Raw genomic sequence first — 52,839 nt, 5'->3', positions numbered from 1 at the left:
CCGTGCGCGTGAGGGCCGACGCGGTGCCGGAGATCGGCGGGGCCGAGATCGTCGAGTCCAGCGTGCGGCGGATCATCGACTTCGAGCAGCGGATCGACGGACTGCCCGGCGGCATCCGGCTGGACAAGGTCGAGGCCGCGGAGAACGGGGTGGAGATCACGGTGAAGGGTTCCGACGTCCGGCTGGTCGGGTAGGGAGTGGTGTGACGGGGGGCGTTGTCCGACAGGCGAGACGGGGGCGTCCGTAGGGCAGATGTGAGGACGGAGCCGGGAGGGACGGAGGGGCGGGGAGGGCCGCTCCCGCGGTGCGTCATCCCGCATCGCGGACGATCGCGTCTCATCATGCGACACACCGGTGACATGCCCGCCCGTCCCTCCTTACGATCGGACGCATGAAACGACAGGCGGATCTCACGAAGCGGCGGGCAGTAGACCTGTGCCGTGTCGCCGCCATGCTCTGTCGTTCCTTCTGAGCGGACGTCGACGTCCGCGTTCCCGCCCCGCCCCCGCTGAGGGCACCCGTGCGCCGGTCCCGCCGAGGCCGCGCGCACCCTCTCACCCGCACGCCCCGCCGCAACTGCCCCGGAGGAGAAGAAGCATGAGCCGCAGCGACGTCCTGGTCGACGCCGACTGGGTCCAGGAGCACCTGGACGACCCGACCATCGCCATCGTCGAGGTGGACGAGGACACGTCCGCCTACGAGAAGAACCACATCAAGAACGCCATCCGGATCGACTGGACCAAGGACCTGCAGGACCCGGTCCGCCGTGACTTCGTCGACCAGGAGGGCTTCGAGAAGCTCCTGTCGGACAAGGGCATCGCCAACGACCACACGGTCGTCCTCTACGGCGGCAACAACAACTGGTTCGCCTCGTACGCCTACTGGTACTTCAAGCTGTACGGCCACGAGAACGTCAAGCTCCTCGACGGCGGCCGCAAGAAGTGGGAGCTCGACGCCCGCGAGCTGGTCCCCGGCGACGAGGTGCCGGAGCGGCCGAAGACCGACTACAAGGCGAAGGCCCAGGACACCTCCATTCGTGCCTTCCGCGACGACGTCGTGGCCGCCATCGGCGCGCAGAACCTGGTCGACGTGCGCTCGCCCGACGAGTTCTCCGGCAAGCTGCTCGCCCCGGCCCACCTGCCGCAGGAGCAGTCGCAGCGCCCGGGCCACGTCCCGACCGCCGCCAACATCCCGTGGTCGAAGAACGCCAACGACGACGGCACCTTCAAGTCCGACGACGAGCTCAAGGCGCTCTACGAGGCCGAGCAGGTCGACCTGGCCAAGGACACCATCGCCTACTGCCGCATCGGCGAGCGCTCCGCGCTGACCTGGTTCGTGCTGCACGAGCTGCTCGGCGTGGAGAACGTCAAGAACTACGACGGCTCCTGGACCGAGTACGGCTCCCTCGTCGGCGTGCCGATCGAGCTCGGCCCCGGCAAGTAACCCCTCCCCACCGACCTTTCCAGACCACTTCAGGAGTACGACATGTGCGGTGCGAAGGCCGGCGGCCCGGACGCCTCGACGATCAAGCCCGGTGAGACCACCATCCAGGGCCAGGTGACGCGCGACGGAGAGCCGGTGACGGGCTACGTCCGTCTGCTGGACTCGACCGGCGAGTTCACCGCGGAGGTCCCGACCTCCGCCACCGGACAGTTCCGCTTCTACGCGGCGGAGGGCACCTGGACCGTCCGCGCCCTGGTGCCCGGCGGCACCGCCGACCGCACGGTCGTCGCCCAGCAGGGCGGTCTGGCCGAGGTCGCGATCGCGGTCTGAGGACACGGGAACGGCCGGAGGGCCGCACCCCGCGGGTTGGACGCCCGGGGTGCGGCCCTCCGGCGTGTCCGGACCTACGCTGGACGCATGTACGCGCGCAGGCGGCACGCCTACTTCGCCCTGATGGGCACCTGCGTCGGGCTGTTCGTCCTGGCCTGGGGCGTGGTGCGGCTGTGGTCGGTGCCGGCGGCCGTGGGCATGTGCCTGGTGGCCATGGTCATCCCGCCGGTCGCCGCGATGGTCGCCAACCGGCGGGGCCCGGAGGACCGCTGGTGGGACGATCCGTCCGGCGACCCGACGTCCGACGAGTGGTGGGACGAACTGGACGGCAGGAAACGGCCCCGGTAGGGCGGACCGCTCAGTAGACGAGCGCCTGGGTGCCGTCGGCCAGGGACTCCTGGACGAAGACCTGCGCGCCGGCGATGCGCACGCCCTCGATGACGTCCTTCTCGGTGATGTCGCGGCGGGCCGCGCACTGGGTGCACAGGGTGATCCGGCCGGTGGCCAGGACCGAGTCCAGCAGGTCGGGCAGCGGGGCGGCGTGCGGCAGTTCGAACTCGGCGGCGCGGCCCGGCAGGGCGAACCACGAGGACTCGCCGGTGAGCCACAGGGAGACCTCGACACCGCTGGCCGCGGCCACCGCCGCCACCGTGAACGCCTGCGAGCAGCGCTCGGGTGCGTCGGTTCCCGCGGTCACTTTGATCACAAGCTTCTTGGCCATGGCCGAATCGTAATCATGATCGCCACAACTTCGGCCGGCGTCTGTGGGTCTCCTGTGCGCGCGTAGACGGAATACGCGCTTCACCTTCTGTGGGGGACGTCTTGGAACAACCCGAAGAAGCAGCCGACGCGCCGGACGCACCGAGACCGGCGGACGCGCCGGAGGCCGCCCCTGAGGCCCCTAAGGCCCCGGTGGACGGGCGTTCGGATGCCCCGTCTCCGGACGCGTCCCGGAAACGCCGGCCGGGGCGGACGACCGTGCTGATCGCCGCCGCGGCCGTGCTCGGCGTGGTCGCCGGGACCTGCGCCGGATATCTCGTACAGGCCGACCGCGAGCCCACCGGGCTGCCGCCGCTGTCGCAGCCGGTGCTCACGCAGTCCGGGGGCGAGGCGCCCGAGCCGTTGTCGGCCGACCGGGACCGCCGCGTGAAGACCGACGGCGACCTGCGTGAACTGCTGCTGGAGAAGCCGCGCGGCACCCGGGAGCCCGACTGGCCGACGGGCGAGGACGGCTGGATGGACCTCGCCGAGTACGCCGGTTACTACGAGGAGTCCGGCTCGATGTTCGGGCAGCTGGCCATGGACGGGTTCCGCAGGGCGGCCGTCGTCGGCTGGCTCGACGACGACGACTACAGCGTGGAGATCCGGCTGGTCCAGTTCCGCCAGGAGGAGGGCCTGGCGGCCGCCGACAACGCCGAGAACGGCCGGTACTGGGCGGACGACGCGGAGGAGACGGACAGCTGGGCCGTCCCCGGTACCGGGGACGGCAGGGCGTACGTCCACAACAGCCCCGACGTCGAACCCGGCTACGAACCCCTGTACGCCGCGGAGGCGCACGCCTGGCGCGGCGACGTCTCCATGGAGATCTGGGTGTACGGAACCAAGCCCGTTCCCAAGGAAATGATCATGGACCTGGCCGAGCGGCAGATGGAGCGGCTGTGAACGAGACGCAGAGCCCGGCACCCCTGCCGCCCGTCCCCGACGACGCTCCCGCCGCGGCCCCCGCGAAGCGGCCCGTGCGGTGGGGCCGCGTCGCGTCCGTCGTCGGCTCCGTGCTGCTCGCCGGCGCCGTCGTCGCGGGCGTCGGCCACACCGTCGTGACCGTGCGGGACGCCGACCGCGAGGCCGGCGCGGCCACCTGGAAGTTCCCCGAGGCCGCGGCCGCCGAGGGCGAGCAGACCGAGCAGCAGGGGCTGGCCGCGATGCTCGTGCCGTACGGGTACGACCACTGGTTCCCGGGGCCCGACTTCGGCGAGTTCGGCTCGGACACGCGGCTCAGCGGCGCCCGGGCCACGGCGCTGCAGAAGGAGTCGCTGCGCGATCTGCCGCGCTCCCAGCGCAAGCGGCTGGAGAAGGAGATCGACAGCTGGCGCGTCGAGGGCATGGCGATGCGCAGCTACACCAGCGGATCGAACAGCGTCTACAACGAGGACGAGGTCCACACCGTGGGCATCGTGCTCGCCCGGATGGAGAACAAGGCCGCCGTGCGGGACTTCGCGCGGTTCCAGACCGAGTTCCTCGACGCCCTCGACATCTTCCGCGAGGGGCCGAGGATCAAGGGCCACGAGGACGCCCAGTGCTTCCTGCCGCCGGCGGACGCGGAGACCGACCTCGACATGATGCAGTGCTCGGCCCGCGTCGGGAACGTCCTGGTCACCCTCACCGCGGACGGCGCGAAGCCGCTGGACACCAAGAGTGTCGCCGCACTCTTCCGCGCGCAGCTCGACCGCATCGACGAACCGGGGAAGGCCGTATGACCGAGCAGCCGCAGACCCTCGTACCCACCCCGCCCGCGCAGCCACCCGTCGTACCGGCCGCACCGGAGGCGGTGGCCGGTCCCGGGCGGCCGGCGCGCAAGGACCGCCGGGTGCTGCGCGCCGCCCTGCGCTGGACCGCCGCCGTGGCCGTCTTCGCCGTGGCCGGCGCGGGCACGGCGTACGGCATCACCCGCATGGAACGGACGGACGTGCCCGGCCTGGCGACCGCCTCCGACGGGCGGTGGGAGTACCCGGAGCTGACGAAGCCGCCGCTGCCCGTCGGCAGCCCCGGACCGCAGGCGGAGTCCAATCCGGCCGGCACCCACCACGCCGACCTGCGCGCCCTCCTGCTGCCCGCCCCCGAGGGGGCGGAGGAGGACGAGGCGCTGCGCGGCACGGACGGCTGGCTGGACATGGACGACTTCCTCGAGGAGTACCAGGAGGACGACCGGGACACCTTCCGGCAGGAGCTCGTCGACAACGGTCTGCGGCACGTCGCGGCCCGCGGCTGGACGACCGCGGACGGCACCCGGACGCGGATCTACCTGCTGCGGTTCGACACCGCGGCCGTGGTGGAGTCCTCCTTCTTCAAACCCCACTTCTCGTACACCTCGGCCTACTCGGTGAAGGGCGCCGAGAGCGTCGACAACGACGAGTCGTTCCCGGTGAAGTCGGAGGTCGCGGGGGTCCAGCGCTCGGCCCAGGTCGAGACCGAGCCGTACGGCGCCGAACAGGACCGGCAGGCCTACCTCGCCGCCGGTGACGTCCTCGCCGTCGTGCTGCAGTCCCGGAAGGGGACCGCGCCCGCCGTGCCGTTCCGGCAGACGGTCGTGCTGCAGAGCCAGCTGCTGGGCTGAGGCGCGGGAGGCGCACCTCGCACGACAGGGCCGGGCCCCGGCCGCGTAAGCTGGGGCCCGGCCCCGTGCACACCACCGCACCCCCCGCTCAAGGAGCACCCCGTGGTTATCTTCTTCGAAGCCCTGCTGGTCCTGGTCGCCGTCGGCGTTCTCGCCTTCGCCGGGCTGACCGTGAAGAAGCTGTACCAGGGTCAGCGCTGACCACCGACGCCAGGAAGTTCCGCTCATGATCGAGATCCCGTCCGACCTGCACAAGGACCTCGTCCCGCTCGCCTTCCTGCTCGGCAACTGGGCCGGCGCGGGCGTGCACGACTTCCCCGGCGCCGAGAAGTGCAACTTCGGCCAGGAGGTCACGTTCACCCACGACGGCCGGGACTTCCTGGAGTACGGCTCCCACACCTGGGTGCTGGACGGCGACGGCAACAAGGTCCGCCCGCTGGAATCGGAGCACGGCTTCTGGCGGATCGACGCGAACCGCAAGGTCGAGGTGACGATGACCCGCGACGACGGCGTCATCGAGATCTGGTACGGCGAGCTGGCCCACCAGAAGCCGCAGATCGACCTGGTCACGGACGCGGTGGCGCGCACCGCCGCCTCCCGCCCCTACAGCGCCGGCAAGCGGCTGTACGGCTACGTCAAGAGCGACCTGATGTGGGTCGGCGAGAAGCAGACCCCCGAGGTCGAGCTGCGCCCCTACATGTCGGCGCACCTGAAGAAGGTCGTCACCCCGGAGGAGGTCGAGCGCTGGGCCAAGGCCCTGCCCGACGACATGCCCGACGACGGGATCGCCTTCTTCAAGTAGGCCTTCTTCGATCAGGCCCTCTTCGGGGAGGCACGGGTCGCTCTAGACTCGAGGTGTGGTGAGCACCGACTGGAAGAGCGACCTCAGGCAGCGCGGCTACCGGCTGACCCCGCAGCGGCAGCTGGTGCTCGAAGCCGTGGACACCCTGGAACACGCGACCCCCGACGAGATCCTCGGCGAAGTGAGGAAGACGGCGTCGGGGGTCAACATTTCCACCGTGTACCGCACGCTGGAGCTCCTCGAGGAGCTGGGCCTGGTCAGCCACGCCCACCTCGGGCACGGCGCTCCGACGTACCACCTCGCCGACCGGCACCACCACATCCACCTGGTCTGCCGGGACTGCACGAACGTGATCGAGGCCGACCTCTCGGTGGCCGCCGAGTTCACCGCCAAGCTGCGCGAGCAGTTCGGTTTCGACACCGACATGAAGCACTTCGCGATCTTCGGCCGGTGCGAGGAGTGCTCCCGGAAGGCTCCGGCCACCGAGTCGTAGGCTTGGCGCATGAAGAGCCCTCTGCTGACCCTGCCCGGCGCCGTCCCCGCCGAGGGCGTGGACGAAGGCGTGGCCGCCCACTACGGCGACCTGTTCCGCGAGCAGCGCGCCCTCGCCGACGGCACCGGTTTCGTCGACCTGTCCCACCGCGGGGTCGTCACCGTCTCCGGTCCCGAACGGCTGGCCTGGCTGCACCTGCTGCTCACCCAGCACGTCAGCGACCTGCCGCCGCACCGGGCCACCGAGGCGCTGATACTTTCCGCCAACGGCCACATCGAGCACGCGCTCTACCTGGTCGACGACGGGGAGACGGTCTGGGCGCACGTCGAGCCCGGCACCCAGGAGGCGCTGATCGCGTACCTGGAGTCGATGAAGTTCTTCTACCGGGTCGAGGTCGCCGACCGCACCGCCGACACCGCGGTGGTGCACCTGCCGGCCGGGTCCATCGCGGAGGTGCCCGAGGGGGTCGCCGTCCGCGAGACGCCGTACGGGCGGGACCTGTTCCTGCCGCGCGGCGACCTGGAGTCGTACGCGGAGAAGGCCGGGCCGGCCGCCGGGATCCTCGCGCACGAGGCGCTGCGGGTCGAGCAGCACCGGCCGCGGCTCGGCTTCGAGACCGACCACCGCACCATCCCGCACGAGCTGGGCTGGATCGGCACCGCCGTGCACCTGCAGAAGGGCTGCTACCGGGGGCAGGAGACGGTGGCCCGGGTGCAGAACCTGGGGAAGCCGCCGCGCCGGCTGGTCTTCCTGCACCTGGACGGCAGCGAGGTCCACCTGCCCGTGCCGGGGACGGAGATCCGGCTCGCGGACGACAGCGCCGAGGGGCGGAAGATCGGGTTCGTCACCACGTCCGCTCGCCACCACGAGCTGGGTCCTGTCGCGCTGGCGCTGGTGAAGCGGAACGTGCCGGTGGACGCGCGGCTGCTCGCCGGGGAGACGGCGGCGGCGCAGGAGACCGTCGTCGAGCCCTGAGCCGTGCGGCTCAGATCTCCAGCAGGACGGTGAACGGGCCGTCGTTGGTCAGCGACACCCGCATCCTCGCGCCGAAGCGGCCCGTCGCCACCGTCGCGCCCAGCGCGCGCAACCGGGCCACCACCTCGTCGACCAGCGGCTCGGCGAGGTCACCGGGGGCGGCGGCGTTCCAGGTGGGGCGGCGGCCCTTGCGGGCGTCGCCGTACAGGGTGAACTGGCTGACCACCAGCAGCGGGGCGCCGGTGTCGCTGCACGACTTCTCGTCCTGGAGCATGCGGACCGACCAGAGCTTGCGGGCGAGCTGCGCCGCCTTCTCCTTGGTGTCCTCGTGGGTGACGCCGACGAGGACGCACAGTCCCTCGCCCTCGATCGCCCCCACCGTCTCGCCGTCCACGACCACGCTCGCGCCGTCGACCCTCTGCACCACTGCTCGCATACGACCATCATGCCGGTCGGCGAACAGACGGACGACGGCGGCCCGCGCGGGCCCCCGGTCGGACTATTTTTACTCCTTAGCGCCCATCTGGGGCGGATCGGGGACACTCGCTCACATTGCGGCCGCTTGGGGTGGCACGATGCTGGCACATGCCGGTCGAGGGGACGGTTGAGGCACATGAGCACACCGGGGATCGGACAGCCGCTCGGGGCTGTCTCGTCGACCCAGGCGGGAATCGGGGAACGGGAGTTCTGCCGGCCGCCCACACAGCGCACGGACAGTCCGGTGCTGCCCGAGGACCGGGCGGTGCGCGATCTGATCGTGCTCAGCCTGGCCGAGCTGCGCACGGTGCGGCGGGACGCGCAGCGCGACGAGGCCGACCTCAGTTATGTACGGCGGCTGTTGCAGGGGCGGATCGACATCCTGCGGGCGGAGCTGGCCCGGCGTCTGCTGCCGGAGGGCGCGCCGTCGGCCGTCGCGCCCGGGGAGGCGTCCGTCGTCGAGCGGCTGGGGGAGATCCTGCGGGACGCCCCGGCCCGGCACCGTTCCTCCGCCCGGCACGTGACGCTGGGGACGCCGCGGAGCGAGGAGTACCGGCGGCTGGCGGCCGAGATGCTCGCCGAGGTGGAGCTGTCCGACCTGGGCGCGCGCACGGACGGGGAGCTGAACACCGCGATGGGGCGGCTCGTGCGGTACGAGCAGCAGGTGTCCCGGCGGCGGCAGCGGCTGCAGCGCACGGCCGACGAGTGCAGCGCGGAGATCGCGCGCCGGTACCGGGACGGGGAGGCACAGGTCGACGACCTGCTCGCGTGAGCGTCGCGGGGAAGACCTCGGGGGAACCCGGAGGAAAACCCTAGGGGGAACCTCCGGGGGAAAACCTCTTCGACACCCGGCGCGCGGCCGACCTACCGTGAGCCCATGACCTCCCGCGACGGCATCGACGTACGCCCGATCACCGAGTCCGAGTTCGCCGACTGGCAACGGGCCCTGAACACCGGGTTCCTGCGGGAGCCCACCCTGTCCGAGGAGATCCTCGACGCGCGCCGGGCGCAGTTCACGCCCGGCCGGTCGGTCGGGGCCTTCGACGGCGGACGCTGCGTGGCGACGTTCCGGTCCTTCGCGCAGGAGCTCACGGCGGTCGGCGGGGCGACCGTGCCCGCCGACGCCGTCACCAACGTCACCGTCACCGCCACCCACCGCCGTCGCGGCCTGCTCACCCGGATGATGGCGCGGGACCTCACCGCCGCCAAGGAGCGCGGGGACGTCGTCGCGACGCTGATCGCGGCCGAGTACCCGATCTACGGCCGGTACGGCTTCGGCCCGGCCACCACGGCGGCCGAGTGGACGGTCGACGTGCCGCGCGCCGGTCTCGACCCGCGCCGGCCGGGTCCGCAGGACGGCGGCCGGGTCGACCTGGTGGACGCGGAGGACGTCCGCAAGCTCGGCCCCGAGCTGCACGAGCGGCTGCGCCGGGCGCAGCCGGGTGCCGTCGACCGGGACGAGCTGTGGTGGAAGGTCACCACCGGTGCCGTGCGCTTCCACCCGACCTTCCACGAGCCGTACTACGTGGTGTACCGCTCGGCCGGCGGCGAGGTCGAGGGCATGGCCGCCTACACGGCGGACGACAACTGGGGTGACGCCAAGCAGCCGTTGAACACGGCGCGGGTGAAGTGGCTGACCGCGGTGACCCCGGCGGCCGAGCGCGCGCTGTGGCTCTACCTGTGTTCGATCGACTGGGTGGTGAGGGTCAGGAGCGGCTGGCGGGCGCCCGACGACCTGCTCCCGCACTTCCTGCCGGACCCGCGCGCCGCCGCCCTCACCACGCAGGCGGACTGGATGTGGGTGCGGATGCTGGACGTCGTACGGGCCCTCGAGGCGCGGACGTACGGGGCCGCGGGGTCGCTGGTGCTGGAGGTGGTGGACCGGGCCGGCCTGGCCGGGGGACGCTACCGGCTGGAGGCGTCCGCGGACGGGTCCGGGGTCTGTGCGCCGACCACCGGGAGCGCCGATCTCACGCTGGACGTCGCCGAGCTGTCCGTGCTGTGGCTGGGGGACGAGTCGGCGGTGCGCCTTGCGGCGCTGGGCCGGGTCCGGGAAGAACGAGCGGGCGCCGCCCGTGAGGCCGACGCCCTGCTGCGTACCTCCAGGCGACCGTGGTGCCCGGACGTGTTCTGAGCGCTGTCGCCCTCGCGCCCCTGCTGCCCTCCTCCTTCCGCCGACGACGGGTGACTCGTCCGTAGCGAGCTGTTCAGTTGTGGTTGTGGTGGTGCGGGTGGTGCCCGTCGGCGGGACTCCCGGCTCCCCTCCGGAAGGGAGCCCGGCCGGCGGTCCGTGCTGTGTGCTGTCAGCCGGACTGGGCGAGCAGCATCACGAGGATGACCGCGCCGATGCCGCTGATCATGGTGTTGCGTGCCTTGATGCCCACGGTGAGGGCGACGAAGGCGATGATTCCCATCGGCCCGTACTTCCACTGGACGAGTTGCTCGAACCCGATGGCCAGGGCTGCGAGGACGATGGCGATGAGCGGCATGGCGGTCCCCCTTGTCGGTCGCGGCTCCCCACCCTTTCCCTGATGGCCAACCCTTCGGTCTGCCAACCAGGTTGTAGGAGTTGGTTACCAACTTGCTCCTAGTTATAGCCACTTGGAAGAGGCTTATAACCACCCTTCGCTGAACTGCCTTAAGATGGCGGGAAGTTGTAGTGTTCGGCCGTGGACCCGGAACACGCCTCCGCCCATGGGCGGAAGAAGCCACAGCGGTCACAGAGAACACATCGCGAGGTGGCCGACGAACTGCGCGCGCGGATCAGGTCCGGGGCGTTGCGGGCGGGGCAGCGCATGCCCACACAGGCCCAGCTCGCCGCCGAGTTCGGCGTGGAGCGCCCGGCGGTACGCCAGGCGCTGCGCATCCTGCAGTCCGAGCACCTGCTCACCAACGTCTCCAAGGGTGCCCCGGCGACCGTCGCCGCGGACCCCGGCAGGGCGCTGACCGGCCCCTCGGCACCCCCGTTGCCCACCACCGTGGGCCTCGCGCCCCGGATCGCCGCCGCCTTCGAGGCCGAGCACGTCGAGATCGACGCCGTCTGTCTGACCTCGGTCTCCCTCACCCTGGCCATCGGGGAGCCGTTGCGCCAGATCCACTCCGGGCGGCTGAAACCGGCCAAGGTCGACGTCCGGGTCCTGCTGCCCAGCCGGAACATCGACCTCGCCTTCCCGGTGCCGGTCGAGGGGCGCGACGGCGCCGACGGCCCGGTCCACGAGCAGTGGCTGGCCCAGCGCAACGCCCAGGGCCAGGTGCTCCGCCACAACCTCCTCGCGCTGCGCGCCACCCACGGCGTCGACGTGCACGTCTCCTTCCGCGCGCTGCCGTTCACCCCGCCGGTGAAGCTGTACCTGCTCAACGGGGAGGAGGCGCTGTTCGCCTACTACACGCTGGCGCGCAGCAAGGCGCAGATCGACCAGGAGGACCTGGAGACGTACGACGCGCAGGGCGTCCGGTCCCTGCTGTTCACCTTCGAGCAGGGGACCGTCCTGCGGGACACCGCGTTCGTGGAGCAGTCGTCCCTGTGGTTCAACGCACTGTGGGAGACGATCAGCTCGGAGCTGGTGCTCACGGGCTGACGCCTCCCACGGGCTCGGGGCCGCGGTCGCTTCTCACAGGGCCGGTCTCGACACCAGCAGGGCGAGCAGGACCGCGCCGGCGGAGCTGACCCCCGGCCTGTTGGCCCTGATGCCCATGGTGAGCAGCAGCAGGCCGAGGATGCCGGCCGCGCCGTACCTCCACTGGACGAGCTGTTCGACGGTGACGACCAGGACGGCGGAGACGAGGGCGAGGACGGGCATGGCGTGTTCCTCCTTCGGATGTGGGCCGGGCTGCGGAACCAGAGGATCGCCAACTTGGGGAAGTTGGTAACCAACTCTGTATGAGTTGTCCCCACTTGGCACCTACTCATAAACAACTTCCAAGCAACTCCCGCCATATGGATCAAAGTTGTAGCGTTTGGTCGTGACCCAGGAGAACGTGTCAGTGAACGGCAGCAGCAGAGTCCCGCCGCAGGAGATCGCCGACATCCTGCGGGAACGCATCCGGACCGGCGAGCTCAAGGCGGGCGACCGCCTGCCCACCCAGGCCGAGCTCGCCGAGGAGTTCGGCGTGGAGCGCGGCACCGTTCGCCAGGCCCTGCGCGCCCTCCAGGAGGACGGCCTGCTCAGCAACGTCAGCAAGGGCAGCCCGCCGCGGATCGCCGAACCGGCCCCCGCGCGGGAGGAACCCCAGCCGACGATGGTGGGACTGGCACCGCGCCTGACGGCCGCGTTCTCGGCGGCCCGCGTGCGGATCGACGCGGTGTGCCTGACCGCCGAGAGCCTGATGCTGGCGCTGAGCGAACCGGTCCGGCACATCCACGAGGGCCGTACCCGCCCCGAGTCGGTCGACGTCCGCCTCCTGCTGCCCTCCCGGAGGATCAACCTGGCCTTCCCCGTCCCGGTCGAGGGCCGGGACGGCACCGACGACCCGGTCCACGAGCGGTGGCTGGCCCAGCGCAACGCCCAGGCCCGGGTGCTCCAGCACAACCTCCAGGCCCTGCGCGCCACCCACGGCATCGACGTACACGTGTCGCTTCGCGCGCTGCCGTTCACCCCGCCTGTGAAGCTGTACCTGCTCAACGGGGAGGAGGCGCTGATCGGCTACTACATGCTGACCCGGCGCGAGGAGGAGTGGGAGAGCCACACCCTGGAGATGTACGACGCCCTGGGCTCCCAGTCCCTCCTCTTCCCCTTCGTCGAGCGGGACGGGCAACGGGAGCGGGCGTTCGTGGAGGAATCCCAGAAGTGGTTCGACGCCCTCTGGGAAACCATCACGACGGAGCTGACACTCTCCTAGTGACTTCTGAGACGAAGCGGACCGATGCGGTGCCGGCCGAGAAGCGGACCGAGACCGACGACGAGCTCGATGGACTGCGGCACCTGATCGAAGGCGCCCGTGTCGTGCTGTGGGACTTCGACGGCCCCGTCTGCCGCCTGTTCGCGGGCCACTCGGCGGAGCGGGTGGCGAACGACCTGGCGTCCTGGCTGGAGAGCCGGGGACTGCACGGCCTGCTGACGGAGACGGAACGCGAATCCCTGGATCCGCACGTCGTCCTGCGCGCCGTCGACCGCCGGCACCCCGGCAGCGACCTGGTCGCGGAGCTGGAGGAACGGCTCACCCAGGAGGAACTGCGCGCCACCGCCTCGGCGATGCCCACCCCGTACGCCGATCCGCTGATCCGCACCTGGACCGCGGTGGGTTCCCGGCTGGCCGTCGCCACCAACAACTCCCCGCGCGTGGTGCGCGAGTACCTCGCCTCCCGCGGCCTCGGCGCCTGCTTCGCGCCCCACATATACGGCCGCACCCAGGAGCTGAGCCACCTCAAACCCGAACCCCACTGCATCCGCCGGGCCCTGAACGCCATGGGGGCCGCTCCCGCGACCGCCCTGATGATCGGGGACGCCCCGACGGACCTGCTCGCCGCGCGGGCGGCCGGCGTCCCCTTCCTCGGCTACGCGCGCAACGAACACAAGGGCAAACTGCTGCGGGACGCGGGCGCCGGGGTGGTCGTGGACTCCCTGGAACCGGTTCTCCGGCTGGTCCGCCGTTGACGGCCGGCCCGCGGGACCGTCCCTGAGCGGACGGACACCGGTGGGGCCGCGGCGCGCACGCCCGGGCCGGGGCGCCCCCCGGAGGGGACGGATGCGCCGGACGGACGAGTCCGGCGGGAAGCGCGGTGGTGGCGGAGGTAACGTACTGCCACTTCTGTGACCCGCGGAAGGGTCCAGCACGCGAGAAACGGGCCCATGTCACCCGAAACACCTTCCCTCGCCCTGCGGCACGCGGTCGAGGCGTGCGGGGACCCGAGCGCGGTCGAGGGGCCGCTGCGGGGGTACCACCACGAGACCTACGTGTTCCCCCTGGGCGACGAGGCGGGGGCGCTCTCGACGACCCGCTGGAAGTGCCGGGAGCCGCGCGCCGGTCTCCTGTGGTTCGACCGGCGGTGCTTCGCCTCGGAGGAGCAGCTTCTGCACGCGCTGGGCGGCCGGATCACGAGCATCCCGGGAATCACGGAGTTCGGCGGCCTGCGCCTGCAGCGGTTCATCGAGGGGCAGACGCTGGGCACGCTGAGGAAGTCCGGTCTCCCGGTCCCCGGCACGCTGCTCCGGCAGGTCGTCGGTCTCTTCCGCGAGCTGGCCGGGGTGCGGCCGGAGACACTGGTCGTCAAGCGGCGCTGCGAAGCCGGGGACCGCCCCCGGGACGGTGACACCAACGGGTTCCTCGACCGGCTCGTCTCCTTCATGGAGGAAAGCGTCTACCTGCCGAACCTCGACGAGTTCGCGGCGCTCTTCGAGGAGGTCGGGGTGGACGGGGGCACGTTCGAGAACCTCAGAGAGCACGTGTCGGGCCTGACGGAGCGTCCTTTCTGCCTGCTCCACGCCGATCTCCACCGCGAGAACTTCATCGTCGATCCCGAGCAGCGGCTCTGGACCATCGACTGGGAACTCGCGATGGTCGGCGACCCGCTCTACGACCTGGCCACCCACCTGTACCTCATGCGGTATCCGGAGTGGCAGGCCCGCAGGCTCACCAGGCGTTGGGTGAGCACCGTCGAGGGCGTCCTTCCCGGAGGCGCGAGGGGCTGGCAGCACGATCTGGGGCTGCTCCTGGACTTCAAGAAGGCCCAGTCGGTGTTCACCGACGTGATCCGCGCGGCGCTGTCACCGGACCCAGGACAGGGCGGCGACCGGCGGTGGCCGGAAGGCAGGGGAAGGGAGCTGCACCGCGTCCTGGCCGGGGCCGCTGTCCCGCTGGGCCTCGAGTCCGTGCCGGCCCCGGACCGCATCGCGGACGCTCTCGTGCGCTGGCGCAGGGCCCACGGGGAGGCCGGGGGAGCCCTCTCGGGCTGACCCGGGCGCGCCCCGCCCCGGCGCGGGGAGGCCGCGGCGACCGGGTCGGCCGCCGCTGTCATGGAGGACGTGTGCGTAGGCTCGCCGCATGAGCGAGATCGGCCTGCGCGAGCGCAAGAAGCGGCGGATGTACCGGACCGTGTCGGACACCGCCGTCCGGCTCTTCCTGGAGCGCGGTTTCGACGCCGTGTCCGTCGCCGAGGTGGCGGCCGCGGCCGAGATCTCCAAGCCGACGCTCTTCCGGTACTTCCCGGCGAAGGAGGACCTCGTCCTGTACCGGATCGCCGATCACGAGGACGAGGCCGCCCGGGTGGCCGCGCAGGGACCGGAGCCGGTCGAGGCGCTGCGGCGGCACTTCCTGGACGGGCTCCGGCGGTGCGATCCGGTCACCGGCCTCAACGACGATCCCGAGGTGCTGGCCTTCCACACGCTGCTGTACGGCACACCGGCGCTGGTCGCGCGGCTGCACGGGCACCTGGAGCGGTCCGAGGAGGCACTGGCCGGGGCGCTCGGGGGCGGGCTCGGCGCGCGGCTGGCGGCGGGGCAGATCATCGCCGTACGGCGGATCCTCGCGCAGGAGAACTGGCGGCGGATCGCGGCGGGGGAGCGGATCGAGGACGTACGGGACGACGCGGTGGCGGCGGCCGGGCGGGCGTTCGGGGTGCTGGCGGAGACACTGCCGCGATTGTGGGACTGAGTAAAAAATGTAACTCGGTTACTTTATTCGGTACGCTCGGTGGAATGAAACCACCCGAGCCCGCCCTCGACCGGGAACGCGCGCACCACGACCGCTGCCGTGCCGCCCTCGCCGCCATGGCCGACGACGCCGACGAACGGGTCGTCACCGGCGAGGACGTCTCCGCCTCAGGAGCCGACGCCGAGGTCCTCGGACACCGGCTGCGCAGTCACGCCGAGGAGCTGCGGGAACTTCCCCCGGGGCCGCTGTTCTTCGGGCGGCTGGACTTCGCGCCGGGCGACACCGGCCACCCGGGGCAGAGCTACCACGTCGGACGGCTGCGGATCACCGAGCACCCCGCCGCCCCGCCCCTCGTCGTCGACTGGCGGGCACCCGTCTCCCGCGCCTTCTACCAGGCCACCGCCCGCGATCCGCAGGGCGTCGCCGTACGCCGGCGGTTCGGCTGGGCGCCCGGCAGCCGGGGTGACTCCGCCGACCTGACCGGCCTGGAGGACGAGCACCTGGAGCAGGGCGAGGAACGCGCCAGCGGCATCGTCGCCCGGGAGATCGAGCGGCCCCGCGTCGGGCCCATGCGGGACATCGCGGCCACCATCCAGCCCGAGCAGGACGACCTCGTCCGCGGGGACCTGGACGTCTCCGTGTGCGTGCAGGGCGCTCCCGGCACCGGCAAGACCGCCGTCGGCCTGCACCGGGCGGCCTACCTGCTCTACACCCACCCGCAGCGCATCCGGCGCGGGGGACTGCTCGTCCTCGGACCCAACCGCACCTTCCTCTCCTACATCTCCGAGGTCCTGCCCGCCCTCGGCGAGACCGGCGTACGGCAGTCGACCCTCGCCGAGGAGATCGCCCGGCACCCGGTCACCGGCACCGACCACGGGCGCGCCGCCGTCGTCAAGCACGACGCCCGGATGGCCGAGGTGCTGCGCCGGGCCCTGTACGCGCGGGTGCGCACCGACCGGACCGACTCCCTCACCGTGCCCGACGGTTCGTACCGCTGGCGGGTCGAGGCGGAGGAGCTGGCGCGGATCGTGACCGGGGTGCGGGCCGAGGAGCCGCCGTACGACGTCGGGCGGGAGCGGGTACGGGCCCGGATCGTGCGGGCCGTGCGGGAGCGGGCCGAGCGGCGCGGCGGCCCGCGCGGCACCGCCTGGGTGCGCCGGATCGAGCGGGCGCGGCCGGTGTCGGCGTACGTCGACACCGTGTGGCCGCGGGTGTGCGCGGAGGAGGTGGTGGCCGGGCTGCTGGGCGATCCCGAGGCGCTGGCCGCCGCCGCCGAGGGCGTGCTGGACGCCGAGGAGCAGAAGGCGGTGCTGTGGACGAGGGCGCCGCGGTCGTGGAGGTCGGCGCGCTGGTCGGCCGCGGACCTGGTGCTGCTCGACGAGGCCGCCGGGCTGGTCGAGCACCCCGCGGGATACGGGCACGTCGTGGTCGACGAGGCCCAGGACCTCTCCCCGATGGAGTGCCGGGCCGTCGCCCGCCGGTCCGCCTTCGGCTCGCTCACCGTGCTGGGCGACCTCGCCCAGGGGACGACTCCCTGGGCGGCCCGTTCGTGGCCCGCGGCGCTGCGGCACCTGGGGAAGCCGGACGCGGCCGTGATCCCGCTGACCACCGGCTTCCGGGTGCCGCAAGCGGTGGTCGCGCTCACCGGCCGGCTGCTGGAACGCCTGGACGTCGACGTCCCGGCGGCCCGCTCCCTGCGCGGCGACGGCGAGGTGCGCATGCGGGAGGTGTCCGGCCCCGGCGAGGTGCCGGACGCGGTCGTGGCCGCCGTGCGGGACGCGCTGGAGCGGGAGGGCTCCATCGGCGTCGTGGCGGCGGACGCGGACGTGCCCCGGCTGCGGCGGGCGCTGGCCGGGGCGGATCCGGAGGTGCCGGACGAGCGTGTCGCCGTGGTGCCGGCGAGCCTCGTCAAGGGACTGGAGTACGACCACGTGGTGGCCGTCGAACCCGCGGCGATCGCGGAGGCGGAGGAACGGGGGCTGCACCGGCTGTACGTGGTGCTGACCCGGGCGGTGTCCCGGCTGGAGGTGGTGCGGGCGCGCGAGCTGCCCTTCTAGGTGAGGGAGCCGCCCTTCCCGGTGAGGGAGCCGCCCCTCCAGGCGCGGGGCCGCCCGTCCGGCGTTCCGTCAGCGGCCGGCGAGCAGCTCGGCGACCCGGGTGAAGCCGTCCGTGCCGTGGCCGCGGGCGATGACGCGGCGGGCCTGCCCCTCGATCACCCGCATCACGCTCGCGTCGATGCCGTGGGCCTCCGAGGCGTGGACGACGTGGGACATGGTCGAGACGGCCGAGGTGATCGGGTTCAGCTCGCCCGAGTAGGTGCCGGCGTCGGTGTCCGCCGCGAACTCGGTGAACAGCGGCGGCAGGATCGCCGCGATCCCCTGGGCGAAGGGGGCGAGTTCCGTCGCGGTGACGCCCTCCGCGCGGGCCACGGCGAGGGCGTGCGCGTAGCCGGCCATCGCCGTCCAGAAGATGTCGAGCAGCGCGACGTCGTACGCCGCGGCCCGGCCGATCTCGTCCCCGAGATGGGTGTGGCTGCCGCCGAGCGCCGCCAGCACGGGCCGGTGCTCCCGGTACAGCTCCTCCGGGCCGCTGTGCAGGAACACCGCGTCGTCCGTGCCGATGGTCGGGGTCGGGGTCATGATCGCCCCGTCCAGGTAGCGGACGCCGTGCCGGCCGGCCCACTCGGCCGTGTCCCGGGCGCGTTCGGGGATGTCGGCGCTCAGGTTCACGACCGTGCGGCCCTTGAGGGCGGCGGCGACGGCGTCCTGGCGCAGTACGGCGTCCGAGGCGTCGTAGTTGACCACGCAGACGACGGTCAGCGGGGCGGCGGCGACCGCCTCCTCGGGTGACGGCGCCGGGACCGCGCCGCGGGCGATCAGCTCGGCGTCCCGTCCCGGCGTGCGGTTCCAGACGGTGGTGCGCACCCCCGCGTCCAGGAACGCGCCGGCCAGCGCCCGGCCCATCGGACCGAGACCGAGGACGGTGACGGAGGGCTGGTCGGTGTGCACGGACATGCTTCAACTCCCGTAATGTATGTGGCGATTGATGAGGAAAGGGGCACGGCATGGTGCACCGGCGCCACGATCCGGACGTCTGCGGGGTGACCGCCGCGATCGCCGTGATCGAGGGCAAGTGGAAGACCACGCTGCTGTGGTTGCTGGAGTCCGGCCCGCACCGGCCGGCCGAACTGCGCCGACGGGTGCCGGGCCTCACCGAGAAGGTGCTGACCCAGGCGCTGCGCGAGATGGAGGCGGACGGGCTGGTGCACCGGGAGGTGCACGACGTGCTGCCGCCGAAGACGGTCTACTCCCTGACCGCGTTCGGCCGTGAACTCGCCGATGCGCTGGCCCCCCTGTCCGACTGGGGGTACCGACGCCTGTCGAGGCTGGCCGAGGGTGAGGCCGCGGCCTCCTGACGGGCGGCCGTTCCCGCTCCCTTCCCGTCCGGCGCCCACCACCAGGTTCGCCGCACGCCGCCGCGCTGCCAAGTACCCACAAAAAAGTGCGTGTTCCCGCCGTCGGGACGCCTCGTGGTGATCGTGGCGGCGCGTTAGGATCCGGTGTTCCCCACGGCGGGGAGCCGACGGAGGGGAGCCGGGTGAGCGAGACCGAGGCCACCACCGCGCCCCGCCCCCTGCTGCTGGCCGACGGCCGGCCGGCCGCGCGGGCGTGGACGCTGGACCCCGCGCTGCGCCATCTCAACCACGGTTCGTTCGGCGCCGTACCGCTGGCCGCCCAGGAGCGGCAGCGGGAGTTGCGCGCGCGGATGGAGAGCGCCCCGGTGGTGTGGTTCTCCGGGCTGCCGCGGCGGCTCGCGGCGGCCCGGACCGACCTCGCCGCCTTCCTCGGCGCGGACCCCGGCGACCTCGCCCTGGTGCCGAACGCGAGCGCCGGGGCGAGCGCCGTGTACGCCGGTCTGGAGCGCCGGGGCGGCGGGGAGATCGTCGTCACCGACCACGGCTACGGCGCCGTGACGATGGGCGCCGAGCGGCTGGCCCGCCGCTGGGGCGGCCGGGTGCGCACCGCCAGGGTGTCGCTGGACGCCGGTGAGCAGCAGGCGTACGAGGCGGTGATGGCCGAGGTGGGCGAGGCCACCGGGCTCGTCGTCGTCGACCAGATCACCTCGGCGACCGCCCGTCGGCTGCCGGTGGAGCGGATCGGCGCGCGGACGCGGCGGCTCGGGATCCCGCTGCTCGTGGACGGCGCGCACGCGCCCGGGCTGATCGCCGCCCCGCTCGACGGGGCGGCCTGTGACTTCTGGACGGGCAACCTGCACAAATGGGGCTGCGCGCCACGCGGCACCGCGGCCCTGGTGGCGCGCGGACCGCTGCGGGACGGGCTGCACCCGCTGATCGACTCGTGGGGCGCCGCCGATCCGTACCCCGAACGCTTCGACCAGCAGGGCACCCTCGACGCCACCGGCCCCCTGGCGGCCCCGGCCGCCCTCGACTTCGTCGACCGCGCCTGGGGCTGGCCCGCCGCCCGCCGGTACATGGACGAGCTGGCCGGTTACGGCGCGCGGATCGTGGGTGCCGCGCTCGCCGGGCTGACCGGTGCGGACGCGTCCGTCGACGTCGGCATGCCCGTGCCCGGCATGCGGCTGGTGCGGCTGCCCGACGGTCTCGGAACCAGCCGCCTCGCGGCCGACGCCCTGCGCGACCGGGCCCCCGCGGAGCTGGGTGTCGAGGCGGCGTTCACCAGCTTCGGCGGAGTCGGCTACCTGCGGCTGTCCGCGCACGTCTACAACACGGCCGAGGACTACGAGTACTTCGCCGAGAAGTGCGTCCCCGTCCTCGGCGAGTGGGCCCGCGCGGCACAGTGAGGGGCGCTGGTCACGCCCCTCGGCCGGCCTCCCGGGCCACGCGCTCCAGACGGTCCCGGTAGGCCGCCCACCAGGCCGGGTCGTCCGACGGCAGGCTGGTGCCGGTCGCGCTCTCCCCCACGGAGCCGTCCAGGAGCTCGCGGAGGATGTCGGCGTGGCCGGCGTGCCGGTGGGTGTCGGCGATCACGCGGACCACGGCGTGGTGCAGCGTCGGTCCGTCCCTGCCGTCCGGCCACCACGGCACCCTGCCGGTCGTGTCCAGCGGCAGCGCCTCGATCGTCGCGTCCGCGTGCGCCCACGCCCGGCGGTACAGGCCGGTGACGTCCTCGCGCGACTCCTCGGCGGTGGCCCACATGTCCCCGTTGGTCTCCGCCGCGTCCGCGAGCCAGGGCAGGGGCTCGCCGGACGGGCGGCCGAAGGTGTCGCCGAGGTAGCCCAGTTCCACGCCGGCCGCGTGCTTCACCAGGCCCAGGAGGTTGGTGCCGGTCGGTGTCATCGGGCGGCGGACGTCGTACTCGGAGAGGCCTTCGAGCTTCCACACCAGGGCGTCGCGGGCTTCCTGGAGATAGCGGCGGAGGTCGGACTTGGCGGTATCGGCTGCGGCGGTCATCGGATCAGTCTGCCGGGTCGGCCCGCCGTGTGCGGCCCGCCGGAACGGCGACCTCCGCGCACGAGGGTGTGCTCGGGCGTCTTGTCCTCCCCCCCCCGGGCGCACGGCGTGCGTCAGGAGGTGCGGGCGGCCGGCGACGCGGCCTCCCAGGGGAACCCGTCCGGGTCGGTGAAGGCGCCCTCGCCGCCACCGATCACCAGCCGGTGCGATCCGCCGCCCTCCTCGGGGACGCCGAGGTCCTTGGCGAGGGCACGGCGCCGGTACAGCGCCAGCTTGACGGGGCTCGACTCCCGGCCGGCGAACTCGACGTACGTACGGCCGAAGCTCTTCGCCACGGTGAGGCCCCGCGCGACGTAGAAACGCTTGCTCGCGGCCACGTCCGCGACGCCGAGCAGCAGCACGATCTCGTCGATCCGCCGGGTGACGGGACCGCGGTCCTTCTTCGCCGAGGTCGCGACCTTCCAGATCGTTCCGTCCGGGGCCTGTACGACGCCGCCGTACCCCCAGAGCGACTTCGCGGCCGGCTTCAGCGGTACGGCACCGGCGTCCACGGCGGTACCGATGAGGCTGTCGACGTCGCCCGGCCGGGCCACCGTGAGCCCCAGGGTGAATCCGCGGAACCCGCTGGTGGCCTCCTCCGAGGCCCGCAGGCGGATCTGCTCGTCCAGTCCGAAGGCGGCGGAGTGGAAACGGCGGACGGCCGCGGTGTCGGCCACGTCGAGGGTCACGCTCTCCATGAAGGTCATGCCCTTCACGCTAGGCGCGCCCCGCCCTCCGGGGCTTCTCGAATCCTGACCGGTCCCCTCCGGCCCCGGCCGAGCTCCCGCGGCCCGTGCGCGCCGCGCACCGCGCGGCTCTTGGGCCGCAGCCGTGACCGTCGGCGGGCCGGCTGCAGGCCCAGGCCCATCGCGTAGCCGACGACGCTGTCCTCGTGGCCGTGCCGGAAGCGTTTGACCATGCGCCGGACGGGCCAGACGACGGAGCCGTCGGGGAGGCGGAGCCTGAGGTCCACCTCGCTGTCCGGGTCCTCGGCGTCGGTCTCCCAGGTCCCGCCGGCACTGCGCCGGACCGTCTCCCCGAGGTAGGCGCCCAGGGCGAACAGGCGCGGCCCCAGGTCCGTCGCGAGGAGGCCGCCGGGCACCGCGATCCCGTGGTCGCTGTGCTCGGCCATGAAGCGCTCGACGTCCCGCAGGCTCAGGGGGGAGAAGTCCGCCCGGTACCCGGAGCTCTCGAGCGCGCGGGCGATCCAGGCGGCGCTGGTGCGGACGTCGTCCAGGAGGGTTCGTGCGTCGGCGGCGGTCGCAGTCATGTCCGGGATCCTCGCCGACGGCACTGACAACGGGCGGCTCAGCCCTTGACGGCCTCCGCGATCCGCAGGGCGGTCTCGGCGGGGGTGAGGTGGGTGGTGTCGACGACCTCGGCCTCGTCGTGCAGCCAGGTGCGGGCCGCCTCGGCGTAGGGCTCCAGGTACCTGAGGCGGAACGGGGAGTCGGGGCCGAGGACGGTGTCCCCCGCGATGCGTCCGCGGAGGGTTTCCTGGTCGGCGTGGAGGACGAAGTGGCGTACCGGAACGGCATGGTGGGCGAGGCCGGCGCTGATCTCGCGCCAGTACTCCTCGACCAGGACGGTCATGGGCATCACCAGGGTGCCGCCGGTGTAGTCGAGCACGCGGCGGGCGGTCTCGACCACGAGCGGCCGCCACGGCGGCCAGTGCTGGAAGTTGTCCGTCCCGGGCAGCCCCGGCGTGATGTCCATGAGCGTCTCGCCGACCTTCTCGGCGTCGAACACCCGTGAGTCCGGGAGCAGCCGCTGCACGAGCGAGGCGGTCGTCGTCTTGCCCGCGCCGTGGGTGCCGTTGATCCACACGATCATGGGTCCCACGCTAGCGCCGTGTCCGGTGCGGCTCCGGTGTTTTCCGGTGTGACCGAGCACGGTGGTCGTCACCGGTGCCGGAGACCGCCTTCGTCATGTGCCGGGGAACGCAGTGCAGGGCGGAGGTGCGTACGGGTACCGACGAGGGCGGCCGAGCGCCGGCTCACGCGGAGACGGTGACTCGGACGGCGTCCAGAGCGGCTCGGCCCGACGTGTCCACCAGGTCGGGGAGCAGGGTGATGCAGTGTTCCAGGCCGTCGGTCCAGCCGACGTACGTCGCGTAGTCCGCGACGTGGACGACGCTGCGCAGGCCCGCGGCAAGGGCGAGGGGGGTGATGTCGTCGGGGGGCGAGGGGGCCGTGGCCGGTGAGGAGAGCGGTGGCCAAGGCGGCGAAGGACGGGGCGTGGGCGGGGCCGGAGAGGCGGGCCGTTTCGGCCAGCTCTCCTATGAGCCAGCCGGTGTCGAAGGCCGCTGGGCCGTGGGAGAGGGTCTCGCCGGTGAGGAGGACCGCGTGGGCCGGGGCGGGGGACGGGATGATCAGGCCGACCGAGGGCTCGCCGTGCAGGAGTGTGCGCGGGTGCGCCGGGTCGGGGGCGCCCAGGACGTCGCACCGGGCGGAGGGTTCGCGGCGGCGGGCCGGGCCAAGGACGGCGGTCAGGCGGTGGTGGGCATGGTCGTCGGCCGAGCGCAGCCAGCGTGCCAGACGGGTGACGGGTGGGGGGACGGGGCCGGGTCGACGAGGACGGGTCCCTGGGCGTGGAGGGAGCGCAGGGCCCGGCCCGCGCTCGTCATGGCCGTCGTCCCCGTCACGCTCTGGTTGCTGCCCAGCGGCGCCGTCGTGTCCGAGCCTGCCAGGCCGCCCAGTCCGAGCCGGTCCAGCAGCACGGCCACGGCCGCCGACGAGCCGATCCCGGTGGCCGGAGCCGAAGCCCACGCCACGCTGTTCACCGTCATAACGGCGTTCCCCCATCGAAGTCATTCGGTCGGATGAACTCGCAGAGCGAGGAGGCCAGGGAGCAAGGAGGCCGTGGAGCACCGCGGTCGCAGGGCGACCGGCCCCACGGGCTCACCGGCCGCGCATGGTTCTGCGCGCCGTCACCCCCGCCCACCAGGCCGTCCCCGCACCGACGACCAGCGGCCACAGCAGACCCACGGCATCCGGCTCGCCCCCGCGCACCGGACCGTCCACGACGGCCAGGCAGCCCAGCGCCACCAGCGGTCCCCGTGCCTGCCACAGCAACGCCGCGAGCGGCCCCGTGTCGCCCAGCGGCGTCACCGAACCGATCATCAGATGCACCGGTACGACGCCCCGGTAGGCGCTCACCAGCGCGGCGCCGACCAGCGCGGGCACCAGCGCGGGCAGGACCAGTAGCCGGTCCGACCACAGGCCGGCCCCCGCAGCCGCCGCCGCGCCCAGGGCGAAAAGCACCAGCAACCCCGCCGCGGGCACCGCCCCGTGCCACAGCGCCAGCACCCGGGCGGGCCAGGGCAGATGCGCCGAGCGCCGGACGTCGTCCGTCTCCAGACGGGCCGGTTCCGCCAGCTGCGCCGCGGCCAGATATCCGGCCGGCAGCGCCATCAGCGGCACCGCGGCCGGTGTGCCGTCCAGGCACAGCAGTGCCACGGCCACGGCGGCCCAGATCGCTGCCCACGCCGGCCGCCCCGGTGCGCGCAGCAGCGCGGTCGCGTCCCGCCACGGGACGAGCAGCCACACCCGTCGTGGGAACGGCAGACGCACGGCGGAGCGCACGGTGCGCGAGCGAGTGGCTCGTACGGCCGCCCGTGCCTGCCGCAGATCCAGGGAGTACAGGGACGCCTGCACCCGCAGCGCGGTGCCCGCCTGGGTGCGCAGCACCCGGGCCGGGATCCGTGCTGCCGCGTCGGCTCCTGCCCGGCCCGCGGCGGCCAGCACCAGGGCCGACAGGGCGACCCCGACCCACCCGGCTGCTGCGGGGGCCCCGCCCGCCACCGCCACCAGCGGCAGCGCGGCCCAGCCCCACGGCCCCGACCAGGGCACGACCCGTTCCCCGGCCCATGAGCCGCCCGCCAGGGAGACAGCGGCGAGCAGCCAGAGGACCGCCACCACCGCCCACGCCGTCCGCCGGATCCAGGCCCTGCGTCGCAGCCCGGTGTCGCAGTGGAGCTGGACCAGGGTGGCCAGGGCGGTCCCGGCGAAGCCGGCCGTCGCGCCCGTCGTCGCTCCCCCGGCGGTCGCGGCCCACCAGGCGCCCGCCCCGAGGGCGTGCAGGAGGAACCCGGCCACCGCGCCGGCCGCGGTCGCGATCGCCGTGGTCGTCACCGACGCCACGACGAAGCGGGGCAGCAGCAGGGCGCGGCGCAGCACGGGCTGCGGCAGCAGCCACGACAGCGCTGCCCGCTCCAGCAGGACCGGCCCCTGCCACATGGCCCGTTCGGCCAGCACCAGCACCACGGTGGCCAGCACGGCGGGCAGGGTCGTCGGCAGCGCCGACAGCAGGCGCTCGGCCGCCGGCCCCCGCAGCCGGCCGTCCGCGCCGGCCTGCGCTGCGGCGACCAGCAGGGGGACGCCCCAGATGCCGAGAAGCAGCGCCGTGCAGTACAGCGTGTAGGCGATGCTCTTGCGTCGCTCCTCACGCCGCCCCGCCCGGAGCATCCGGAGCCGGGCCAGGACCGCGCCGGTGTGGTGGACGGCGTCCGCCTCGTCCGCGGTGCGCACCGGACGCGTCATCAGCTCAGCCACCGGACACACCCGCGACCAGCAGGCCTTCGCCGGACACGGTGTACTCGGCGTCGGCCACGGCGTCCGCCAGCTCCCGGTTGTGGGTGGCCAGGAGCACCGCCGTCCCCCGCTCCTTCGCGGACCGCAGCCGTCCGGCCAGCCGGGCCCGGGCGTCCACATCGAGTCGCTGCTCGGGCTCGTCGAGCAGGAGCAGCTCGGCGGGCCGGACGAAGGCCTGCGCCAGCGCCATCAACTGGCTCTGCCCGGAGGACAGCTGGTGTGGCAGCGCGTCGGCGCGCTCGGTCAGGTGGTGCTCGGCCAGCACCTCGTCCACCGCGTCCTCCGACCCGTCGCCCAGGCCGTGTGCCAGGGCGACGAGCATCAGGTGCTCACGGACGCTCAGGTCCGGATAGCCCACCCCGCTGTCCAGAACGGCGGCGACGGTGGCCCGTACGGTCCAGTCGTCCTCGGAGACGGCCGTGCCGCGCAGTGTGACGCTGCCCGACTCCGGGAGCTCCTGCCCGGCGGCGAGCCGCAGCAGAGTGGACTTCCCCGAGCCGTTCTCACCGAGCAGGACGACGCACTCACCCGCGCCGACGGCCAGGCTCACCCCGTTGAGGACGGCCCGGCCGCTGTACCCGTGCCGTACGTCCGCCAGTTCCAGCAGGGCGCTCATTACGCCGCGTCCGCCGCCTCGTAGACCGACACGTGACGCTGGCTGCCGGGGCCGTAGGGCTCCTTCGACCAGCCCGCGTACCGCTCGACGAGCCGCAGACCCGCGCACCGGGCCATGGCGTCGATCTCGGCGGGCCAGGCGTAGCGCAGCGCGGTGTGGGCGGTGCGGGTCGGGCCGTCGGCGAGCAGGGCGAAGACCAGGACGATGAGCTGCTGTGACTGGACCACATGGCTGCTCTCCAGCATCACCGTGCCCGGGCCGAGGAAGCGGGTCGTGGTCTTCTCGCCCTCCTGCCGGTGGTAGGGGGTGGGGTCGAAGGCCTCCAGGACCACCCGCCCGCCGGGGGCGAGATGCTCCCGCATCGCGCGCAGGCAGTCGATCTGCTTCTCCTGCTCGGGCAGTGAGAAGAACGTGTTGAGCGCCATCAGGACGACATCGTGCCGCCGGCCCGTGGTGGCCGTGAGGAAGTCGCCCTCGATGGCCTTCACGGCACTGGCGGAGTCCCGTACGGCGAGGTCGGCGAGCATACGGGCCGAGGAGTCGATGCCGTACACGTCCACCCCGCGACCGGTCAGCGGCACGGCGAGCCGCCCATTCCCCACGCCCAGCTCCAGCACGGACCCCCGGGCGGACAGAGCGTCGAGACGAACTCCACGGTCTCGGCCGTACCGGAGAGCGCGTCCGGGTACATCTGGTCGTAGATGTCCGCGAGAAGATCGTCGTAAGCGTTGGTCCCCATGGTGGGCGACGCTAGGTATGCCCCATCGAGCAGATCAAGAACAAATGATCGGCGTGACCGGAAAACGGTCCTCTTGAGGAGAGCGGAATTCCCCGCGTTCGAGCAGTTGTCCAGCGGTCTCGAAGAGCTGCGCGGGCTTTGCCCGAGGCCGAAAATTCTCCCCTGGCCTGCGGGCCCGTGACCGCACGTGGAGCGACACCGGCGCCGCCCCGGCGGGCGTCGGAAGCGGGCGTCGGAACACGTCGGCCAGGTCGTGGAACGATCGTCTGCCCCCGCACGGTCCGTTCCGCCGCAGCCCGGCCTCCTGCCGGGGCGTCATGAGGCGTGCGTCCACTCCCCCGCAGCCTCGGTCCGTTGCCTGACGAGGCGCCGGCCGGCTGCATTCTCCGCCTCGCGCACCGCCTTGGGAACGTCCCCCGGAACGGCCGCCGTTCGCACCGGACTGACCCGCAGGCGCCGGAGCGCCTTCTCCGTCTCCGGCAGCGGTTCCTGAAGATCCTCGGCCCTGCCGCCCCGGAGACCGCCCCGAGCGTCGGCCGGCTGGTGCCCGCCGTCGACTGCTTCACCGACCCGAGAGCCGTGCTCGGCCTCGTATTCCCGTCCCGGCCCTCGGCTCGGTCCTCCGCCGCGACCCCAGGGCCGGCGGAGAACCTTGACCGGGAAGCCGGGACGCGCCACGCCCGAGCGGCGGTCCTTCGGGACGGGCCCGGTGGGGAGTGCGGCTCCCGCCCTCCACCCCGTCCCCGGCGCGCGGCGTCATCGCCCGTGGGCCGATCCCCGAGAGCGGTGGCGGCGGAGCGCGCTCGGAGGGGTGTCGCCGACGCGAGCCTCGGTGACGGTCGTCCTGCTCGAGCGACAACCACCGTGCTCAGTTGTCCTGTCCCAGATAACTGTGGGCATGGTGGGGCTCTGACCTGCGGTGCTTACGGTCGAGTGGGACGAGCGGCCTCCTCCTGTCCCGCTCAACCGTAGGCATCCGCCTCTGGGGGTGCGTCAGCGCGCCGCGAGGTTTGCGAGCAGCTCGGCGGCGGGCTTCGGGTGGACGAGCCAGTGCAGGTGGCTCCCCTCGAGTGTCCGGACGTCGAAGGGGTTGTCGGGTGTGAGCGCGTCGGCTTCGCGGATCATGCGGTCCTGCACGGCGGGCGGAACGCTGGCGTCGGCGGCCAGGCGCACGTAGGTCTTGGGGATCCGGCCCCAGGTCGTGGCCTGTGCCCGGTCGGCGGACGTACCGGCGTCGAGGTTCTCATCGGGCTGGAAGGTGTTCAGGAAGGCCCGGAACTCGTCATCGGTGAGGTCGGCGGCGAACGCTCGCTTGAACGCGGCGAGCGCCGCCGGGTCGGCGGTACGGAAGTTGGTGCGGAGCAGACCGAGTTCGGCCGGGTTCCCGACGAGCGTGGCGGCGAAGGCTCCCGCGTCGACGTCCGCCATCTCCGGCTGGGCGTAGTAGTCGCTCACGTCCAGGTCGACGGGGCACCAGGCGGAGACGTAGACGATTCGGTCGATCAGCTCGGGCCGGGCGTTGGCGACGGCGGTGGCCGTGATGCCGCCCCTGCTGTGGGCGACGAGGATGGTGGGCCCGTTCTGCTTGGCCCGTTCGAGGACTTCGATCACGCGGGCGGCGTTGTCGGCGAGCGTGACTCCCTTGATACTCCCCGGTTCTGCGGCGAGTGCGTCGAGGATCTGGGGAGCCTGGTAGGCCGCGGGGAAGGTCGCCTCGAATCCGTGCCCGGGAAGGTCGACCGCGGCCGAGCGGTGCCCGAGTAAGGCGAGCTCGGCCTGCAGCGGCGCGAACGAGAACGAGTTTGCGAAGGCCCCGTGGACGAGGACGAATGTCGGCAGGTTCTGCATGCCTCAGCCTCCAACAGAACGATCTTCTGGGCAAGATCAGGGGTCCACGAGGGCTTCGACACGCCCGGCGGTGGTTTCGAGGGCGGTGCTGAGCCGTGTGCGGCCGGCGCCCCGCAGGGGCGCCCGCACCGGGCCCGCCTGTGCCGTGGCGCACTATTGCTAGCAGGTGCTTGCAATAGTTAGCGTGGTGGGGCAGTGTGGGGGCATGGCATCGCTCAACGTCGGCAATCTCGGTGAGTACCTGCGCGAGCAGCGGCGCAGCGCGCAGCTGTCGCTGCGGCAGCTCGCCGACGCCGCCGGGGTGTCCAATCCGTATCTCAGCCAGATCGAGCGCGGACTGCGCAAGCCGAGCGCGGAGGTGCTGCAGCAGGTCGCCAAGGCGCTGCGGATCTCCGCCGAGACGCTGTACGTCCGGGCCGGCATCCTCGACGCCGAGCGGGACCGGTCCGAGGTCGAGACGCGGGCCGCCGTGCTCGCCGATCCCACGCTGACCGGGCGTCAGAAGCAGGTGCTGCTCCAGATCTACGAGTCGTTCCGCAAGGAGAACGGGTTCGGGGGCGCCGAGGACGGTGAGGCGACGCCCGGGGACTCCGAGACCGTCGACGCCCCGGCGGACGGCACGACGGACGGCACGGCCGACGACAGCGACACCGGTCCGCGGCGGACGGCCGGCTGAGCCGGACCAGGGCACCGGCCGCCCGCCGCGGACCACATGAACCCTCAGCCGAAAACGAATCCGGGAGGACCATCACCATGGCCATCACCGACGACCTGCGCAAGACCCTCAGCGACCCGACCCCGCTCTACTTCGCCGCCGGCACCGCCGACCTCGCGCTGCAGCAGGCCAAGAAGGTGCCGGCCCTGGTGGAGCAGTTGCGCGCCGAGGCCCCGGCCCGTATCGAGGCCGTGCGCAACACCGACCCCAAGGCCGTCCAGGAGCGGGCGACCGTCCGGGTCCGGGAGACGCAGGAGACGCTCCAGACCAAGGTCGGCGAGCTCTTCGGCTCGCTCGACACCGACCTGAAGAAGATCGGTGAGAACGCCCAGGACCTCGCGCTGCGCGGGGTCGGCATCGCCGCCGAGTACGCCGTCAAGGCCCGGGAGGCCTACGAGAAGGTCGCCGAGCACGGCGAGCAGGCCGTGAGGACCTGGCGCGGCGACGCCGCCGAGAGCATCGAGGACATCGCCGTCGCCGTCGAGCCGGCGGCGGCCGAGCCGAAGCCCGCGGCCCGGCTGGAGCCGGTCGAGGCCGAGGACGACAGGCCCGCCGCCGACGACTCCGCCGCGGAGAAGAAGCCCGCCGCCGCCAAGAAGGCCCCGGTGCGCAAGGCCACGGCGAAGAAGACGACGCCGCCCGCGAAGTAGGCGGGACGGAACCGGACGGGCCGGGCACTCTCACGGTGCCCGGCCCGTTGTCCGGGTAGCCGGCCGGTGGATGCGGGTACGGTGACGGCGTAGAGGACGAGCCGAGTCGGGTGGTGGGCGTTGTGCTGATGCAGGGCTTCGCGGGGTTCATGTGGCTGCTGAGCATGGCCCTGATCGTGTTCAGCGGCTTCGCGCTGATCGACGCCGCCACGCGCCGTGAGGACGCCTACCGCGCGGCCGACAAGCAGACCAAGCCCTTCTGGCTGATCATCCTCGGCATCGCCTTCGTGGTGAACCTGATCTTCAACATCCTGTCGTTCCTGCCGATCATCGGGCTGATCGCGACCATCGTGTACATGGTCGACGTCCGCCCCGCGCTCCGCGGCCTCCCCGGCGGCGGGCGCGCCCGCAGGGGCTCCAGCAGCGACGGCCCCTACGGCCCGTACAACGGCGGCCGCTGAACGACGGAGGTCCCGGGCGGCGGAGGCCGCCGAACCGCGGCGGCCCCGGGCGGCGGACTCCCGCTCACACCGCCCGGTCCAGCAGCAGCACCGCCACGTCGTCCGTCAGCTCGCCGCCGTTGAGGTCCCGGACCTCGTTGACGGCGGTGCGCAGCAGCTCCTCCCCGCGCAGCCCCGCGGAGAGCTGGCGGCGGATCATCTCCACCATGCCGTCCTGGCCGAGCCGCTCCCCGGTGTCGCCGACCCGGCCCTCGATCAGGCCGTCGGTGTAGAGCATCAGGCTCCACTCGGCACCCAGCTCCACCTGCGTCCGCGGCCAGCGGGCGCCCGGCAGCAGGCCCAGCGCCGGGCCGTTGTTGTCGTACGGCAGCAGGCGCACGGGGTGACCCGGGCGGGCGAGCAGCGGCGACGGGTGGCCGGCCAGGCACAGGCCCGCCCGGCGGCCGTCCGGCGCGATGTCCACCGTGCACAGGGTCGCGAAGATCTCGTCGTCCGGCCGCTCGTGCTCCAGCACCTGCTGCAGCGTGCCAAGCAGCTGGTCCCCGCACAGCCCCGCCAGGGTCAGCGCGCGCCAGGCGATGCGCAGCTCCACACCGAGGGCGGCCTCGTCCGGGCCGTGGCCGCAGACATCGCCGATCATGGCGTGCACGGTGCCGTCCGGGGTGCGGACGACGTCGTAGAAGTCCCCGCCGAGCAGGGCCCGGGAGCGGCCGGGGCGGTAGCGGGCGGCGAACCGCAGCGGGGAGCCGTCCAGCAGCGGGGTGGGCAGCAGACCGCGCTCCAGCCGGCGGTTCTCCTGGGCGCGCACGCGGCCCTCGGCCAGCCGCCGCTCGGCGGAGTCGGACCGCTTGCGCTCCACCGCGTACCGGATCGCCCGGCTCAGCAGCCGGCCGTCCAGCTCGTCGCGGACGAGGTAGTCCTGGGCGCCCACCCGTACGGCCTCGGCGCCGCGCTCGGTGTCGTCGGCGCCGGTGAGCGCGAGGACGGCGTGCCGGGGCGCGAGCTCCAGGACGTGCTTGAGCACGGCGAGCTCGTCGTCACCGCCGCCCGCCCGGCCGGGCGCGGGCAGCGCGAGGTCCAGCAGGATGCAGTGGACGTCGTCGGTCAGTAGCCGCTCGGCCTCGGTGAGGTTGCGGGCGGCGCGGACGCGGATCGGCTTGCCGGACTGGTCGAGCAGTTCCGGCACGATCGGCGACCCGCCGGGGTCGTCCTCGATCAGCAACAGGGTGAGGTTGGTGTGGGCGGCCGTCTCGGCCCGGTCCGGCGTGGTGCCGGCCCGGTCCGTGGCGTTCTCGGAGGGGGCCGCCGCCCTGGCCTCCGAGGAGTCCTGGACAGGGCCGCCGTTCGGTGCGGCGGTCGGCGCCTGGCCACCTTCCGCGGCCGGGATCGCTCTCTGCCGCGGTACGGATGCGGGCATGGTTGCGGGTTCCTTCCCTCCCCCCGAGGGCACGGCGGGGGCTGCGGCCGTAGGCCTGTGCCCGGCTCCCACCTCTGTGTGCGAGCAGGGGATGCCCCTTCGAACGGGGACCATAGCGGCTGACGCCGCCGCAGCGGAATGGTGTGAACCACGCCGCTCCGCCCTCGGCCACCGTCATATGCCGCGTTTGCCACCGCATTTGGACAGCCCGCGGACACCAGGGGGATGACGAACGTCACGTCCGCAGGGGGTTTGACCGCAAGATCGACGTGCGCTGGGTCACGTGGTGCGTGTCACCGGGGTGTTGGGCGGTCGGCCCGGGGGGCGCGCACCGCTCAGTCCGCGTCCGCGTCCGGCCGTACCACCCCGAGGATCGGCATCGATCCGGCCCCCGCGAGCGTCACCGTCCGCCCCGGGCGCGGGGCGTGCACCATCATGCCGTCCCCGACGTACATCCCCACGTGGCTGGCGTCGCCGAAGTAGATGACGAGGTCACCGGGCCGCATGTCCTCGACGTCGACGCGCTTCAGCTGCTGCCACTGCGCCTGCGACGTACGCGGCATGCTCCGCCCGGCAGCCATCCAGGCCTGTGAGGTCAGTCCGGAGCAGTCGTACGTGTCCGGCCCCTCGGCCCCCCACTGGTACGGCTTCCCGATCTGCGCGGTGGCGTACGCGACGGCCTTCTCGCCCTGCTCCGTCGCCGCGCCCCTGATCCCGTCGAGGATGCCGGAGCCCAGCCAGGTGGCCTGCGCCTCGGCGGCGGCCTGCCGCTCCAGCCGGGCCAGGCGCTCCTTCTCCTCCTCCGCCAGCTCGGACTCGAGCTTCTCGGCCGCCTCGATCCGCTTCTCGATCCTCTTCTGCGCCGCGGCCTTGGCCTTGCGGCCCGACTCGAGCTTCTCCATCTGCGCTTCGGCGTCCTGCGCGTACTGCTCCAAGTCCTGCTGGGTGCGGGTCATCTCCCCGAGCAGGCCCCTGGTGGCGTGCTCGCCCTGGCGCACCCGGCCCGCGCCGTCGAGGAAGTCCTGCGGATCGTCGCTCAGCATCAGGTGGGCCTCGGGCGGAAGCCCGCCACCGCGGTACTGGGCGGCGGCCGCGGCGCCCGCGCGGGCCTCCAGCTCGTTCAGCTTCTCCCGGCCCTCGACGATCTTCTTCGCCAGCCGGACGATCTGGGCGGACTGCTGCCGGGCCTTCTCCTCGGCGGCGTTGTACTCGTCGGTGGCGACGGCCGCCGCGCGGTAGAGCTTGTCGAGCTTCTCGCGGACGGCCTCGAGGTCCTTGTCGGTGACCACGGTGACGCTCGCGCTCGTACCGGGGGACGGCGGGGGAGTGGGAGCCGCGAACGCCGTACCGGGCGACGCCAGTACGGTGACCGCGCAGACCACGGTCACAGCCGCCGTGAGCAACCCGCGCTTGCCCGTTCCCATGACCCCTACCCCCGCTTGATTAACCGTCGGTAACATCCCGTCACCCGGGGATGCTGCCACGCCGGCACGCGAAACGACAGGGGGAGTGCTTCCCGTCTCTCCCTTCCCGGCGTTCCCGGGCGCGGCGATCATCCCGTCAGTGTGACGAACGACTCACGGAGATCGTTCCTGCCACCCCGAGCCGGCACGAGAGGTTTACCGCCAGGGCGTCAGCGCCCGGGCGCCAACGCCTCCCACCGCACCGTCACTTCCCCCTGCCGCCACCGCCCCGGCCCGTCCGCCACCGGCCAGTCGGCCGTGAGGTCCCGCACCGCCCGGATCCAGCGCTGCCGCGCGCCGTACGAGGCGTAGGGCGCGGCGGCGGCCCAGGCGCGGTCGAAGTCGCGCAGGAAGGCGTGCACCGGTTCGCCCGGCACGTTGCGGTGGATGAGCGCCTTCGGCAGGCGTTCCGCCAGGTCGGAGGGGCGCTCCAGGGAGCCGAGGCGGGTCGCGAAGGTGACCGTGCGCGGTCCTTCGGGACCGAGGGCGACCCAGACGTGCCGACGCCCGATCTCGTCGCAGGTCCCCTCGACCAGCAGCCCGCCGCGCGAGCCCGTCGCCGGGTCGGCGGGGGCGAGCCGTGCGCACAGCCGCCGCCACACGGCGGCGACCTCGGCCTCGTCGTACTGGCGCAGCACGTTCGCCGCGCGGACCAGCACCGGCCGCCCGGGGACCGGGACCTCGAAGCCGCCGCGGAGGAAGGCCAGTCCCTCGCGCTCGTACGGCCGTGCCGCCGCGACCCGGGCCGGTTCGATCTCGACGCCCGCCACGCGCGCGCGGGGCGCCACGGCGCGCAGCCGGTGCAGCAGTTCGACCGCAGTCCAGGGGGCCGCGCCGTAGCCGAGGTCGACGGCGACGGGATCGGCGGCGCGGCGCAGTTCCGCGCCGTGCGTGGCCGTGATCCAGCGGTCCATGCGGCGCAGGCGGTTGGGGTTGGTCGTGCCGCGCGTCACCGTGCCCACGACGGGGGCCCTCCCGCTCGAGCCGGGCCGCGGGCGGGGGAGGGAGGGGGCGCGGACTGTCATGAGGACGAGTATGCGGGTACCCGGAAACGGCACCGGTACGGCTGACGCGGCCCGCTTTCGAACGGTTGAGCGACAACTGGTAATGATTCGGTAAAAACCCGAACCGGAGACGTCGTCCGGAAATGGGGACGCGGTTTTCGGACGTTGACGTCGCCGAGGGCCGCACACCCTTCGACAGCCATGCCCGCAGCGAGGAGGAACGCCACGTGAGCCAGTACATCGCGAGGCTCGGGCGGCGCTCCCCCGCCGTCCCCCCGCGGCTGCGGCTGCACCGCAGGCCCCGCCGCGTGGCGATGCTCTCCGTGCACACCTCCCCGCTCCACCAGCCGGGCACCGGCGACGCGGGCGGCATGAACGTCTACATCGTGGAGCTCGCGCAGCGCCTCGCCGAGATCAACATCGAGGTCGAGATCTTCACCCGCGCGACCACCGCGGCCCTCCCGCCCACCGTCGAACTCGCCCCCGGCGTCCTCGTCCGGCACGTCGACGCGGGCCCCTACGAGGGCCTCGCCAAGGAGGAGCTCCCGGCCCAGCTGTGCGCCTTCACCCACGGCGTGATGCAGGCCTGGGCCCACCACCGCCCCGGCCACTACGACCTGGTCCACTCCCACTACTGGCTCTCCGGCCACGTCGGCTGGCTCGCCGCCCAGCGCTGGGGCGTGCCCCTGGTGCACGCCATGCACACCATGGCCAAGGTCAAGAACGCCAACCTGGCCGACGGCGACACGCCCGAGCCCGCCGCCCGCGTCATCGGCGAGACCCAGATCGTCGCCGCCGCCGACCGGCTGATCGCCAACACCGCCGAGGAGGCCGGCGAACTCGTACGGCACTACGCCGCCGACCCCGGCAAGGTCGCCGTCGTCCACCCCGGCGTCAACCTGTCCCGCTTCCGCCCGGCCGACGGCCGCGCCGCCGCGCGAGCCCGCCTCGGCCTGCCGCAGGACGCCCTGATCCCCCTCTTCGCGGGCCGCATCCAGCCCCTCAAGGCACCCGACGTGCTCCTCCGCGCGGTGGCCGCCCTGCTCGGCGAGCGTCCCGAGCTGCGCTCCCGCATCTGCGTCCCCGTGGTCGGCGGTCCCAGCGGCAGCGGCCTCGCCAAGCCGGAGGGGCTGCAGAAGCTCGCCGCGCGGCTCGGCATCGCGGACGTCGTGCGGTTCCGCCCGCCCGTCGGGCAGGAGCAGCTCGCGGACTGGTTCCGCGCGGCGTCCGTGCTCGTCATGCCGTCCTACAGCGAGTCCTTCGGACTGGTCGCCATAGAGGCGCAGGCCGCCGGCACCCCGGTGCTCGCGGCGGCGGTCGGCGGCCTCCCGGTGGCCGTGCGGGACGGACACACCGGCTTCCTCGTCCAGGGCCACGACCCCGACGCCTACGCGCGCGTGCTGCGCGACTTCGCCGACCACCCGCACCTCGCCGACAGCATGGGCGCGGCCGCCGCCCGGCACGCCCGGGCCTTCGGCTGGGACACCTCCGCCGCGGCCACCGCCGACGTCTACACGGCCGCGACCCAGGCCCACCGCCGTCACGTACGCTCGCCCCATGGCTGACAAGGCGGCGGAGGCAACGCAGGTCATCGAGGGCGTCCTGAGGGACGCCGAGCTGGAGTGGGAGAGTCCCGCGCCCGGCAGTTACGTGGTGAAGCTCCCCGGCACCCGCAAGCTCTCCACGACCGTGTCCCTGATCGCCGGCCGGCACACGCTCTCCCTGAACGCCTTCGTCATCCGCCACCCCGACGAGAACGAGGCGGCCGTCCACCGCTGGCTCCTGGAGCGCAACCTCAAGCTCTTCGGCGTGAGTTACGCCGTCGACCCGCTCGGCGACGTCTACGTCACCGGCCGCCTCCCCCTGGCCGCCGTCACCGCGGAGGAACTCGACCGCCTCCTCGGCCAGGTCCTGGAAGCCGCCGACGGCAGCTTCAACACCCTCCTGGAACTCGGTTTCGCCTCGGCGATCCGCAAGGAGTACGAGTGGCGGGTGTCGCGCGGCGAGTCCACCCGCAACCTGGACGCGTTCACGCACCTGCTGCGGCGCCCCTCGGACGGGTGACGACCGCGCAGGTCACGGCAAGGGTGCCGAACGGACGTGCGGGTGCGGGCTGTTAACCTGCCGCGATCCGGACCCCGGTCTCAGGGGTCCCGTGCATGAAGAGGACGTGCATGCGCACAGGCAGATCCGCCCTCGTGACCGCGCTCACCGGAGCGCTCGCCCTCGGGGTGTGCACCGCGACGCCCGCACAGGCGGCCGACACCGGCGTCACGGTGTCGAACGTGGTCGTGAACAACGGCAAGCCCATCGTCGTGGGCGTCTCAGAGGAGAAGAACCCCAGCCTCAGCTTCCGCATGACCTGGCCCGCGGGCTACTCGTCCGGCGACGTCACCGCGTTCCCGTACCTGTACCACGACACCACGGCCGCCGAGGGCGCGGAGGACGGCATCCGCACGGGTTACGTCATCACCTACGACGACACCCCCAGCTCGGCGAACATGGAGGGCGAGCTCTACATCGACCCCCGCTGGACCCTGGACTCCACCAAGGACGCCACCACCTGGAAGATCGCGGCCAACATCCGCCTCTGGGTCCCCGGGAGCGAGACCAAGCTCAAGGCCGAGGAGAACCTGACCGGCCTCGGCACGGTCCAGGTCAAGCGCGCCGCGCGGGCCACCGTCAACGCCTCGCCGGAACCGGTCGTCAAGAACAGGACGCTCACCGTGACGGGCAAGCTGACCCGCGCCGACTGGGGCAGGGAGGCGTACGTCGGCTACGGCGGCAAGCTGGCCAAGCTCCAGTTCCGCAAGGCGGGCACCAGCACCTACACGACCGTCAAGACCGCGCGGGCGAACTCCACGGGCTCACTGAAGACCACGGTGACGGCCACCACCGACGGCTATTGGCGCTGGACGTTCGGCGAGACGTCCACGACGGGCGGGGCGACGGCGGCGGGCGACTATGTCGACGTGAAGTGACTCCCGCGGGACCGGTGGCCCGCCTCCGCGGGGGGCACCGGCCCTCCGCCGGGATCACCGGCCCTCCGCGGGGGTCACCGGCCCTCCGCCCGGTAACGGCCCGGCGTGACACCGACCAGCCTGCGGAAGTGCCGGGTGAGGTGCGCCTGGTCGTAGAAGCCGGTGGCGACGGCGACCTCGCTCGGTGACCGTCCCTCCAGGAGCAGCCGCCGGGCGCGGCCGACCCGGCGGGACATCAGGTACTGGTGCGGCGCGATGCCGTAGGCCCTGCTGAACGCCCGTACGAGGTGCGCGGGATGGGCGGACAGCGTCCCGCCGGCCTCCGCCAGGCCGACGCCCTCCACGACCCGCTCGTCGAGCAGCTCCCGCAGCCGCCGTGCGAGCACGGGGTCCCGCCGGGGCGGACCGAGGACCTCCCGGGACCGCAGGTGCTCCCGCAGCCGCTCCCCGACCAGCGCCAGCCTGCTCTCGGCCTCCAGCTCGTCCCCGGGCCGCACGAGCGCGGAGTGCACCTGCCCGACGCGCCGCCGCAGCAGGGGGTCGCGCAGATCGGGCCGGTCGACGGCGGCCCCGATGAGACCGTCGGGGAGATGACTGGCGTCGAGGTACAGCACCCGCTTGCGGAAGCCGCCGGGAGTGGCGGGGGCCCCGTTGTGGGGGACGTGCGGCGGCAGCAGGGACACGGTGTCGTGCGGGGTGCCGTGCTCGTGCCGGTCGAGGTCGTACCGTACGGCGCCGTCGTCGACGATGAGCAGCGTCCAGGCGTCGTGGACGTGCATCGGGTAGGCGTACTCCGTGAAGCGGGCGTGGAACACCTCGACGACGCCCGGAACACGGGGCCGCCAGGCGGAAACGGCCCGTTCGGGGCGCTCTGCGGCCATGCAAACAACGTACAAGACGCGGGCGGGACCCGATCGGCAGTCTCCGTGCATGAGCACTCGCTTCGACACGAAGATCGCCGTACTGCTGCGCGAGGACCTGGAGCCCTGGCAGCGCCTCAACGTCACCGCGTTCCTGGTCAGCGGCCTGGGCACACAGCTCCCCGAGCTGATCGGCGCACCCTACGAGGACGCGGACGACGTGCCGTACCTGCCGATGTTCCGGCAGCCGGTCCTGGTCTTCCAGGGCACGAAGGAAGTGCTGAAGGCGGCCCACGCGCGTGCCCTGACCCGTGCCCTGCCCCGCGCGGTCTTCACCTCCGACCTGTTCGCCACGGGCCACGACGAGGCCAACCGCGCGGCGGTCCGCGCCGTCGGCACGGCGGACCTGGACCTGGTGGGCCTGTCGGTCCACGGCCCGAGGAACGCGGTGGACAAGGTCCTCAAGGGTGCGCGGATGCACCCGTGAGACGCCGGCCAGGTGGTGGAACGGACAGGCGGGCGGGGTCCGGTCCACCGGCCGAGGGCGTACGGCAGCAGCGACGGCTTGTGCGGGGCCCGGCCCCCACCCCTGCTCCACTGCCTCGACTCCGCTGATCGTCATGAGGCATGAGGGCCGGGGGGACCGGGAGGACCGGGAGGACCCGCGGCTGGTAACGTCGCGCTCTTCGCCAGGCACCCTGTGCGGAGTCCCCGTGGCAGGCCGACATGTCCGATCCCCGTGACGTCGATCCGTACGCGATGTGGCGCCAGGCCCTCGCCGAAGCCGACCGCGTCTTCGCGTCGCCCCCCGCACTCGACCGCCCGGTGGACGGTTGCACGTACTGCACCCCGGAGTCGGATCTGGTCCTGCTCGGCGGCGACCCCGCCGCCGTACCGGACGACGTCCTCGGCCACTTCATGCGGGAGACCGTCGACCACTGGGACGAGGACCAGTACCCCGTCCTGTGGCGCCGCCTCATGCCGCGCGCCCTGCGCCACTGGGGCCCGGGAGGCGAGGAGGGCAACGACCCGGACCTGGAGATCGGCCACCTGGCCGTTTACGGTGCCGCCCTGACCGACTGGCCCGCGCCCGAACGCGCCGCGGTGGGGCGGGCGTTCCGCGCGCTGCTGGCCGTCGCCCTGACCGACGGCCGGCCCGCGGGAGACGTCACGGACCTGGTGGAGGGCATCGCCCACGCGACGGGCGACCTGCGGCCCTGGCTGGACCACCTCGCCGCCCTCGCCGGCCTCCTCGGCCCGGTGGCGGAAGCCGGCCTGGTCCGCCTCGCCTTCGCCTGGGCGACCGACCTGCTCTGGGAGGACTTCGACTTCACCTGGTGGTACGACGGCGACCCCGGGGTCGTCGCCGCCTGGCTCCCCACCCAGCGCCCCCGCGTCGCCGCCTTCGCCACCCGCCACCCGCGCTGCAAGACGGCGGCGGACACCCTGATCGCGATCGACCACCTCGACGCCGGCACGCACAGCCCGTGGTGGTACCCGTACGGCCTGGGCCAGCACCTGCGGCTGACCGCCGCCGGGCCGCGCTGAGCGTGCCCGCGCCTCAGTCCGGCAGCGGCCCGGAGGTCTGGCGCCAACCGCGGGGTGTCAAACCGTCACGACACGGTCAGGGCGGCCGCCAGCCATTCGATGAGGAGACGGTTGACGTCGTCGGGGCGTTCCTGCTGGACCCAGTGGCCGCAGCCGTCGAGCAGGTGCGAGGAGACCAGGCCCGGCAGCGTGACCGGGAACGCCTCGATCGCGTCGGCCATCCAGGTCGTGGAGGCGTCCAGGCGGCCGCCGACGAACAGGGACGGCTGGGTGATCGGGGCGCCGTCGAGGGCGGCGAGGTCCTCCCAGTCGCGGTCCATGTTCCGGTAGCGGTTGAGCGCGCCGGTCATCCCCGTCCGCTCGAACTCCCCGGCGTAGACGTCGAGATCCCGCTCGCTCAGCCAGCCGGGCAGCCGGCCCGCGGAGAACCGGTCGCGCATGGTCCCGCCCCTGCCGACGAAGTGCGGGTCGGGAGCGCCGGGCGCGGGCATGGTGTCGGCGGACAGCGTCGCGTAGAGGCCCGCGAGCCAGCCCCGTACATCGGGCTCGATCTCCGCCTCGGCGCGGCCCGGTTCCTGGTAGTACGAGACGTAGAACTCCTCGTCACCGCCCATCCCGGCGAAGACGTCACTGGGCCGGGGCCCGCCGCGCGGGGCGTAGGGGACGCTCAGCAGCGCCACCGCGCGGAACACCTCCGGCGCGAGCAGCGCGGAGTTCGCGGCGATGTTCGCGCCCCAGTCGTGCCCGACGACCACGGCCGACTCCTCGCCCAGGGCACGCACCACCGCGACGTTGTCCTCCACCAGGGCCGTCATCCGGTACGCGTCCGTCGCGGCCGGCTTGGAGGAACGCCCGTAGCCACGCACATCGACGGCGACCGCGCGGTACCCCGCCGCGGCGAGGGCCGGCAACTGGTGGCGCCAGGAGTACCAGGACTCCGGGAACCCGTGCACGAGCAGCACCAGCGGCCCGCTCCCCTGCTCCACGAGATGGATCCGCCCTCCCGGCGAGGGAACCAGCCGGTGTGTGGTCTCCGTGGCGTACTGCGACATGCGCCCTCCTCCGGGCCCGGTGGTCTTCTGTACCCCGATCATGCGGAAGGCCACCCCGAGGGCCCGAGCACGTTTGCCGATCCGGCAAAGCGGGGTCCGGCAGCGGTGGCGGACGGGCCGTGAGACCTCGGCGGCGGCGATGTCAGTGGGGTCCCCACAATGCGGTCATGAGCGAGCACTACGAGGTCGTCTTCTCCTGCTTCCTGCGCGACGACACCCCGGCCCCGGTACTGGCGGCCCTGCGCTGGCACATGGGCATGGACGACGACTGCCCGGACATCCTGGCCCCGGACGACCACCCCTACCCGCTGCTGCTCACGGGCGACCACAGCCGCCTCCCCGGCGGCGACACCGTGTCCTTGCGCCGTACGGTGCAGGAGTTCACGACATCGGGGGAGCGGTACGAGTGGGAGCTGTTCGCCCGCAAGGACTGGGTCGACGACCTGGTCCTCCACCTCGACGCGTTCCTGCATCTGATGGCCCCTCACATCGCGAGCGACGGTCACGGCGGCCACATCCGCCACGTGTACGAGACAGAGGTGAAGCCCTTCACCTTCCACGACGGCACGTACGACCCCGTCGAGATCCGGGAGATCGCCTGAGCCGGAACCGGAGCCGCCGTGAGGGGAGAGCGGTCGTTGCCGGCGCGCATAACCCTTGACGGTCCGTACGCGTCCAAGATCACAGTTCAAGCGTCCGTCCACAGGACGCTTCTCGGACCTCGGAGAATCATGCCCTCCTCGCGTACCGCCCTCGCAGCCGCTTCCGCACTCGTAGCGGCGCTCTGCACTCCGCTCCTCGCCGCCCCCACCGCGTCCGCGGCCCCCGCCGAGTACGCCGACGACTTCAACGGTGACGGCTACCGCGACTACGCGTACGGCGAGAGCGTCACCGACGCGGGCTCGGACGGCTCCGGAACGGTCGGCGTCATCTACGGCACGGCCACCGGACCGAACGGGCGCAAGCAGAACATCACGCAGAACAGCGCGGGCGTCCCCGGCGCCAACGAGTGGGACGACGGCTTCGGCAACGCGATGACGGCCGCCGACTTCAACCGCGACGGCTACCCGGACCTCGCCGTCGCCGCCCCCGGGGAGGACCTCGGCGGCCACGCCGACGCGGGCGCCGTCCACATCCTGCGCGGCAGCGCCTCGGGGCTCACCGGATCCAAGTCCCAGTTCTTCGACCGCGCCAGCTCGGGCGTGCCGGGGGACCTGGAAGCCGGCGAGTCCTTCGGCGAACGGCTCCGCCTGCGCGACTCCGACCGCGACGGCCACGCCGACCTCTTCACCGACTACCTCCGCCTGCGCGGCCACTCCGGAGGCATCACGGCCTCCGGCATCCAGCAGACGGTCTGGTCCGACTTCACGGAGTAGGAGCTGTCGTCACCGGGCACGCGCACACCCTCCGGGTGGGCCGGCACGAGACCGGCCCACCCGGACGGACCTTGCGGAACGCGGCCTCAAGCGGCCCGGGGTCGCGCCGCCCGCATGTCCGAGGCGGGATCGTGTGCGTCCTCGGGCACGAAGGTCTCGTCCTCCCCGAAGTCCGGGCTCAAGAAGGGGTTCGTGGCCGGAGGCGGCGATGCTGCGACGGAACGGCGGGGTCGCCCCTCCGGAGCGGAGAACAGCGAGGTCGGTTCGATGAGAGGTCTCTCTTTCGGTACAGGTCCCGTGACCGGGCACAGTGGTCCTACAGCTTGGTCGTCTTCGCGTACGGGCTGAGGATCCGCGCTTGCGTCGAACCGAAGCCCACGAGCGCCGCGATCCCGCCTTCGACGGCGATCACCCGGCCGAGGCCGTACACGTCGTGCGTGACCCGGCCGCCCACGGCGAGGTGCCGGGGAGACGGCATGACCGGGGCCTTGAAGGGGCTGGTGGGCAGACGCCGCTTCGGTGCGGCGGATCCCGTCACTGACCCCAGTATGCGCCCACCCCCTCCCGTCCGCTGTGTCCACCGTCTCCTCGCCCGCCCCGACGCCCCGGCGGGACGACCGACGTCCGGCACGGCAAGAAGCCCTCGCCCACGAGGAAACCGCAGGTCGGGGGCGGAAGGAGGCGGCTTGCTCCTTCTTGCTCCGAGTCTTGCCGGGGATCTTGAGGAGCTGGGTTCTCCCTGATCAAAAGTGGTGGGCTCGCGCGCCTGGTGATCGTCATCGGCCGCCGTCGAGCGTCCTGAGACGGCCCGGAGACGGCTCAGCCGGGCAGGCAGGTTGAGCCGCCTTGTCAGTGCGCGCGGCTAGGGTGCGCTCACCATCAGGCGTAACGCTCTGGGGAGGGGCTGTGGGAGCCAAGACGGGACTGTTGGTGTACGCGGACGGCGACGTGCCGGGATTGCTGCGGCGCGTGGGGGCGGCGGATCTTGACCGGACGGTCACCATGATGCGGCGGCTCTACCCGGGCCGGGAGATCAAGCAGTGCGAGAGCTCGAACCTCTGGGACGGCGTGTACCCGCCGAAGGGGACGGCGTACGCAGCGAGCTGGCCGGGCGTGGAGGTCATCGGCGATCAGGAAGTGATGATCGACGCCCCTTCCCGGCTTCCGGAACACCTCGTGGCGGCAAGCGCCGGCCGACGTCTCGTCCTGCACGCCATGCACAGCGTCGTCGACTGGCTGGCGTTCGCCGTGTGGGAGGACGGGCGCCTCGTCCGCTCCCTGAGCCTGTCGCCGGACAGCGGAATCATCGAGAACATCGGCGAACCGCTCCCCTTCGAGCTGCCCTACTGGGCCGGAGACCGCCCGGCGGACATCGTCCCCTGGCCCGGTGAGGAAGAAGAGCCGTACGCCCTCCCCTTCCACCCTCTGGAACTGGGCGACGACGCGCTGCGCGCGCTCTGCGGCTTCATCCGGGAGGGCCGTCCCGAGCCCGACGACGTCGACGCGGACGCCGTCGAGCTGTACGGATTCCACATGAGGGATCCACACGGGCCCGATCCCGCCGAGCAGGAAGCGGAGCTGCGCAGAGCCGTGGAAGCCATGGATCCGCCACGCTTCTACACACTGAGCCCTGACGGCTCACTGGTCGAACGCGACGGCCTTTAGTTCAGGGTCTCTTCGTCCCGAGGTGACTTGGCCAGGGGCTCCGGCACGTCGGACGGCATGGGTTTCGGGTTCGCGTCGAAGTCGTACTCCAGGACGTACGAGGCGGCGTCCAGCGTCATCTCGTTGACCTCGACGGGACGGCCCTGGTCCGTGAACGCGGTACGGCAGATGAGGATGACCGGCGTGCCCGTAGCCATGCTCAACTGCGTCGCCTCGTCCTTCGACGGCATGCGGGAGCGGATCTCCTCCCGGAAGTGCGCCGGCTCGTAACCGAGTTCGGCGAGCCTGGCGTACGTCCCACCAGGACCGGTGTCCTCCTGGGTGATGGCGGAGCCGGCGACCAGGGGCATGGGGAGGTAGCTGGTCGCGAGCAGGACCGGCTTGCCGTCCAGGACGAAGCGCCGGCGCCGTACGCACGTCACCTCTCCGTCGGCCAGGTTCAGGACCGTGCTGACGCGATCGGGCGCCGTCTCCTCGGACACAGAGACCTGGTCGACCTCAAGTACCCGGTTCTCGCTGTCCGCCGACCAGATGGAACGGCCGTTGCCCCACCGTGCGCCTCCGCCGACCGGACGCCGACGACGCGCACGGACGCGGGCTGCTCCTGGTCGACTCCATCGCCGCTTCCTGGCACTCCGGACCGAGCCGTTTCGGGGGAACGGTCGTCTCCTTCGTGCTGGCTGACGCCTGGCCCTCATGACGCGGAGGATCAGGTCTTCGACCTGGATCTCCGTCTGGACGGAGAGCTGGGAGCCCTCGACTCAGCCCCTCTCCGACATCCTTGGGCGATACGGCCCAGCCCACAAGCAAGCCCCCCACCGGCGGTGAAATCGCAGGCAGGGGGCTTACTGACGCGGGCGCTTACTTCTTCTTGCCCTGGTTCTTGACCGCCTCGATCGCCGCTGCGGCCGCCTCCGGGTCGAGGTACTTGCCGCCGGGGGTGACCGGCTTGAAGTCGGAGTCGAGCTCGTAGTAGAGCGGGATGCCCGTCGGGATGTTCAGGCCCGCGATGTCGGCGTCCGAGATGCCGTCGAGGTGCTTGACCAGGGCGCGCAGGCTGTTGCCGTGGGCGGCGACCAGGACCGTGCGGTTGGCCAGGAGGTCGGGGACGATCGAGTCGAACCAGTACGGGAGCATCCGGACGACGACGTCCTTCAGGCACTCCGTCTGCGGGCGCAGCTCCGGCGGGAGGGTCGCGTAGCGCGGGTCGGAGAACTGGGAGTACTCGGCGTCGTTGGAGAGCGCCGGCGGCGGGGTGTCGTAGGAGCGGCGCCACAGCATGAACTGCTCCTCGCCGAACTCCGCGAGAGTCTGCGCCTTGTCCTTGCCCTGCAGGGCGCCGTAGTGACGCTCGTTCAGGCGCCAGCTGCGGTTCACCGGGATCCACAGGCGGTCGGCGGCCTCCAGCGCGAGCTGCGCGGTGCGGATCGCGCGCTTCTGGAGGGAGGTGTGGAGCACGTCGGGCAGCAGGCCGGCGTCCTTGAGCAGCTCGCCGCCGCGCGTCGCCTCCTTCTCGCCCTTCGGGGTGAGGTTGACGTCCACCCAGCCGGTGAACAGGTTCTTCTCGTTCCACTCGCTCTCGCCGTGGCGGAGGAGGATCAGCTTGTACGGTGCGTCGGCCATGTGCCCGAGCGTAATCGACGTCCCGCACGGGCCGCGCGCCCTGCCCGCTTGGCGGACGGTTGACGGGATCTGTTAAACGAGTGGTCCCCGCAGAGCCCGCGTTTGTAAGTTGTGCCTGCTGTACCAGACGCTTACATCTTCTACGGGGGTCCCATGTCAGTCGCCGGACTGAGACGTGCCGCGCGTGAGTCCGTCTCGGGGCTTCCCCGGGAGTTCTGGTGGCTGTGGACCAGCACCCTCGTCAACCGGCTCGGTGGGTTCGTCGCCACCTTCATGGCGCTCTACCTGACGCTCGACCGGGGGTACTCCGCCTCCTACGCCGGGCTCGTCGCCGCGCTGCACGGGCTCGGCGGGGTGATCTCGTCGCTGGGTGCCGGGGTGATGACCGACCGGCTGGGGCGGCGGCCCACGCTGCTCGTGGCGCAGGTCTCCACGGCCGTGTCCGTGGCGGCTCTGGGGTTCGTGCGCGATCCGGTCGGCATCGCCGCCGTCGCCTTCCTCGTGGGCATGGCCTCCAACGCCTCCCGGCCGGCCGTGCAGGCGATGATGGCCGACATCGTGCGGCCGGAGGACCGTATCCGGGCCTTCTCGCTCAACTACTGGGCCATCAACCTGGGCTTCGCGATCTCCTCCGCGGCGGCCGGGTTCATCGCCGAGTACAGCTACCTCGCCGGGTTCCTGATCGAGGGCGGCATGACGCTGGTCTGCGCCATCCTCGTCTTCGTGAAGCTGCCCGAGTCCCGGCCGGGCGGCAAGGACGCCCCGGACGCCTCCCTGGAGAGCGGGTCCGTCTCCCTCCTGACCGTGCTGCGCGACGGGCGCTTCATGAGCGTCGTCGGGCTGTCCTTCCTCATCGCCCTCGTCTTCCAGCAGGGGTACCTGGGGCTGCCGGTCGCCATGGGGGAGGCCGGGTTCACGCCCGCGGACTACGGCCTGGCCATCGCCGTCAACGGCGTGCTGATCGTCGTCCTGCAGATCCCCGTCACCCGGTTCATCGAGCACCGGGACCCCGGGCGGCTGCTGGTGATCTCCTCGCTGCTCGCCGGATACGGCTTCGGGCTCACCGCCTTCGCCGGGTCGGTCGGCGTCTTCGCCCTCACCGTGTGCGTGTGGACGCTGGCCGAGATCGTCAACGCGCCGACCCAGACCGGGCTCGTCGTCCGCCTCTCCCCGGTGCACGGGCGCGGGCGCTACCAGGGCATGTACACCATGTCCTGGGCGGTTGCCGCCCTCGTCGCCCCGCTGATGTCCGGTTTCGTGATCGACCGCTGGGGCGCCGAGTGGCTGTGGGGGGCGTGCGCCGTCGTCGGGACGGTGGCCGGCCTCGGGTACGGGCTGCTGATGCGGCGGCTTCCGGAAGAGAAGCTTCTGGAGGAGAAACTTCCGGCGGAGGGGCTTCCGGAGAAGGAAGCGGTCGTGGTGGAGAAGGCCCCGGAGGTCAGTGCCTCCTGAGAGGCGCCGGCCTCCGCGAGCATGTGGACCTCCGCGAACCTCCGCGAACCTCCCGGTCAGACCGACAGCGTCACCGCGTGGATCTCGTCCGCCTTGTGGCCGGTGCGTTCGTGGACGCGCTGGACCGCATCGGCGGAAGGGGCCTCGGAGAGGCAGTAGATCGTGCCGGACTCCGGGTCCGCCCACGCCTGCCGGAAGTGGACACCCTCTTCCTGCTGTATCGCGAGGTCGGCCTCGTGGGCCTGCTGCAGCTTCTCCTCCGTGAGGCCCTCCACGCCGTGGTGGACGTCCATGAACTGGGTCATGGCCCGCACCTCCTTCCGACTTCCAGGTCGTGAGTCGTGAGTTGCGAGGCTGTCACCCACCTCCCATCCTGCGCGCCACCGCACCCACCGGCACGCCGAGGACCCCGGCGCCCGTCACGGGCGCCGGGGTCCTGGGTCGGTCGGCGGGCCGGGTGCGTACGGCGTCAGCCGCACTGGCAGGGGCTGCCCGACTGGCAGCCGCAGCCGCAGCCCGAGCCGCAGCCGCAGGCGGCGATCAGGGTGAGGTTCCTGATCTCGGCGGGCTGCTCGGTCTCGCGCTCCCGCGTGGGGTCGGGTGTCGTGCTGGGGGAATCGGCCATGGGTCCCTCCTCGGGGCTGGCACCTGTGCACACCTGCCCCCATTGCACGCCCGCTCCGCCGGGCGCATCAACGGCGCATCGAGGCTCGTACGCCCTCCGGCCGGGCCCCGTCGCGCGGGTACGCCCCCGATCAGGCCCCTTCCGCCCCCTTGACCGCCTGGATCTCCGGCTGCAGGTCCGCCTGGATCTCGTCCGCGTGCTCGCCGGTGACCAGGTACACCACCCGCTTGGCGACCGAGACCGCGTGGTCGGCGAAGCGCTCGTAGTAGCGGCCCAGCAGCGTGACGTCGACGGCCGTCTCGATGCCGTGCTTCCAGCGGTCGTCGATCAGGTGCTGGAAGAGGGTGCGGTGCAGCAGGTCCATCGCGTCGTCGTCCTGCTCCAGCTGGAGCGCCAGGTCGACGTCCTTGGTGATGATCACCTCGGCCGCCTTCGCCATCAGGCGCTGCGCGAGCTGGCCCATCTCCAGGATGGTGGCGTGCAGGTCCTGCGGGACCGCGCGCTCGGGGTAGCGCAGCCGGGCCAGCTTCGCCACGTGCTGGGCCAGGTCGCCCGAGCGCTCCAGGTCGGCCGACATCCGCAGCGAGGTGACGACTATGCGCAGGTCGGTCGCCACCGGCTGCTGGCGGGCCAGCAGGGCGATGGCCCGGGCCTCCAGGTCGTGCTGGAGCTCGTCGACCTTCTGGTCGGCCTCGATCACGCTCTCCGCCAGCTTCAGATCGGCGTCGAGGATGGCCGTCGTGGCGCGTCCGATCGCCGACCCGACCAGCCGGGCCATCTCCACCAGACCGTCGCCGATCGAATCCAGTTCCTCGTGGTACGCGTCCCGCATCAGGGTTCCTCTCGTGCGTCTCTGTCCGGGCTTCAGGGGCCTGGTCTCCTCCCCACGCTCCCACGTTCGGGCCCGTACGCGTCCGATTCCGTCACCCCAAATGAACCATCCCTGGCTCCAAGGTGAACTCTGGGCGACGAGTGTTCGAGCTCGGCCGCCGACGGCTGTGGGGACCGGCCGCACCATGCCTAACCTGGAAGCATGGACGTGAACGCGGCGGTCGCCGCAGTGGCAGCGATCGCCGGAGTGCTCACCGGCGTCATCGCCATGCTGGCGTTCCGCTTCAGTGAGCGCGAGCAGCGGCGCCCCACGCGCACCTCGCTGCACACGGACCCGGTGCTTCCGCCGGGGGTGGACACCGTCCTGTCCGTGCTGCGCTCGTCCGCCGTCGTCCTCGACGAGGCCGACGGCGTGGTCAAGGCCAGCTCCGCCGCGTACGCCCTCGGACTGGTGCGCGGCGGCAAGCTCGCCGTGGAGCCCATGCTGCAGATGGCCCGCGACACCCGGCGCGACGGCGAGATACGCCAGGTCGAGCTGGACCTGCCCCGCCGGGGGACCGGACGCGGCGAGGCCCTCGCGGTGTCCGCGCGGGTCGCGCCGCTCGGCTCCCGGCTCGTCCTGCTGCTCGTCGAGGACCTCACCGAGGCCCGCCGCATCGAGGCGGTGCGACGCGACTTCGTCGCCAACGTCAGCCACGAGCTGAAGACCCCCGTCGGGGCGCTCTCGCTGCTCTCCGAGGCCGTGATGGACGCCTCCGACGACCCCGAGGCGGTGGAACGGTTCGCCGGGCGGATGCAGATCGAGGCGACCCGGCTGACCAACCTGGTGCAGGAGCTCATCGACCTCTCCCGGGTGCAGAACGACGACCCGCTGGAGGACGCCGAACCCATCCGCGTCGACGAACTGGTCGCCGAGGCCATCGACCGCTGCCGGCACCAGGCGGGCACCAAGGAGATCACCATGGCCGCGGGCGGCACCGCCGACCTGCACGTGTGGGGCAACCGCGGCCAGCTCGCCGCCGCGCTCGGCAACCTCGTCGAGAACGCGGTCAACTACTCACCCGCCCGCACCCGCGTGGGCATCGCGGCCCGTACGGTCGCCCAGCCCGGCGGGGACCTGATCGAGATAGCGGTGACCGACCAGGGCATCGGCATCTCCGACAAGGACAAGGAGCGCATCTTCGAGCGCTTCTACCGTGTCGACCCGGCCCGCTCCCGTGCCACCGGCGGTACGGGGCTCGGCCTCGCGATCGTGAAACACGTGGCAGCCTCGCACGGCGGGGAGGTCACGGTGTGGAGCGCCGAGGGCCAGGGATCCACCTTCACCCTGCGGCTGCCGGAGGCCGGCGCGGCCCGCAACCGCGCCCATCAGATGTCCCACCGGGACGACACCGAGGACCTCGACAACGAGGCCGGACGGCCGTCCCACCCATCCCCCCACTCTTCCGATCCATCCGCGTACGAAACGCTTCCCTCCCCGGAGGTCCTTCCGTGACCCGAGTGCTCGTCGTCGAGGACGAGGAGTCCTTCTCCGACGCCCTGTCGTACATGCTCCGCAAGGAGGGCTTCGAGGTCGCCGTCGCGACCACCGGGCCCGACGGACTCGACGAGTTCGAGCGCAACGGCGCCGACCTCGTACTGCTCGACCTGATGCTGCCCGGGCTGCCGGGCACCGAGGTGTGCCGCCAGTTGCGCGGCCGTTCCAACGTCCCGGTCATCATGGTGACCGCCAAGGACAGCGAGATCGACAAGGTTGTCGGCCTGGAAATAGGGGCCGACGACTACGTCACCAAGCCGTTCTCCTCGCGGGAGCTGGTGGCGCGCATCCGCGCGGTGCTGCGCCGGCGCGGTGAGCCGGAGGAGGTCGCTCCGGCGGCCCTGGAGGCCGGGCCGGTGCGGATGGACGTCGACCGGCACGTGGTGACCGTGGGCGGCACCAAGGTCGACCTGCCGCTGAAGGAGTTCGACCTGCTGGAGATGCTGCTGCGGAACGCGGGGCGGGTGCTGACGCGGATGCAGCTCATCGACCGGGTGTGGGGTGCCGACTACGTCGGTGACACCAAGACGCTCGACGTGCACGTCAAGCGGCTGCGGGCGAAGATCGAGCCGGATCCGGGGGCGCCGCGGTACCTGGTGACGGTGCGGGGGCTGGGGTACAAGTTCGAGCCGTAAGCCCGTGGTGCGGGGGGCGGGTGCGGGGGCTGGACGGGGGTGTTGCGCAGCCCGGCGTTTGCGGGGTGCCGCCGCGCCCACCCGTGCCGCCCTGGGGGCACCTCCCAGGCCTGTGAGGCACTGGGGGAGGCACGACTGCCCGCGGTGACGCAGTGAAGGGCGGGACCCCTGTTCGGGGTCCCGCCCTTCAGCGTGTAGTGCGAGTGATCAGTGGCCGGCCTGTGCGCTTGCGGAGGCCGCGTCGGTCGGGGTGTCCGACGGGGCGTCGGTCTCCGTCGACTCGCCGTTCTCACCGTTCTCGGTGTTCTCGGTGTCCTCCGGGGCGCCGGTGGCCTCGTCCGTGGTGCCGTCGGCCGGTTCGCCGGAGGACTCCGCGGAGGGGTCCGTCGACGGTTCCGTCGAGGCGCCCGGCGCGGGGGCGGCCTCGGTCGGGCCCCACTCCTCGAAGAAGTGCTCGGCGGGGAAGACGATCGCGCGCAGGCTCACGTCACCGGTCTTGCTGAAGGTGAAGGTGATCTTCTGGGCGTTGCCGTCCCGGACGGCCTCACGGCTGCTGGGCAGGACGGCGGCCGCGTTGCCCTCGCCGCCGAGGATCAGCGAGCCGCCGGCCGGGACGGTGAGGCTGCCGCCCTCGGCGGGGGTCAGCTCGGCGGTCTTGCCGGTGCCGGGGACGGTGACCGACTCCAGCGTCTGGTCGGTGCGGCCCTCGTTGAACAGCGTGGCGGAGACGACCGCCGGGCCCGTCGACTCCAGGTCGGGCTGGGTGATGACCGTGGCGTTCTGGACCTTGATGTCGCCGACGGTCGTCGACGCGTTGTCCGGCTGGATCTCCAGGGTCTGGGCGTTGTGGCCGGCCGCGCACGCGGAGAGCGAGGCGATCGAGAACGCGATGGCGGCGGCGGCGAGAGCGCCGCGTCGAAGGCTGCTGCTCACGGCGGCGGCAACTCCTTGACTCGAGCGTTTGGCGACCGGGTGAAGCCGCCCTAAGTGTCTGTCAGCGGCCTCAGGTTACCGAGCCGTTCCCGCGCGGCCGCACCCGACCCTCCCGAGACGTCCCGCGTCGGCCCGGGAAGGAGTGCCCGGAACCCCGGTCACCGCCTCACCGGCAGTCGGGAACGGGCGTACTCCGTGCCTCGAGGCGCAAGTGACTCACCAGTCACTTGGGTCACTTTCACGTCGCACTCCCGTGCCATTCCCATAGTGATCGCGCATTTCTCGCGAAGGAATGAGCAGAGGGCTCCGAAATTGATCACCGGCCGCTCATCCTCACACCGGGTGATCAATTCCGGATTCGACCGGAACCCGGCTCCACGCACCGAACGGAGTAGCGGAAGTCGAGCACTTGGAACCGGACATATGGGGACGTTCGGCCGCTCGTGCGGGGCTCCGGATGTGTGTAACGTACGCGTTTCGCTTGCGCCGAAGAGCCGCTCCGACCTGCGAATACCTGCTTCCGCTAGACGTCCGCAGCACGTTCCTGTCGCTGTTGTCAAGCCCCGAGAATGGCCCTGACCTGCGAAAACGCCATTCAGAAGACGCCGTATCCGTGTTACCCTGGATAGCCACGGAAGGGGTACCTGTCACATGACGTTCAAGGTTGGCGACACCGTGGTCTATCCCCATCACGGGGCCGCGCTGATCGAGGCTATCGAAACTCGCCAGATCAAAGGCGTGGACAAGACCTACTTGGTGCTGAAGGTCGCCCAGGGTGACCTGACGGTACGTGTGCCAGCGGACAATGCGGAGTTCGTCGGCGTACGTGATGTGGTCGGTCAGGACGGGCTGGACCGGGTCTTCGAGGTGCTGCGCGCTCCGTATGCCGAGGAGCCCACGAACTGGTCCCGTCGTTACAAGGCAAATCTGGAGAAGCTCGCCTCGGGCGATGTCATCAAGGTCGCGGAAGTCGTGCGTGACCTGTGGCGTCGTGAGCGCGAGCGCGGACTCTCCGCCGGTGAGAAGCGCATGCTCGCCAAGGCGCGCCAGATCCTGGTCAGCGAGCTCGCTCTCGCGGAGAACACCAACGAGGACAAGGCCGAAGCCCTGCTCGACGAGGTTCTCGCCTCCTGAGATCCCTGAGTCGCGGCTCGCCGTCGCAGCGAGCGGCACGCTCTCAGCGCTCAGTACATCGAAATGCCGCGGTGCCCGATGACGTCATGGATGTCGCCGGGCGCTGCGGCATGTCCGCCCCCGGACGCCTTCCCGCGTTGCGCTTGCGCTACACCGGGGAATGTGTCA

The 52,839-nt window shown here is 72.3% G+C and carries 62 protein-coding genes and 2 pseudogenes (1 of these 64 running past the window's edge); 37 read left to right on the top strand and 27 right to left on the bottom strand.

From position 1 onward, the window contains the following. The 5 genes from AB0A94_RS23275 to AB0A94_RS23255 all read left to right on the top strand — a co-directional run. Nucleotides 1-194 carry the end of a DUF2993 domain-containing protein gene (locus AB0A94_RS23275; protein ID WP_361747139.1) on the top strand. Its footprint begins 550 nt before the window's first position, so only the last 194 of its 744 coding nucleotides appear in the window; the start codon falls outside the window, past its left edge; it ends in the stop codon at nucleotides 192-194. 197 nt (nucleotides 195-391) lie between these two features. After that, nucleotides 392-472: a putative leader peptide gene (locus AB0A94_RS23270; protein ID WP_351515640.1), complete on the top strand. Its 81-nt coding sequence runs from the start codon at nucleotides 392-394 to the stop codon at nucleotides 470-472. Nucleotides 473-597: 125 nt separating this feature from the next. Continuing rightward, nucleotides 598-1,443, top strand: a complete 846-nt coding sequence (locus tag AB0A94_RS23265; RefSeq protein ID WP_217128726.1) for a sulfurtransferase — start codon at nucleotides 598-600, stop codon at nucleotides 1,441-1,443. A 42-nt stretch (nucleotides 1,444-1,485) separates the two neighbouring features. Next, complete coding sequence (locus AB0A94_RS23260) at nucleotides 1,486-1,773, top strand: DUF1416 domain-containing protein (RefSeq protein WP_004986406.1); 288 nt, start codon at nucleotides 1,486-1,488, stop codon at nucleotides 1,771-1,773. Between the two features lie 87 nt (nucleotides 1,774-1,860). After that, entirely contained in the window at nucleotides 1,861-2,121 is a 261-nt protein-coding gene (locus AB0A94_RS23255) for a DUF3099 domain-containing protein (protein WP_361747137.1), read from the top strand. Nucleotides 2,122-2,131: 10 nt separating this feature from the next. On the opposite strand, the gene AB0A94_RS23250 is transcribed toward AB0A94_RS23255, so the two are convergent. Beyond that, on the bottom strand, nucleotides 2,132-2,494 hold the full coding sequence (locus AB0A94_RS23250) for a DsrE family protein (protein WP_361747135.1): 363 nt from the start codon (nucleotides 2,492-2,494) through the stop codon (nucleotides 2,132-2,134). 257 nt (nucleotides 2,495-2,751) lie between these two features. Here AB0A94_RS23250 and AB0A94_RS23245 point away from each other — a divergent pair, with 257 nt between their 5' ends. The 6 genes from AB0A94_RS23245 (at nucleotide 2,752) to AB0A94_RS23220 (ending at nucleotide 7,377) form a co-directional block, all read left to right on the top strand. Beyond that, nucleotides 2,752-3,435 (top strand): hypothetical protein, encoded by a 684-nt coding sequence (locus AB0A94_RS23245; protein WP_361747133.1) that lies wholly within the window; start codon nucleotides 2,752-2,754, stop codon nucleotides 3,433-3,435. Beyond that, nucleotides 3,432-4,250, top strand: a complete 819-nt coding sequence (locus tag AB0A94_RS23240; protein WP_361747130.1) for a hypothetical protein — start codon at nucleotides 3,432-3,434, stop codon at nucleotides 4,248-4,250. Before AB0A94_RS23245 ends, AB0A94_RS23240 begins: the two co-directional genes overlap by 4 nt. Beyond that, nucleotides 4,247-5,107, top strand: a complete 861-nt coding sequence (locus AB0A94_RS23235; RefSeq protein ID WP_361747128.1) for a hypothetical protein — start codon at nucleotides 4,247-4,249, stop codon at nucleotides 5,105-5,107. Before AB0A94_RS23240 ends, AB0A94_RS23235 begins: the two co-directional genes overlap by 4 nt. A 226-nt stretch (nucleotides 5,108-5,333) precedes the next feature. After that, on the top strand, nucleotides 5,334-5,909 hold the full coding sequence (locus AB0A94_RS23230; RefSeq protein WP_217128721.1) for an FABP family protein: 576 nt from the start codon (nucleotides 5,334-5,336) through the stop codon (nucleotides 5,907-5,909). Nucleotides 5,910-5,964: 55 nt separating this feature from the next. Next, the gene (locus tag AB0A94_RS23225; protein ID WP_361747126.1) at nucleotides 5,965-6,402 is read left to right on the top strand and encodes a transcriptional repressor; all 438 of its coding nucleotides are present in this window, start codon (nucleotides 5,965-5,967) and stop codon (nucleotides 6,400-6,402) included. A 9-nt stretch (nucleotides 6,403-6,411) separates the two neighbouring features. Beyond that, nucleotides 6,412-7,377, top strand: coding sequence for a folate-binding protein (locus AB0A94_RS23220; protein WP_361747124.1), 966 nt, complete (start codon nucleotides 6,412-6,414; stop codon nucleotides 7,375-7,377). A 10-nt stretch (nucleotides 7,378-7,387) separates the two neighbouring features. Here the strand turns inward: AB0A94_RS23220 and dtd are convergent, their stop codons facing one another. Continuing rightward, entirely contained in the window at nucleotides 7,388-7,813 is a 426-nt protein-coding gene (gene dtd, locus AB0A94_RS23215; protein WP_361747122.1) for a D-aminoacyl-tRNA deacylase, read from the bottom strand. A 177-nt stretch (nucleotides 7,814-7,990) separates the two neighbouring features. Between dtd and AB0A94_RS23210 the strand changes: the two genes are divergently transcribed. Both AB0A94_RS23210 and AB0A94_RS23205 read left to right on the top strand, forming a co-directional pair. Next, on the top strand, nucleotides 7,991-8,626 hold the full coding sequence (locus AB0A94_RS23210; protein ID WP_361747120.1) for an aerial mycelium formation protein: 636 nt from the start codon (nucleotides 7,991-7,993) through the stop codon (nucleotides 8,624-8,626). Between the two features lie 105 nt (nucleotides 8,627-8,731). After that, nucleotides 8,732-9,988, top strand: coding sequence for a GNAT family N-acetyltransferase (locus tag AB0A94_RS23205; protein WP_361747118.1), 1,257 nt, complete (start codon nucleotides 8,732-8,734; stop codon nucleotides 9,986-9,988). A gap of 169 nt (nucleotides 9,989-10,157) precedes the next feature. Here the strand turns inward: AB0A94_RS23205 and AB0A94_RS23200 are convergent, their stop codons facing one another. Beyond that, complete coding sequence (locus tag AB0A94_RS23200) at nucleotides 10,158-10,343, bottom strand: hypothetical protein (protein WP_073934300.1); 186 nt, start codon at nucleotides 10,341-10,343, stop codon at nucleotides 10,158-10,160. A gap of 249 nt (nucleotides 10,344-10,592) precedes the next feature. Here AB0A94_RS23200 and AB0A94_RS23195 point away from each other — a divergent pair, with 249 nt between their 5' ends. Further along, a complete protein-coding gene (locus tag AB0A94_RS23195; protein WP_361747116.1) occupies nucleotides 10,593-11,432 on the top strand; it encodes a winged helix-turn-helix domain-containing protein in 840 nt (279 codons plus the stop codon). Between the two features lie 33 nt (nucleotides 11,433-11,465). Here AB0A94_RS23195 and AB0A94_RS23190 read toward each other — a convergent pair whose 3' ends face one another. Next, on the bottom strand, nucleotides 11,466-11,654 hold the full coding sequence (locus AB0A94_RS23190; protein WP_361747114.1) for a hypothetical protein: 189 nt from the start codon (nucleotides 11,652-11,654) through the stop codon (nucleotides 11,466-11,468). A gap of 157 nt (nucleotides 11,655-11,811) precedes the next feature. Here AB0A94_RS23190 and AB0A94_RS23185 point away from each other — a divergent pair, with 157 nt between their 5' ends. The 5 genes from AB0A94_RS23185 (at nucleotide 11,812) to AB0A94_RS23165 (ending at nucleotide 17,501) form a co-directional block, all read left to right on the top strand. Next, on the top strand, nucleotides 11,812-12,693 hold the full coding sequence (locus AB0A94_RS23185; RefSeq protein WP_361747112.1) for a winged helix-turn-helix domain-containing protein: 882 nt from the start codon (nucleotides 11,812-11,814) through the stop codon (nucleotides 12,691-12,693). Further along, entirely contained in the window at nucleotides 12,693-13,448 is a 756-nt protein-coding gene (locus tag AB0A94_RS23180; RefSeq protein ID WP_361747110.1) for an HAD family hydrolase, read from the top strand. The genes AB0A94_RS23185 and AB0A94_RS23180 overlap by 1 nt, the downstream gene beginning before the upstream one ends. A gap of 195 nt (nucleotides 13,449-13,643) precedes the next feature. Beyond that, on the top strand, nucleotides 13,644-14,747 hold the full coding sequence (locus AB0A94_RS23175) for a phosphotransferase (protein ID WP_361747108.1): 1,104 nt from the start codon (nucleotides 13,644-13,646) through the stop codon (nucleotides 14,745-14,747). Between the two features lie 88 nt (nucleotides 14,748-14,835). Continuing rightward, a complete protein-coding gene (locus AB0A94_RS23170; RefSeq protein ID WP_361747106.1) occupies nucleotides 14,836-15,444 on the top strand; it encodes a TetR family transcriptional regulator in 609 nt (202 codons plus the stop codon). 44 nt (nucleotides 15,445-15,488) lie between these two features. Beyond that, nucleotides 15,489-17,501 carry an AAA family ATPase gene (locus AB0A94_RS23165; RefSeq protein ID WP_361747104.1) on the top strand — a complete coding sequence of 671 codons (2,013 nt, stop codon included), beginning with the start codon at nucleotides 15,489-15,491 and terminating at the stop codon, nucleotides 17,499-17,501. A 69-nt stretch (nucleotides 17,502-17,570) separates the two neighbouring features. On the opposite strand, the gene AB0A94_RS23160 is transcribed toward AB0A94_RS23165, so the two are convergent. Beyond that, nucleotides 17,571-18,458, bottom strand: a complete 888-nt coding sequence (locus AB0A94_RS23160; protein WP_361747102.1) for an NAD(P)-binding domain-containing protein — start codon at nucleotides 18,456-18,458, stop codon at nucleotides 17,571-17,573. Between the two features lie 50 nt (nucleotides 18,459-18,508). On the opposite strand from AB0A94_RS23160, the gene AB0A94_RS23155 reads away from it, so the two are divergent. Together AB0A94_RS23155 and AB0A94_RS23150 are read left to right on the top strand one after the other, a co-directional pair. Further along, the gene (locus AB0A94_RS23155) at nucleotides 18,509-18,859 is read left to right on the top strand and encodes a helix-turn-helix domain-containing protein (protein WP_361747100.1); all 351 of its coding nucleotides are present in this window, start codon (nucleotides 18,509-18,511) and stop codon (nucleotides 18,857-18,859) included. Nucleotides 18,860-19,041: 182 nt separating this feature from the next. After that, nucleotides 19,042-20,265, top strand: coding sequence for an aminotransferase class V-fold PLP-dependent enzyme (locus AB0A94_RS23150; protein WP_361747098.1), 1,224 nt, complete (start codon nucleotides 19,042-19,044; stop codon nucleotides 20,263-20,265). A gap of 10 nt (nucleotides 20,266-20,275) precedes the next feature. Here the strand turns inward: AB0A94_RS23150 and AB0A94_RS23145 are convergent, their stop codons facing one another. From AB0A94_RS23145 to AB0A94_RS23100, 10 genes are all read right to left on the bottom strand, one after another. Continuing rightward, complete coding sequence (locus AB0A94_RS23145) at nucleotides 20,276-20,875, bottom strand: DinB family protein (protein WP_361747096.1); 600 nt, start codon at nucleotides 20,873-20,875, stop codon at nucleotides 20,276-20,278. Nucleotides 20,876-20,988: 113 nt separating this feature from the next. After that, nucleotides 20,989-21,621, bottom strand: a complete 633-nt coding sequence (locus AB0A94_RS23140; protein ID WP_361747095.1) for a glyoxalase — start codon at nucleotides 21,619-21,621, stop codon at nucleotides 20,989-20,991. A gap of 5 nt (nucleotides 21,622-21,626) precedes the next feature. Further along, the gene (locus tag AB0A94_RS23135; protein ID WP_361747093.1) at nucleotides 21,627-22,184 is read right to left on the bottom strand and encodes a hypothetical protein; all 558 of its coding nucleotides are present in this window, start codon (nucleotides 22,182-22,184) and stop codon (nucleotides 21,627-21,629) included. A 38-nt stretch (nucleotides 22,185-22,222) separates the two neighbouring features. Further along, nucleotides 22,223-22,747 carry an AAA family ATPase gene (locus AB0A94_RS23130; protein ID WP_361747091.1) on the bottom strand — a complete coding sequence of 175 codons (525 nt, stop codon included), beginning with the start codon at nucleotides 22,745-22,747 and terminating at the stop codon, nucleotides 22,223-22,225. 655 nt (nucleotides 22,748-23,402) lie between these two features. After that, a complete protein-coding gene (locus tag AB0A94_RS23125; RefSeq protein ID WP_361747089.1) occupies nucleotides 23,403-23,702 on the bottom strand; it encodes a hypothetical protein in 300 nt (99 codons plus the stop codon). Nucleotides 23,703-23,814: 112 nt separating this feature from the next. After that, nucleotides 23,815-25,467 (bottom strand): DUF6297 family protein, encoded by a 1,653-nt coding sequence (locus tag AB0A94_RS23120; RefSeq protein WP_361747087.1) that lies wholly within the window; start codon nucleotides 25,465-25,467, stop codon nucleotides 23,815-23,817. Next, nucleotides 25,460-26,122 carry an ABC transporter ATP-binding protein gene (locus AB0A94_RS23115; RefSeq protein WP_361747085.1) on the bottom strand — a complete coding sequence of 221 codons (663 nt, stop codon included), beginning with the start codon at nucleotides 26,120-26,122 and terminating at the stop codon, nucleotides 25,460-25,462. The genes AB0A94_RS23120 and AB0A94_RS23115 overlap by 8 nt, the downstream gene beginning before the upstream one ends. After that, nucleotides 26,122-26,724, bottom strand: a complete 603-nt coding sequence (locus AB0A94_RS23110; protein WP_361747083.1) for a class I SAM-dependent methyltransferase — start codon at nucleotides 26,722-26,724, stop codon at nucleotides 26,122-26,124. The genes AB0A94_RS23115 and AB0A94_RS23110 overlap by 1 nt, the downstream gene beginning before the upstream one ends. Then, on the bottom strand, nucleotides 26,694-26,861 hold the full coding sequence (locus tag AB0A94_RS23105) for a hypothetical protein (protein ID WP_361747081.1): 168 nt from the start codon (nucleotides 26,859-26,861) through the stop codon (nucleotides 26,694-26,696). Before AB0A94_RS23105 ends, AB0A94_RS23110 begins: the two co-directional genes overlap by 31 nt. Before the next feature lie 993 nt (nucleotides 26,862-27,854). Continuing rightward, nucleotides 27,855-28,709 carry an alpha/beta fold hydrolase gene (locus AB0A94_RS23100; protein WP_361747079.1) on the bottom strand — a complete coding sequence of 285 codons (855 nt, stop codon included), beginning with the start codon at nucleotides 28,707-28,709 and terminating at the stop codon, nucleotides 27,855-27,857. Nucleotides 28,710-28,914: 205 nt separating this feature from the next. Here AB0A94_RS23100 and AB0A94_RS23095 point away from each other — a divergent pair, with 205 nt between their 5' ends. From AB0A94_RS23095 to AB0A94_RS23085, 3 genes are all read left to right on the top strand, one after another. After that, on the top strand, nucleotides 28,915-29,385 hold the full coding sequence (locus tag AB0A94_RS23095) for a helix-turn-helix transcriptional regulator (protein ID WP_361747077.1): 471 nt from the start codon (nucleotides 28,915-28,917) through the stop codon (nucleotides 29,383-29,385). A gap of 77 nt (nucleotides 29,386-29,462) precedes the next feature. After that, nucleotides 29,463-30,074: a hypothetical protein gene (locus AB0A94_RS23090; RefSeq protein ID WP_361747075.1), complete on the top strand. Its 612-nt coding sequence runs from the start codon at nucleotides 29,463-29,465 to the stop codon at nucleotides 30,072-30,074. A gap of 128 nt (nucleotides 30,075-30,202) precedes the next feature. Further along, complete coding sequence (locus tag AB0A94_RS23085) at nucleotides 30,203-30,535, top strand: DUF2516 family protein (protein ID WP_361747234.1); 333 nt, start codon at nucleotides 30,203-30,205, stop codon at nucleotides 30,533-30,535. 64 nt (nucleotides 30,536-30,599) lie between these two features. Here AB0A94_RS23085 and AB0A94_RS23080 read toward each other — a convergent pair whose 3' ends face one another. From AB0A94_RS23080 to AB0A94_RS23070, 3 genes are all read right to left on the bottom strand, one after another. Beyond that, nucleotides 30,600-31,952, bottom strand: coding sequence for a fused response regulator/phosphatase (locus AB0A94_RS23080; protein WP_361747073.1), 1,353 nt, complete (start codon nucleotides 31,950-31,952; stop codon nucleotides 30,600-30,602). A gap of 335 nt (nucleotides 31,953-32,287) precedes the next feature. Next, nucleotides 32,288-33,376: an NlpC/P60 family protein gene (locus AB0A94_RS23075; RefSeq protein WP_361747071.1), complete on the bottom strand. Its 1,089-nt coding sequence runs from the start codon at nucleotides 33,374-33,376 to the stop codon at nucleotides 32,288-32,290. Between the two features lie 209 nt (nucleotides 33,377-33,585). Then, nucleotides 33,586-34,377, bottom strand: a complete 792-nt coding sequence (locus AB0A94_RS23070) for a class I SAM-dependent methyltransferase (RefSeq protein WP_361747232.1) — start codon at nucleotides 34,375-34,377, stop codon at nucleotides 33,586-33,588. 269 nt (nucleotides 34,378-34,646) lie between these two features. On the opposite strand from AB0A94_RS23070, the gene mshA reads away from it, so the two are divergent. The 3 genes from mshA to AB0A94_RS23055 all read left to right on the top strand — a co-directional run bounded on the left by mshA (nucleotide 34,647) and on the right by AB0A94_RS23055 (nucleotide 37,400). Next, complete coding sequence (gene mshA / locus AB0A94_RS23065; protein WP_361747069.1) at nucleotides 34,647-35,984, top strand: D-inositol-3-phosphate glycosyltransferase; 1,338 nt, start codon at nucleotides 34,647-34,649, stop codon at nucleotides 35,982-35,984. Then, entirely contained in the window at nucleotides 35,977-36,483 is a 507-nt protein-coding gene (locus tag AB0A94_RS23060; protein ID WP_361747067.1) for a YbjN domain-containing protein, read from the top strand. The genes mshA and AB0A94_RS23060 overlap by 8 nt, the downstream gene beginning before the upstream one ends. A gap of 110 nt (nucleotides 36,484-36,593) precedes the next feature. Next, entirely contained in the window at nucleotides 36,594-37,400 is an 807-nt protein-coding gene (locus tag AB0A94_RS23055; RefSeq protein ID WP_361747066.1) for a hypothetical protein, read from the top strand. Nucleotides 37,401-37,474: 74 nt separating this feature from the next. Here the strand turns inward: AB0A94_RS23055 and AB0A94_RS23050 are convergent, their stop codons facing one another. Further along, nucleotides 37,475-38,281, bottom strand: coding sequence for an AraC family transcriptional regulator (locus AB0A94_RS23050; protein WP_361747064.1), 807 nt, complete (start codon nucleotides 38,279-38,281; stop codon nucleotides 37,475-37,477). Between AB0A94_RS23050 and AB0A94_RS23045 the strand changes: the two genes are divergently transcribed. Both AB0A94_RS23045 and AB0A94_RS23040 read left to right on the top strand, forming a co-directional pair. Beyond that, entirely contained in the window at nucleotides 38,280-38,747 is a 468-nt protein-coding gene (locus AB0A94_RS23045; RefSeq protein WP_361747062.1) for a DUF2000 domain-containing protein, read from the top strand. The genes AB0A94_RS23050 and AB0A94_RS23045 overlap by 2 nt on opposite strands. A 239-nt stretch (nucleotides 38,748-38,986) precedes the next feature. Continuing rightward, the gene (locus AB0A94_RS23040) at nucleotides 38,987-39,808 is read left to right on the top strand and encodes a hypothetical protein (protein ID WP_361747059.1); all 822 of its coding nucleotides are present in this window, start codon (nucleotides 38,987-38,989) and stop codon (nucleotides 39,806-39,808) included. Between the two features lie 65 nt (nucleotides 39,809-39,873). On the opposite strand, the gene AB0A94_RS23035 is transcribed toward AB0A94_RS23040, so the two are convergent. Beyond that, nucleotides 39,874-40,860 (bottom strand): alpha/beta hydrolase, encoded by a 987-nt coding sequence (locus AB0A94_RS23035; protein WP_361747057.1) that lies wholly within the window; start codon nucleotides 40,858-40,860, stop codon nucleotides 39,874-39,876. A gap of 167 nt (nucleotides 40,861-41,027) precedes the next feature. On the opposite strand from AB0A94_RS23035, the gene AB0A94_RS23030 reads away from it, so the two are divergent. Both AB0A94_RS23030 and AB0A94_RS23025 read left to right on the top strand, forming a co-directional pair. Continuing rightward, nucleotides 41,028-41,462 (top strand): hypothetical protein, encoded by a 435-nt coding sequence (locus AB0A94_RS23030; RefSeq protein WP_361747055.1) that lies wholly within the window; start codon nucleotides 41,028-41,030, stop codon nucleotides 41,460-41,462. Nucleotides 41,463-41,591: 129 nt separating this feature from the next. Then, nucleotides 41,592-42,236: an FG-GAP repeat protein gene (locus AB0A94_RS23025; RefSeq protein ID WP_361747053.1), complete on the top strand. Its 645-nt coding sequence runs from the start codon at nucleotides 41,592-41,594 to the stop codon at nucleotides 42,234-42,236. Between the two features lie 316 nt (nucleotides 42,237-42,552). On the opposite strand, the gene AB0A94_RS23020 is transcribed toward AB0A94_RS23025, so the two are convergent. Further along, complete coding sequence (locus AB0A94_RS23020) at nucleotides 42,553-42,774, bottom strand: hypothetical protein (protein WP_361747050.1); 222 nt, start codon at nucleotides 42,772-42,774, stop codon at nucleotides 42,553-42,555. A 368-nt stretch (nucleotides 42,775-43,142) separates the two neighbouring features. On the opposite strand from AB0A94_RS23020, the gene AB0A94_RS23015 reads away from it, so the two are divergent. Beyond that, entirely contained in the window at nucleotides 43,143-43,901 is a 759-nt protein-coding gene (locus AB0A94_RS23015; RefSeq protein WP_361747047.1) for a hypothetical protein, read from the top strand. Here the strand turns inward: AB0A94_RS23015 and AB0A94_RS23010 are convergent. Continuing rightward, a pseudogene (locus tag AB0A94_RS23010) lies at nucleotides 43,898-44,455 on the bottom strand (UTRA domain-containing protein); the annotation flags it as partial. The gene AB0A94_RS23015 and the pseudogene AB0A94_RS23010 sit on opposite strands and share 4 nt — an antisense overlap. Here AB0A94_RS23010 and AB0A94_RS23005 point away from each other — a divergent pair. After that, a pseudogene (locus tag AB0A94_RS23005) lies at nucleotides 44,455-44,601 on the top strand (ATP-binding protein); the annotation flags it as partial. The pseudogenes AB0A94_RS23010 and AB0A94_RS23005 overlap by 1 nt on opposite strands. Nucleotides 44,602-44,762: 161 nt before the next feature. On the opposite strand, the gene AB0A94_RS23000 reads toward AB0A94_RS23005, so the two are convergent. Further along, complete coding sequence (locus AB0A94_RS23000) at nucleotides 44,763-45,524, bottom strand: phosphoglyceromutase (RefSeq protein WP_217128664.1); 762 nt, start codon at nucleotides 45,522-45,524, stop codon at nucleotides 44,763-44,765. Between the two features lie 153 nt (nucleotides 45,525-45,677). On the opposite strand from AB0A94_RS23000, the gene AB0A94_RS22995 reads away from it, so the two are divergent. Continuing rightward, nucleotides 45,678-46,976: an MFS transporter gene (locus AB0A94_RS22995; protein WP_361747045.1), complete on the top strand. Its 1,299-nt coding sequence runs from the start codon at nucleotides 45,678-45,680 to the stop codon at nucleotides 46,974-46,976. A 56-nt stretch (nucleotides 46,977-47,032) separates the two neighbouring features. Here AB0A94_RS22995 and AB0A94_RS22990 read toward each other — a convergent pair whose 3' ends face one another. The 3 genes from AB0A94_RS22990 to phoU form a co-directional block, all read right to left on the bottom strand. Beyond that, nucleotides 47,033-47,281, bottom strand: coding sequence for an SCO4226 family nickel-binding protein (locus AB0A94_RS22990; RefSeq protein WP_361747043.1), 249 nt, complete (start codon nucleotides 47,279-47,281; stop codon nucleotides 47,033-47,035). A 164-nt stretch (nucleotides 47,282-47,445) separates the two neighbouring features. Further along, entirely contained in the window at nucleotides 47,446-47,601 is a 156-nt protein-coding gene (locus AB0A94_RS22985; protein WP_361747041.1) for a hypothetical protein, read from the bottom strand. Nucleotides 47,602-47,731: 130 nt separating this feature from the next. Continuing rightward, on the bottom strand, nucleotides 47,732-48,433 hold the full coding sequence (gene phoU, locus AB0A94_RS22980) for a phosphate signaling complex protein PhoU (RefSeq protein ID WP_361747039.1): 702 nt from the start codon (nucleotides 48,431-48,433) through the stop codon (nucleotides 47,732-47,734). Nucleotides 48,434-48,634: 201 nt separating this feature from the next. On the opposite strand from phoU, the gene AB0A94_RS22975 reads away from it, so the two are divergent. Beyond that, nucleotides 48,635-49,927: an ATP-binding protein gene (locus AB0A94_RS22975; RefSeq protein ID WP_361747038.1), complete on the top strand. Its 1,293-nt coding sequence runs from the start codon at nucleotides 48,635-48,637 to the stop codon at nucleotides 49,925-49,927. Then, nucleotides 49,924-50,604 carry a response regulator transcription factor gene (locus AB0A94_RS22970; protein ID WP_030829297.1) on the top strand — a complete coding sequence of 227 codons (681 nt, stop codon included), beginning with the start codon at nucleotides 49,924-49,926 and terminating at the stop codon, nucleotides 50,602-50,604. The genes AB0A94_RS22975 and AB0A94_RS22970 overlap by 4 nt, the downstream gene beginning before the upstream one ends. Before the next feature lie 207 nt (nucleotides 50,605-50,811). Here the strand turns inward: AB0A94_RS22970 and AB0A94_RS22965 are convergent, their stop codons facing one another. Next, entirely contained in the window at nucleotides 50,812-51,537 is a 726-nt protein-coding gene (locus AB0A94_RS22965; protein ID WP_361747036.1) for a DUF461 domain-containing protein, read from the bottom strand. Nucleotides 51,538-52,188: 651 nt separating this feature from the next. Here AB0A94_RS22965 and AB0A94_RS22960 point away from each other — a divergent pair. Next, a complete protein-coding gene (locus tag AB0A94_RS22960) occupies nucleotides 52,189-52,671 on the top strand; it encodes a CarD family transcriptional regulator (protein WP_003953493.1) in 483 nt (160 codons plus the stop codon). The last annotated feature ends 168 nt before the right edge of the window (nucleotides 52,672-52,839 follow it).

This window comes from Streptomyces sp. NPDC044984, from assembly GCF_040646935.1.
Lineage (GTDB): Bacteria > Actinomycetota > Actinomycetes > Streptomycetales > Streptomycetaceae > Streptomyces.
Note: the sequence above shows the minus strand (reverse complement) of the source record. Positions and strands in the feature narration are given on the sequence as shown.

Excerpts from the sequence above, each read along its gene's own strand:
- AB0A94_RS22985 (WP_361747041.1), bottom strand. The coding sequence starts at position 47,601 with ATGGCCGATTCCCCCAGCACGACACCCGACCCCACGCGGGAGCGCGAG.
- AB0A94_RS23100 (WP_361747079.1), bottom strand. The coding sequence starts at position 28,709 with ATGCAGAACCTGCCGACATTCGTCCTCGTCCACGGGGCCTTCGCAAAC.
- AB0A94_RS22990 (WP_361747043.1), bottom strand. The coding sequence starts at position 47,281 with ATGACCCAGTTCATGGACGTCCACCACGGCGTGGAGGGCCTCACGGAG.
- AB0A94_RS23080 (WP_361747073.1), bottom strand. The coding sequence starts at position 31,952 with ATGCCCGCATCCGTACCGCGGCAGAGAGCGATCCCGGCCGCGGAAGGT.
- AB0A94_RS23205 (WP_361747118.1), top strand. The coding sequence starts at position 8,732 with ATGACCTCCCGCGACGGCATCGACGTACGCCCGATCACCGAGTCCGAG.
- AB0A94_RS23060 (WP_361747067.1), top strand. The coding sequence starts at position 35,977 with ATGGCTGACAAGGCGGCGGAGGCAACGCAGGTCATCGAGGGCGTCCTG.
- AB0A94_RS23085 (WP_361747234.1), top strand. The coding sequence starts at position 30,203 with ATGCAGGGCTTCGCGGGGTTCATGTGGCTGCTGAGCATGGCCCTGATC.
- AB0A94_RS23135 (WP_361747093.1), bottom strand. The coding sequence starts at position 22,184 with ATGACTGCGACCGCCGCCGACGCACGAACCCTCCTGGACGACGTCCGC.
- phoU (WP_361747039.1), bottom strand. The coding sequence starts at position 48,433 with ATGCGGGACGCGTACCACGAGGAACTGGATTCGATCGGCGACGGTCTG.
- AB0A94_RS22960 (WP_003953493.1), top strand. The coding sequence starts at position 52,189 with ATGACGTTCAAGGTTGGCGACACCGTGGTCTATCCCCATCACGGGGCC.
- AB0A94_RS23090 (WP_361747075.1), top strand. The coding sequence starts at position 29,463 with ATGGCCATCACCGACGACCTGCGCAAGACCCTCAGCGACCCGACCCCG.
- AB0A94_RS23260 (WP_004986406.1), top strand. The coding sequence starts at position 1,486 with ATGTGCGGTGCGAAGGCCGGCGGCCCGGACGCCTCGACGATCAAGCCC.
- AB0A94_RS23075 (WP_361747071.1), bottom strand. The coding sequence starts at position 33,376 with ATGGGAACGGGCAAGCGCGGGTTGCTCACGGCGGCTGTGACCGTGGTC.
- AB0A94_RS23125 (WP_361747089.1), bottom strand. The coding sequence starts at position 23,702 with ATGACGGTGAACAGCGTGGCGTGGGCTTCGGCTCCGGCCACCGGGATC.
- AB0A94_RS23155 (WP_361747100.1), top strand. The coding sequence starts at position 18,509 with ATGGTGCACCGGCGCCACGATCCGGACGTCTGCGGGGTGACCGCCGCG.
- AB0A94_RS23045 (WP_361747062.1), top strand. The coding sequence starts at position 38,280 with ATGCAAACAACGTACAAGACGCGGGCGGGACCCGATCGGCAGTCTCCG.
- AB0A94_RS23055 (WP_361747066.1), top strand. The coding sequence starts at position 36,594 with ATGCGCACAGGCAGATCCGCCCTCGTGACCGCGCTCACCGGAGCGCTC.
- AB0A94_RS23035 (WP_361747057.1), bottom strand. The coding sequence starts at position 40,860 with ATGTCGCAGTACGCCACGGAGACCACACACCGGCTGGTTCCCTCGCCG.
- AB0A94_RS23250 (WP_361747135.1), bottom strand. The coding sequence starts at position 2,494 with ATGGCCAAGAAGCTTGTGATCAAAGTGACCGCGGGAACCGACGCACCC.
- AB0A94_RS23235 (WP_361747128.1), top strand. The coding sequence starts at position 4,247 with ATGACCGAGCAGCCGCAGACCCTCGTACCCACCCCGCCCGCGCAGCCA.
- AB0A94_RS23105 (WP_361747081.1), bottom strand. The coding sequence starts at position 26,861 with ATGGGGACCAACGCTTACGACGATCTTCTCGCGGACATCTACGACCAG.
- AB0A94_RS23160 (WP_361747102.1), bottom strand. The coding sequence starts at position 18,458 with ATGTCCGTGCACACCGACCAGCCCTCCGTCACCGTCCTCGGTCTCGGT.
- AB0A94_RS23115 (WP_361747085.1), bottom strand. The coding sequence starts at position 26,122 with ATGAGCGCCCTGCTGGAACTGGCGGACGTACGGCACGGGTACAGCGGC.
- AB0A94_RS23170 (WP_361747106.1), top strand. The coding sequence starts at position 14,836 with ATGAGCGAGATCGGCCTGCGCGAGCGCAAGAAGCGGCGGATGTACCGG.
- AB0A94_RS23255 (WP_361747137.1), top strand. The coding sequence starts at position 1,861 with ATGTACGCGCGCAGGCGGCACGCCTACTTCGCCCTGATGGGCACCTGC.
- AB0A94_RS23130 (WP_361747091.1), bottom strand. The coding sequence starts at position 22,747 with ATGATCGTGTGGATCAACGGCACCCACGGCGCGGGCAAGACGACGACC.
- AB0A94_RS22995 (WP_361747045.1), top strand. The coding sequence starts at position 45,678 with ATGTCAGTCGCCGGACTGAGACGTGCCGCGCGTGAGTCCGTCTCGGGG.
- AB0A94_RS23270 (WP_351515640.1), top strand. The coding sequence starts at position 392 with ATGAAACGACAGGCGGATCTCACGAAGCGGCGGGCAGTAGACCTGTGC.
- AB0A94_RS23200 (WP_073934300.1), bottom strand. The coding sequence starts at position 10,343 with ATGCCGCTCATCGCCATCGTCCTCGCAGCCCTGGCCATCGGGTTCGAG.
- AB0A94_RS23145 (WP_361747096.1), bottom strand. The coding sequence starts at position 20,875 with ATGACCGCCGCAGCCGATACCGCCAAGTCCGACCTCCGCCGCTATCTC.
- AB0A94_RS23265 (WP_217128726.1), top strand. The coding sequence starts at position 598 with ATGAGCCGCAGCGACGTCCTGGTCGACGCCGACTGGGTCCAGGAGCAC.
- AB0A94_RS23040 (WP_361747059.1), top strand. The coding sequence starts at position 38,987 with ATGTCCGATCCCCGTGACGTCGATCCGTACGCGATGTGGCGCCAGGCC.
- AB0A94_RS23165 (WP_361747104.1), top strand. The coding sequence starts at position 15,489 with ATGAAACCACCCGAGCCCGCCCTCGACCGGGAACGCGCGCACCACGAC.
- AB0A94_RS23030 (WP_361747055.1), top strand. The coding sequence starts at position 41,028 with ATGAGCGAGCACTACGAGGTCGTCTTCTCCTGCTTCCTGCGCGACGAC.
- AB0A94_RS23220 (WP_361747124.1), top strand. The coding sequence starts at position 6,412 with ATGAAGAGCCCTCTGCTGACCCTGCCCGGCGCCGTCCCCGCCGAGGGC.
- AB0A94_RS23230 (WP_217128721.1), top strand. The coding sequence starts at position 5,334 with ATGATCGAGATCCCGTCCGACCTGCACAAGGACCTCGTCCCGCTCGCC.
- AB0A94_RS23140 (WP_361747095.1), bottom strand. The coding sequence starts at position 21,621 with ATGACCTTCATGGAGAGCGTGACCCTCGACGTGGCCGACACCGCGGCC.
- AB0A94_RS23095 (WP_361747077.1), top strand. The coding sequence starts at position 28,915 with ATGGCATCGCTCAACGTCGGCAATCTCGGTGAGTACCTGCGCGAGCAG.
- dtd (WP_361747122.1), bottom strand. The coding sequence starts at position 7,813 with ATGCGAGCAGTGGTGCAGAGGGTCGACGGCGCGAGCGTGGTCGTGGAC.
- AB0A94_RS22975 (WP_361747038.1), top strand. The coding sequence starts at position 48,635 with ATGGACGTGAACGCGGCGGTCGCCGCAGTGGCAGCGATCGCCGGAGTG.
- AB0A94_RS23050 (WP_361747064.1), bottom strand. The coding sequence starts at position 38,281 with ATGGCCGCAGAGCGCCCCGAACGGGCCGTTTCCGCCTGGCGGCCCCGT.
- AB0A94_RS23025 (WP_361747053.1), top strand. The coding sequence starts at position 41,592 with ATGCCCTCCTCGCGTACCGCCCTCGCAGCCGCTTCCGCACTCGTAGCG.
- AB0A94_RS23175 (WP_361747108.1), top strand. The coding sequence starts at position 13,644 with ATGTCACCCGAAACACCTTCCCTCGCCCTGCGGCACGCGGTCGAGGCG.
- AB0A94_RS23210 (WP_361747120.1), top strand. The coding sequence starts at position 7,991 with ATGAGCACACCGGGGATCGGACAGCCGCTCGGGGCTGTCTCGTCGACC.
- AB0A94_RS23000 (WP_217128664.1), bottom strand. The coding sequence starts at position 45,524 with ATGGCCGACGCACCGTACAAGCTGATCCTCCTCCGCCACGGCGAGAGC.
- AB0A94_RS23190 (WP_361747114.1), bottom strand. The coding sequence starts at position 11,654 with ATGCCCGTCCTCGCCCTCGTCTCCGCCGTCCTGGTCGTCACCGTCGAA.